This is a genomic window from Lelliottia jeotgali, assembly GCF_977070485.1.
The window spans coordinates 1-55,718 of sequence record NZ_CDRVFO010000026.1 but is presented as its reverse complement, the minus strand read 5'-3'; the positions used below and the strand labels follow the sequence as shown (position 1 = coordinate 55,718).

At 63.2% G+C, this 55,718-nt stretch carries 54 protein-coding genes (1 of these 54 running past the window's edge); 16 read left to right on the top strand and 38 right to left on the bottom strand.

Going from position 1 to position 55,718, the window contains the following annotated elements; translation table 11 throughout:
- On the top strand, positions 1 to 573 hold the 3' portion of the coding sequence (locus ACW4TB_RS26065) for an AsmA family protein (protein WP_279933294.1). Its footprint begins 1,494 nt before the window's first position; only the last 573 of its 2,067 coding nucleotides appear in the window; its start codon lies off the left edge, out of view; the stop codon is at positions 571 to 573.
- A gap of 32 nt (positions 574 to 605) precedes the next feature.
- Here the strand turns inward: ACW4TB_RS26065 and ACW4TB_RS26060 are convergent, their stop codons facing one another.
- Entirely contained in the window at positions 606 to 1,136 is a 531-nt protein-coding gene (locus tag ACW4TB_RS26060) for a ferritin-like domain-containing protein (protein ID WP_012316447.1), read from the bottom strand.
- Between the two features lie 48 nt (positions 1,137 to 1,184).
- Complete coding sequence (gene osmE / locus ACW4TB_RS26055) at positions 1,185 to 1,526, bottom strand: osmotically-inducible lipoprotein OsmE (protein ID WP_039603804.1); 342 nt, start codon at positions 1,524 to 1,526, stop codon at positions 1,185 to 1,187.
- Positions 1,527 to 1,651: 125 nt separating this feature from the next.
- On the opposite strand from osmE, the gene ACW4TB_RS26050 reads away from it, so the two are divergent.
- A complete protein-coding gene (locus tag ACW4TB_RS26050) occupies positions 1,652 to 2,542 on the top strand; it encodes an esterase/lipase family protein (protein ID WP_254466641.1) in 891 nt (296 codons plus the stop codon).
- Here the strand turns inward: ACW4TB_RS26050 and ACW4TB_RS26045 are convergent.
- Positions 2,523 to 3,416 (bottom strand): DMT family transporter, encoded by an 894-nt coding sequence (locus tag ACW4TB_RS26045; RefSeq protein ID WP_254466639.1) that lies wholly within the window; start codon positions 3,414 to 3,416, stop codon positions 2,523 to 2,525. The two genes, ACW4TB_RS26050 and ACW4TB_RS26045, sit on opposite strands and share 20 nt — an antisense overlap.
- Before the next feature lie 143 nt (positions 3,417 to 3,559).
- On the opposite strand from ACW4TB_RS26045, the gene ACW4TB_RS26040 reads away from it, so the two are divergent.
- From ACW4TB_RS26040 to ACW4TB_RS26030, 3 genes are all read left to right on the top strand, one after another.
- On the top strand, positions 3,560 to 4,348 hold the full coding sequence (locus ACW4TB_RS26040) for an AraC family transcriptional regulator (RefSeq protein ID WP_012316443.1): 789 nt from the start codon (positions 3,560 to 3,562) through the stop codon (positions 4,346 to 4,348).
- 64 nt (positions 4,349 to 4,412) lie between these two features.
- The gene (locus ACW4TB_RS26035) at positions 4,413 to 4,697 is read left to right on the top strand and encodes a PsiF family protein (protein ID WP_012316442.1); all 285 of its coding nucleotides are present in this window, start codon (positions 4,413 to 4,415) and stop codon (positions 4,695 to 4,697) included.
- A 71-nt stretch (positions 4,698 to 4,768) separates the two neighbouring features.
- On the top strand, positions 4,769 to 5,776 hold the full coding sequence (locus tag ACW4TB_RS26030) for an AI-2E family transporter (RefSeq protein WP_012316441.1): 1,008 nt from the start codon (positions 4,769 to 4,771) through the stop codon (positions 5,774 to 5,776).
- Between the two features lie 119 nt (positions 5,777 to 5,895).
- On the opposite strand, the gene ACW4TB_RS26025 is transcribed toward ACW4TB_RS26030, so the two are convergent.
- On the bottom strand, positions 5,896 to 7,161 hold the full coding sequence (locus ACW4TB_RS26025; protein WP_012316440.1) for an Hsp70 family protein: 1,266 nt from the start codon (positions 7,159 to 7,161) through the stop codon (positions 5,896 to 5,898).
- A gap of 164 nt (positions 7,162 to 7,325) precedes the next feature.
- Here ACW4TB_RS26025 and cbpA point away from each other — a divergent pair, with 164 nt between their 5' ends.
- On the top strand, positions 7,326 to 8,279 hold the full coding sequence (gene cbpA, locus ACW4TB_RS26020; RefSeq protein WP_012316439.1) for a curved DNA-binding protein: 954 nt from the start codon (positions 7,326 to 7,328) through the stop codon (positions 8,277 to 8,279).
- 2 nt (positions 8,280 to 8,281) lie between these two features.
- Positions 8,282 to 8,587: a chaperone modulator CbpM gene (locus ACW4TB_RS26015; protein WP_279933285.1), complete on the top strand. Its 306-nt coding sequence runs from the start codon at positions 8,282 to 8,284 to the stop codon at positions 8,585 to 8,587.
- 64 nt (positions 8,588 to 8,651) lie between these two features.
- Here the strand turns inward: ACW4TB_RS26015 and ACW4TB_RS26010 are convergent, their stop codons facing one another.
- From ACW4TB_RS26010 to cbiE, 19 genes are all read right to left on the bottom strand, one after another.
- Positions 8,652 to 9,167, bottom strand: coding sequence for a GNAT family N-acetyltransferase (locus ACW4TB_RS26010; RefSeq protein ID WP_279933284.1), 516 nt, complete (start codon positions 9,165 to 9,167; stop codon positions 8,652 to 8,654).
- A gap of 31 nt (positions 9,168 to 9,198) precedes the next feature.
- Positions 9,199 to 9,897: an urea ABC transporter ATP-binding subunit UrtE gene (urtE, locus tag ACW4TB_RS26005; RefSeq protein ID WP_012316436.1), complete on the bottom strand. Its 699-nt coding sequence runs from the start codon at positions 9,895 to 9,897 to the stop codon at positions 9,199 to 9,201.
- Between the two features lie 102 nt (positions 9,898 to 9,999).
- Positions 10,000 to 10,857 carry an urea ABC transporter ATP-binding protein UrtD gene (gene urtD / locus ACW4TB_RS26000; protein WP_012316435.1) on the bottom strand — a complete coding sequence of 286 codons (858 nt, stop codon included), beginning with the start codon at positions 10,855 to 10,857 and terminating at the stop codon, positions 10,000 to 10,002.
- On the bottom strand, positions 10,854 to 11,933 hold the full coding sequence (urtC, locus tag ACW4TB_RS25995) for an urea ABC transporter permease subunit UrtC (protein WP_012316434.1): 1,080 nt from the start codon (positions 11,931 to 11,933) through the stop codon (positions 10,854 to 10,856). The genes urtD and urtC overlap by 4 nt, the downstream gene beginning before the upstream one ends.
- A complete protein-coding gene (urtB, locus tag ACW4TB_RS25990) occupies positions 11,933 to 13,453 on the bottom strand; it encodes an urea ABC transporter permease subunit UrtB (RefSeq protein ID WP_455828667.1) in 1,521 nt (506 codons plus the stop codon). Before urtB ends, urtC begins: the two co-directional genes overlap by 1 nt.
- A 94-nt stretch (positions 13,454 to 13,547) precedes the next feature.
- Positions 13,548 to 14,813, bottom strand: coding sequence for an urea ABC transporter substrate-binding protein (gene urtA, locus ACW4TB_RS25985; RefSeq protein WP_279933281.1), 1,266 nt, complete (start codon positions 14,811 to 14,813; stop codon positions 13,548 to 13,550).
- A gap of 189 nt (positions 14,814 to 15,002) precedes the next feature.
- Positions 15,003 to 16,409, bottom strand: a complete 1,407-nt coding sequence (gene cycA / locus ACW4TB_RS25980) for a D-serine/D-alanine/glycine transporter (RefSeq protein WP_012316431.1) — start codon at positions 16,407 to 16,409, stop codon at positions 15,003 to 15,005.
- A 202-nt stretch (positions 16,410 to 16,611) separates the two neighbouring features.
- On the bottom strand, positions 16,612 to 17,976 hold the full coding sequence (locus ACW4TB_RS25975; protein ID WP_279933279.1) for a PepSY-associated TM helix domain-containing protein: 1,365 nt from the start codon (positions 17,974 to 17,976) through the stop codon (positions 16,612 to 16,614).
- A gap of 59 nt (positions 17,977 to 18,035) precedes the next feature.
- Positions 18,036 to 20,102, bottom strand: a complete 2,067-nt coding sequence (locus ACW4TB_RS25970) for a TonB-dependent copper receptor (protein ID WP_279933277.1) — start codon at positions 20,100 to 20,102, stop codon at positions 18,036 to 18,038.
- A 65-nt stretch (positions 20,103 to 20,167) separates the two neighbouring features.
- Positions 20,168 to 20,599: a DUF2946 domain-containing protein gene (locus tag ACW4TB_RS25965; protein WP_279933275.1), complete on the bottom strand. Its 432-nt coding sequence runs from the start codon at positions 20,597 to 20,599 to the stop codon at positions 20,168 to 20,170.
- Positions 20,600 to 20,625: 26 nt separating this feature from the next.
- Positions 20,626 to 21,105 carry a copper chaperone PCu(A)C gene (locus tag ACW4TB_RS25960; RefSeq protein ID WP_279933273.1) on the bottom strand — a complete coding sequence of 160 codons (480 nt, stop codon included), beginning with the start codon at positions 21,103 to 21,105 and terminating at the stop codon, positions 20,626 to 20,628.
- 48 nt (positions 21,106 to 21,153) lie between these two features.
- Entirely contained in the window at positions 21,154 to 21,543 is a 390-nt protein-coding gene (locus tag ACW4TB_RS25955) for a DUF2946 domain-containing protein (protein WP_012316426.1), read from the bottom strand.
- Positions 21,544 to 21,736: 193 nt separating this feature from the next.
- Entirely contained in the window at positions 21,737 to 22,591 is an 855-nt protein-coding gene (locus ACW4TB_RS25950; protein WP_012316425.1) for an SPFH domain-containing protein, read from the bottom strand.
- A gap of 24 nt (positions 22,592 to 22,615) precedes the next feature.
- The gene (locus tag ACW4TB_RS25945; RefSeq protein ID WP_012316424.1) at positions 22,616 to 23,053 is read right to left on the bottom strand and encodes an NfeD family protein; all 438 of its coding nucleotides are present in this window, start codon (positions 23,051 to 23,053) and stop codon (positions 22,616 to 22,618) included.
- 134 nt (positions 23,054 to 23,187) lie between these two features.
- Positions 23,188 to 23,598, bottom strand: coding sequence for a type II toxin-antitoxin system tRNA(fMet)-specific endonuclease VapC (gene vapC / locus ACW4TB_RS25940; RefSeq protein ID WP_012316423.1), 411 nt, complete (start codon positions 23,596 to 23,598; stop codon positions 23,188 to 23,190).
- A complete protein-coding gene (vapB, locus tag ACW4TB_RS25935; protein WP_012316422.1) occupies positions 23,598 to 23,828 on the bottom strand; it encodes a type II toxin-antitoxin system VapB family antitoxin in 231 nt (76 codons plus the stop codon). The genes vapC and vapB overlap by 1 nt, the downstream gene beginning before the upstream one ends.
- Before the next feature lie 91 nt (positions 23,829 to 23,919).
- Positions 23,920 to 24,639: a cobalt-precorrin-6A reductase gene (locus ACW4TB_RS25930; protein ID WP_279933268.1), complete on the bottom strand. Its 720-nt coding sequence runs from the start codon at positions 24,637 to 24,639 to the stop codon at positions 23,920 to 23,922.
- A complete protein-coding gene (locus ACW4TB_RS25925; RefSeq protein ID WP_012316420.1) occupies positions 24,636 to 25,730 on the bottom strand; it encodes a cobalt-precorrin-5B (C(1))-methyltransferase in 1,095 nt (364 codons plus the stop codon). The genes ACW4TB_RS25930 and ACW4TB_RS25925 overlap by 4 nt, the downstream gene beginning before the upstream one ends.
- Complete coding sequence (gene cbiE / locus ACW4TB_RS25920; protein ID WP_279933265.1) at positions 25,723 to 26,934, bottom strand: precorrin-6y C5,15-methyltransferase (decarboxylating) subunit CbiE; 1,212 nt, start codon at positions 26,932 to 26,934, stop codon at positions 25,723 to 25,725. The genes ACW4TB_RS25925 and cbiE overlap by 8 nt, the downstream gene beginning before the upstream one ends.
- 190 nt (positions 26,935 to 27,124) lie before the next feature.
- On the opposite strand from cbiE, the gene cobG reads away from it, so the two are divergent.
- From cobG to cobJ, 4 genes are read left to right on the top strand one after another with little or no spacing between them, the layout of a single operon-like run.
- Positions 27,125 to 28,441: a precorrin-3B synthase gene (gene cobG / locus ACW4TB_RS25915; RefSeq protein ID WP_455843113.1), complete on the top strand. Its 1,317-nt coding sequence runs from the start codon at positions 27,125 to 27,127 to the stop codon at positions 28,439 to 28,441.
- Positions 28,434 to 29,060 carry a precorrin-8X methylmutase gene (locus tag ACW4TB_RS25910; protein WP_279933261.1) on the top strand — a complete coding sequence of 209 codons (627 nt, stop codon included), beginning with the start codon at positions 28,434 to 28,436 and terminating at the stop codon, positions 29,058 to 29,060. Before cobG ends, ACW4TB_RS25910 begins: the two co-directional genes overlap by 8 nt.
- Positions 29,057 to 29,791, top strand: coding sequence for a precorrin-2 C(20)-methyltransferase (locus ACW4TB_RS25905; RefSeq protein WP_455843112.1), 735 nt, complete (start codon positions 29,057 to 29,059; stop codon positions 29,789 to 29,791). Before ACW4TB_RS25910 ends, ACW4TB_RS25905 begins: the two co-directional genes overlap by 4 nt.
- 2 nt (positions 29,792 to 29,793) lie before the next feature.
- Entirely contained in the window at positions 29,794 to 31,485 is a 1,692-nt protein-coding gene (cobJ, locus tag ACW4TB_RS25900) for a precorrin-3B C(17)-methyltransferase (protein WP_279933259.1), read from the top strand.
- 9 nt (positions 31,486 to 31,494) lie between these two features.
- Here cobJ and ACW4TB_RS25895 read toward each other — a convergent pair whose 3' ends face one another.
- The 14 genes from ACW4TB_RS25895 to ACW4TB_RS25830 all read right to left on the bottom strand — a co-directional run bounded on the left by ACW4TB_RS25895 (position 31,495) and on the right by ACW4TB_RS25830 (position 50,260).
- Complete coding sequence (locus tag ACW4TB_RS25895) at positions 31,495 to 32,091, bottom strand: MarC family protein (protein WP_012316414.1); 597 nt, start codon at positions 32,089 to 32,091, stop codon at positions 31,495 to 31,497.
- A gap of 140 nt (positions 32,092 to 32,231) precedes the next feature.
- Positions 32,232 to 35,003, bottom strand: a complete 2,772-nt coding sequence (locus ACW4TB_RS25890) for a hybrid sensor histidine kinase/response regulator (RefSeq protein ID WP_012316413.1) — start codon at positions 35,001 to 35,003, stop codon at positions 32,232 to 32,234.
- Between the two features lie 134 nt (positions 35,004 to 35,137).
- On the bottom strand, positions 35,138 to 36,433 hold the full coding sequence (purD, locus tag ACW4TB_RS25885) for a phosphoribosylamine--glycine ligase (protein ID WP_279933256.1): 1,296 nt from the start codon (positions 36,431 to 36,433) through the stop codon (positions 35,138 to 35,140).
- Between the two features lie 168 nt (positions 36,434 to 36,601).
- Positions 36,602 to 38,209, bottom strand: coding sequence for a bifunctional phosphoribosylaminoimidazolecarboxamide formyltransferase/IMP cyclohydrolase (gene purH, locus ACW4TB_RS25880; protein ID WP_012316411.1), 1,608 nt, complete (start codon positions 38,207 to 38,209; stop codon positions 36,602 to 36,604).
- 81 nt (positions 38,210 to 38,290) lie between these two features.
- Positions 38,291 to 38,569: a DNA-binding transcriptional regulator Fis gene (gene fis, locus ACW4TB_RS25875; RefSeq protein WP_013974370.1), complete on the bottom strand. Its 279-nt coding sequence runs from the start codon at positions 38,567 to 38,569 to the stop codon at positions 38,291 to 38,293.
- Positions 38,570 to 38,607: 38 nt separating this feature from the next.
- Positions 38,608 to 39,621, bottom strand: coding sequence for a tRNA dihydrouridine synthase DusB (dusB, locus tag ACW4TB_RS25870; RefSeq protein WP_012316410.1), 1,014 nt, complete (start codon positions 39,619 to 39,621; stop codon positions 38,608 to 38,610).
- 213 nt (positions 39,622 to 39,834) lie between these two features.
- Positions 39,835 to 41,163 (bottom strand): DUF3426 domain-containing protein, encoded by a 1,329-nt coding sequence (locus ACW4TB_RS25865; RefSeq protein ID WP_279933253.1) that lies wholly within the window; start codon positions 41,161 to 41,163, stop codon positions 39,835 to 39,837.
- Positions 41,164 to 41,205: 42 nt separating this feature from the next.
- Positions 41,206 to 42,084: a 50S ribosomal protein L11 methyltransferase gene (gene prmA, locus ACW4TB_RS25860; RefSeq protein ID WP_012316408.1), complete on the bottom strand. Its 879-nt coding sequence runs from the start codon at positions 42,082 to 42,084 to the stop codon at positions 41,206 to 41,208.
- Between the two features lie 295 nt (positions 42,085 to 42,379).
- A complete protein-coding gene (gene accC / locus ACW4TB_RS25855; protein ID WP_012316407.1) occupies positions 42,380 to 43,735 on the bottom strand; it encodes an acetyl-CoA carboxylase biotin carboxylase subunit in 1,356 nt (451 codons plus the stop codon).
- A gap of 17 nt (positions 43,736 to 43,752) precedes the next feature.
- Complete coding sequence (gene accB, locus ACW4TB_RS25850) at positions 43,753 to 44,214, bottom strand: acetyl-CoA carboxylase biotin carboxyl carrier protein (protein WP_012316406.1); 462 nt, start codon at positions 44,212 to 44,214, stop codon at positions 43,753 to 43,755.
- A gap of 101 nt (positions 44,215 to 44,315) precedes the next feature.
- Positions 44,316 to 44,768, bottom strand: a complete 453-nt coding sequence (aroQ, locus tag ACW4TB_RS25845; protein WP_012316405.1) for a type II 3-dehydroquinate dehydratase — start codon at positions 44,766 to 44,768, stop codon at positions 44,316 to 44,318.
- Between the two features lie 179 nt (positions 44,769 to 44,947).
- The gene (locus ACW4TB_RS25840; protein ID WP_279933249.1) at positions 44,948 to 46,729 is read right to left on the bottom strand and encodes a protein-disulfide reductase DsbD; all 1,782 of its coding nucleotides are present in this window, start codon (positions 46,727 to 46,729) and stop codon (positions 44,948 to 44,950) included.
- Between the two features lie 76 nt (positions 46,730 to 46,805).
- Positions 46,806 to 48,767: a methyl-accepting chemotaxis protein gene (locus ACW4TB_RS25835; RefSeq protein ID WP_279933247.1), complete on the bottom strand. Its 1,962-nt coding sequence runs from the start codon at positions 48,765 to 48,767 to the stop codon at positions 46,806 to 46,808.
- A 113-nt stretch (positions 48,768 to 48,880) separates the two neighbouring features.
- Positions 48,881 to 50,260: a diguanylate cyclase gene (locus tag ACW4TB_RS25830; RefSeq protein ID WP_279933245.1), complete on the bottom strand. Its 1,380-nt coding sequence runs from the start codon at positions 50,258 to 50,260 to the stop codon at positions 48,881 to 48,883.
- Positions 50,261 to 50,506: 246 nt separating this feature from the next.
- Here ACW4TB_RS25830 and ACW4TB_RS25825 point away from each other — a divergent pair, with 246 nt between their 5' ends.
- The 5 genes from ACW4TB_RS25825 (at position 50,507) to ACW4TB_RS25805 (ending at position 55,481) form a co-directional block, all read left to right on the top strand.
- Positions 50,507 to 51,574: a DUF2333 family protein gene (locus ACW4TB_RS25825; RefSeq protein ID WP_012316401.1), complete on the top strand. Its 1,068-nt coding sequence runs from the start codon at positions 50,507 to 50,509 to the stop codon at positions 51,572 to 51,574.
- Between the two features lie 2 nt (positions 51,575 to 51,576).
- Positions 51,577 to 52,113 carry an NUDIX hydrolase gene (locus ACW4TB_RS25820; protein WP_279933242.1) on the top strand — a complete coding sequence of 179 codons (537 nt, stop codon included), beginning with the start codon at positions 51,577 to 51,579 and terminating at the stop codon, positions 52,111 to 52,113.
- Between the two features lie 217 nt (positions 52,114 to 52,330).
- The gene (locus ACW4TB_RS25815) at positions 52,331 to 52,702 is read left to right on the top strand and encodes a translation initiation factor Sui1 (RefSeq protein WP_012316399.1); all 372 of its coding nucleotides are present in this window, start codon (positions 52,331 to 52,333) and stop codon (positions 52,700 to 52,702) included.
- Positions 52,703 to 52,851: 149 nt separating this feature from the next.
- Complete coding sequence (gene speA / locus ACW4TB_RS25810; protein WP_012316398.1) at positions 52,852 to 54,765, top strand: arginine decarboxylase; 1,914 nt, start codon at positions 52,852 to 52,854, stop codon at positions 54,763 to 54,765.
- Between the two features lie 152 nt (positions 54,766 to 54,917).
- Positions 54,918 to 55,481, top strand: a complete 564-nt coding sequence (locus ACW4TB_RS25805) for an REP-associated tyrosine transposase (RefSeq protein ID WP_455843111.1) — start codon at positions 54,918 to 54,920, stop codon at positions 55,479 to 55,481.
- Between the two features lie 43 nt (positions 55,482 to 55,524).
- Here the strand turns inward: ACW4TB_RS25805 and ACW4TB_RS25800 are convergent.
- Positions 55,525 to 55,718: hypothetical protein (locus ACW4TB_RS25800; protein ID WP_455843110.1), on the bottom strand; the 194-nt coding region annotated here is incomplete at its 5' end.

Here is a 55,718-nt window from a genome sequence, read left to right as displayed (position 1 = left end):
ATCAGTGGCCGAGGCAACTCGGTGGCAGCCCTGCTGGGCACGGCCAATGGCGACCTGCGCATGCTGATCAACGATGGCGCGATCAGCCGCAGCCTGATGGAGATTGCCGGGTTGAACGTGGGCAACTACGTGATCGGCAAGCTGTTCGGCGATGAGGATGTGCAGATCAACTGCGCAGCGGCTGATGTTGGCATCAAGGACGGGCTGGCGAGCACGCGCCTGTTCATATTCGATACCGAGAACGCGATCATCTACGTCAACGGCACCGCCAACTTCGCCAGCGAGCAGCTGGACTTGAAGATTACCCCGGAGTCGAAAGGCTTACGGCTGTTCTCACTGCGTTCGCCACTGTATGTACGCGGGCCGTTTGCCAAGCCCGGTGCGGGCGTGCAGGCGGTGCCGCTAGCCTTGCGCGGCGCGGGCATGGTGGCCTTGGGTGTGGTTGCAGGGCCGGCGGCGGGGCTGCTGGCGTTGGTGGCGCCGAGCAGTGGCGATGAGCCTAACCAGTGCACCCCGTTGTTGCAGCAGATGAAAGCCGGCAAGGCGCCGGCTGAGGTGAAAGGCAAGGGTTAAGTGAACCGGGGCCGCAGGGCGGCCCCTGGCGATTACAAGCCTTGTAGCAGATCGGACATATCGTCTGCGTGTTCTTCTTCCTGAGCCAGGATGTCCTCGAAGATGCGACGCGTGGTCGGATCCTTGTCACCAATGTACTGAATGATCTCGCGGTAGCTGTCGATCGCGATGCGTTCGGCCACCAAGTCCTCCAGCACCATCTCCTTCAACGAATTGCCTGCTACGTACTGGGCATGGGAATTCTTGGTCAGGTTGTCCGGATTGAAGTCCGGCTCGCCGCCCAGCTGCACGATGCGCTCGGCCAGTTTGTCGGCGTGTTCGGCTTCCTGGTTGGCATGCTCGAGAAACTCCTCGGCAGCCACGCTCGCCTTGATCCCGCTGGCCATGAAGTAATGACGCTTGTAGCGCAGTACGCAGACAAGCTCGGTGGCCAGCGACTCATTGAGCAGGCGCAGGATTTCCTGGCGGTCGGCGTGGTAACCCTCGGTCACCGCACCTTGCTCGACGTGCTCACGGGCACGCTTGCGCAGGGTTTGCACATCGGTCAGTTCAACGTTGCTCATGGTTATCTCCAGACAAATCAGGACGGGTGGTCAGGATGTTGCGCAGGCTCAGGCGCCGTGTACGGCTTCGCTGTCCTCTTCTCGTTGTTTGCAAGTCTTGAAACCCTTGGCATCGACATGGCCGGTGGCATCGAAGCGCACGTAGTAAGGCTGTTGATGGCCATCGCGGTTGAGGATGTAGTCGTTGCAAGTGCCTCCGTGCGGCAGGTCGGTCGCATTCGATGGGCTGCCGCCGATGGCGATGACTTTCTGCATGGTCATGCCGTTTTCGACTTGCTTGACCAGCGGCTCGTCGCGGTAGGTGACGTAGTCCACCGGGTTTTCCGGGCGGCTGCCACAGGCGGCCAGGGTCGCGCTTGCCAGAAGGATTGCCAGGGTCTGTTTGTACATGGTCCCGCTCCTTGCTCAAGGGTCTGTTCTGGTTTGGAACCGCGCGGCGCGTCAGGAGTTCGATTGCGATGGTCATTCAGGCCGCTGTAGTGTTGGCCAGTCGACCACGCAAAGGGTTGGTTCCCATGCAGCAGGAATTGGCTACGCGATATCCATTGGTGCTGGTGCCGGGCATGCTCGGCTTTGTCAGGGCGCTGCTCTATCCCTATTGGTTCGGCATCGTGCCGGCCTTGCGCAAGGGCGGGGCGCAGGTGTTCCCCGTGCAGGTATCGCCCTTGCACTCCAGCGAAGTGCGCGGTGAGCAGTTGCTGGCAATCATCGAAGACATCTGCCAGCGTACCGGCGCTGACAAGGTCAACCTGATCGGCCATAGCCAAGGCGCCCTGAGCGCGCGTTATGCCGCAGCCAAGCGGCCTGACCGGGTGGCATCAGTGACTTCGGTGGCCGGGCCTAACCACGGCTCGGAACTGGCCGACCACTTGGCTCGCACAGCGCCGGGCGATTCTCCTCAAGGGCGCATTCTCAGGGCTGTTTTGCATGGCCTGGCGGTGCTGCTGGGGTGGTTGGAAACCGGCTGGCGCCGCGACTCATTGCCTATCGACGTGCACGCCTCGCACCAATCGCTGACTAGCGCCGGCGTAGCGCTGTTCAACCAGGCTTATCCACAGGGCCTGCCCGACACCTGGGGCGGTGAGGGGGCGGGAGAGGTCAACGGCGTGCGTTACTATTCGTGGTCAGGCACCTTGCAGCCAGGCGTCACTGACCAGGGGCGTAACCGCTTTGACGGCAGCAACCGCTTCTGCCGCCTGTTCGCCCGCAGCTTCGTCAAGGAAAAGGGGCAATGTGACGGCATGGTCGGGCGCTTCAGTTCGCACCTGGGGCAGGTGATCGGTGATGACTACCCGCTCGATCACCTGGACATCGTCAACCAGTCGCTCGGCGCCGTGGGCAAGGGCGCCGAGCCGGTGCGGCTGTTCACCGAGCACGCCGCCCGTCTCAAGGCTGCGGGGCTGTAGCGCTGCGGCGCACGGGGGTGGTCCAGCGTTCGGCGAGGACCACCCCGGCCAGGGTCAGCAGTCCGCCGACCAGGTGGTAGCTGGCCAGTTGCTCGTCGAGTGCCGCGGCGGCGATCAGCGCGGTCACCAGTGGCAGCAAGTTGAAAAACAGCGTGGTGCGGCTTGGCCCCAGGCGGTGAACGGCCTGCATCCATGCCAGCGGGGCGACCATCGAGGCCAGTACACAGGCGTACAGCACCAGGCCCGCGTTATGCACGTTCAGGCCGGTTTTGTCTGAAAACAGGAACAGTGGCAGCAAGACGATGATTGCCACCAGCACCTGCAGGTACAGCAGCTGCAAGGGCGGCAGGCGCAGCTGCCATTTCTTCAGCAGGAAGCTGTACAGCGCGTAGGCCAGGGTGGCCACCAGCATCAGCAGGTCACCGCGGTTCAGGCCTTGCTCCAGCAAGATGCCGGGATGGCCGGCGGAGACGACTTCCAGCACACCGATGAAGGACACCGCCGCGCCCGTCAGCGCACCGTAGCTCAGCCGCTGGCCGAGCCATGCGATGGACAGGGCCAGCGACATCAAGGGCATCAGCGAGAGAATGATGCCCATGTTGGTAGCGCTGGTGATGCTGGCCGCGAAGTAGGCGAGGCTTTGGTACAGGGCCATGCCGAGCACGCCAAGGACGAAGATTCTGGGCAGGTGCGGACGGATGGCCGGGCGGTTGCGCCACACGGCCGGCAGCAGGAACGGGGTGAACAGCAGCCCTGCGAGCAGCCAGCGGTAGAAGCCGATCTCGGCAGGGTGAATGGCACCTGCGGACAGCTTGGTGACTACAGTGTTGCCGGCCCAAATGAGGATGGCGGTGAGGGGGTACAGATAATTCATGACGCAAAGGCTCTTGGATGCTCATAAGCCTCCGTGGGAGCGTGCCCGCTTTCACAGAGGTTGTATGATGGCCCCGTATTATCGTTTGTCTGTCAGCAAGCCTATACTCCTATCCAGACAACCTGCCCCTTGAAGCAGACAGCATGCGCCGCAAATACCTCGATATCCCCCAGTTCGACCAGCTTCCCGCGCCCGTCTACCTGCGCCACGACGAATTTGGCGCCGACACTCACAGCCCGCCCCATCGCCACACCTGGGGCCAGCTCAACTACACCGCCCACGGCGTCATGCACCTGGATGTCAATGGCCAGCGTTTTCTGTCACCCCCGCATTACGCGGTCTGGGTGCCGCCGGATACCGAACATGGTTGCTACAACCCTCAGGCCATCGTTTACCGCTCGGTCTATCTCGACCGCAGGCTGTGCGCCGGCCTACCGCAGCAGCCGTGCAGCCTGGTGATCAGCGATATCCTCAAGGCCATCCTCGGCGACTTCGCCCGCCGTGACGTCAAGGTGGCTCAGGACGAACGCGACCAGCGTCTGGTGCAGGTGCTGCTTGATCAGTTGCTGCTGGCACCCACCCAGACCTGCTACCTGCCCTTCGCTCAGAGCGAGGGCCTGCGCCAGGTGCTCGATGCCCTCGGTGCTGAACCTGGTGACAACCGCCCGCTGGCGGACTGGGCGGCGCAGGTGCATGTCAGCGAGCGCACCCTGGCGCGGCAATTTCTGCGCGAGCTGGGCATCAGCTTTGGTGAGTGGCGCCTGCGCCTGAGGTTTTTGCGGGCCATCGAGGCGCTGGAGGCCGGCTTGCCGATACAGGCCATCGCCTTCGACCTGGGCTACAGCAGCGCCTCGGCATTCATCGCCATGTTCCAGCGTCAGGCCCATTGCACGCCGGAGCAGTACCGGCGGCAAGCGCGGACGGGTGTGTAAAATTTGTTGTCTACACTCACCTGCGACACCGTGCATCGGGCGCGGGAGACAAGGAGACCACTCCATGAAGATGCTGCACATGCCATTGCTGGCGTTGGCCGTTATGTTCAGTGCGCAGGGATTCGCTGCCACCGCGCAACAGGAAAAGATGACCTCGTGCAATGCCGACGCTTCTGCCAAGGCGCTCAAGGGCGATGAGCGCAAAGCCTTCATGAGCAACTGCCTGAAGAAAAGCGTACCGCCTACCCAGCAGGAAAAGATGAAGATCTGCAACGCTGACGCCAGCGCCCAGGCCCTCAAGGGCGACGAGCGCAAGGCCTACATGAGTGACTGCCTGAAGAAGAAATGACCTGCGCCTATGCCTGTAGGACGAAGGCTGGCAGACTGCGGTTCTTTTCCGTTGTCTGCCGTTGAGGCTGTATGACTTTCACCCCCCGCCAGGTCACCCTGGCCAGCTGGATCATCGTATTTGCCGGCCTGCTGCTGGCGCTCCCCCTGAAATTGTTACCCAGCCTGCTGGCCGGGCTGCTGGTGTTCGAGCTGGTCAACATGCTCACGCCACGGCTGCAGCCGATCATTGCCGGGCAACGTGCACGTTGGCTGGCGGTGGCGCTGCTGGGTACCCTGGTGGTCAGTACCCTGACCTTGTTGATCGCCGGCGCGTTCAGCTTCCTGCTGCACGAGGCAGAGAACCCCGGCGCATCGCTGGACAAGTTCATGGCCCTGTTCGAGCGTGCCCGTGGCCAGTTGCCGCCGTTCATCGAGGGCTACCTGCCGGCCAGTGCCGCGGAGTTCAAAGTGGCCATCGGTGAGTGGATCAAGAGCCACCTCAGCGACCTGCAGCTTGTAGGCAAGGGCATGGCGCACATGTTCGTGACGCTGCTGATCGGCATGATTCTCGGCGCTATCATTGCCCTGCAGCGCATCCCCGACATCTCGCGGCGCAAACCGCTGGCTGCCGCCTTGTTCGAGCGCCTGAGCCTGCTGGTGCAGGCGTTTCGCAACATCGTCTTCGCGCAGATCAAGATCTCGCTGCTCAACACCGTGTTCACCGGCATTTTCCTTGCTGTGGTGTTGCCACTGTTCGGTGTGCACCTGCCGCTGACCAAGACGCTGATCGTGTTGACCTTCCTGCTTGGGCTGTTGCCGGTGATCGGCAACCTGATGTCCAACACGCTGATCACCATCGTTGGCATGTCGCTGTCGATCTGGGTGGCTGCGGCCGCGCTGGGGTATCTGATCGTTATCCACAAGGTCGAGTACTTCCTCAACGCGCGGATAGTAGGGGGGCAGATCAGCGCCAAGGCCTGGGAGCTGTTGCTGGCGATGCTGGTGTTCGAGGCGGCGTTCGGGTTGCCGGGGGTTGTAGCGGGGCCGGTGTACTATGCGTACATGAAGAGTGAGCTGAAGCGGGCTGAGCTGGTTTGAGAGCTTCAAGCTTCAAGCTTCAAGCTTCAAGCTGCAAGATAAAGCTGAACGCGGTGGGCCTTCCATCGCCAATCGGCTTGTAGCTTGTAGCTTGTAGCTTGTAGCTTGTAGCTTGCAGCTCACCCGTAACGCTTGCGCGCCTCGATCGCCAGCCCGCTGCCGATGCTGCCGAAGATATTGCCCTCCACATGCCGCGCATTCGGCAGCATTGCCGCCACACTGTTGCGCAGCGCCGGAATGCCGCTGGAACCACCGGTGAAGAACACCGTGTCCACCTGACCTTCGCTTACACCGGCCTTGGCCAGCAGTTCGGTGACGCTGCCACGCACTCGCTCCAGCAGCCCTTCGATCGCACCTTCGAACACTGTGCGGGTCAGGTCCACGCCTAATTCGCGCTCGACGCGGCCGAGGTCGATACGGCGGCTTTCGTGGTCGGTCAGCTCAATCTTGCTGGCCTCGATTTCCATCGCCAGCCAGTGCCCGGCCCGCTGCTCGATCAGCTTGAACAGACGGTCAATGCCAAGGGTGTCCTCGATGTCATAGCGCATGCTGCCCAGCGCCAGTTGCGACTTCTGCGAGTACAGGGCGTTGATGGTGTGCCAGGTGGCCAGGTTGAGGTGGTAGCTGGTAGGCATCAGCGCACCGCTCTTCATCCGGCTGCCGTAACCGAACAGCGGCATCACGCCCTGCAGGCTCAACTGCTTGTCGAAATCGGTACCGCCGATGTGCACGCCGCCGGTGGCGAGGATGTCGCTCTGGCGCTCGGCCACCTTGTGACGCTCGGGTGACAGACGGATCAGGGTAAAGTCCGAGGTACCCCCGCCGATATCCACGATCAGTACCAGCTCTTCACGGCTGATGCCCGACTCGTAGTCGAACGCGGCGGCAATCGGTTCGTACTGGAACGACACGTCCTTGAAGCCGATCTTGCGTGCCACGTCGGCCAGGGTGTCCTCGGCCTCCTGGTCGGCAGCCGGATCTTCGTCGACGAAGAACACCGGGCGGCCCAGTACCACCTGATCGAAGCTGCGGTCGGCGGCGGTTTCGGCGCGCTTTTTCAGTTCGCCGATGAACATGCCCAGCAGGTCCTTGAATGGCAAGGCGCTGCCTAGCACGCTGGTATCGTGCTTGATCAACTTGGAGCCCAGCAGGCTCTTGAGCGAGCGCATCAGGCGGCCTTCGTAGCCTTCCAGGTATTCGTGCAGTGCCAGCCGGCCATACACCGGGCGGCGCTCTTCGATATTGAAGAAAACCACCGATGGCAGCGTGATCTTGCCGTCTTCCAGGGCTATCAGCGACTCGACCCCGGGGCGGTGCCAGCCGACCGTGGAGTTGGAGGTGCCGAAGTCGATGCCAAGGGCACGGGCCGGGGATACGTCAGACATGGGAAAAGGGCTTCCGGAGGCAAAACGGCCGCGCAGTTTATGCCACTTGGCCAGAGAATCAAGACCGGTCGTCTGCCTTGAAGCAAAGCCAAGCGAACCTTGAAAGGCTATGCTTGACCCTTATCTTCAGATGCAACATGAAAATTCACATTGGTGATCCATAGATGGACTTCAAAGACTACTACAAGATACTCGGCGTAGAGCCCACGGCGGACGAAAAGGCGATCAAGGCCGCGTACCGCAAGCTGGCGCGCAAGTATCACCCTGACGTCAGCAAGGAGCGCGACGCCGAGGAGAAATTCAAGGAGGCCAATGAGGCCTACGAGGTGCTTGGCGACGCCCAGAAACGCGCCGAGTTCGACGAGATCCGCAAGTACGGCGGCCAGCACGGTCGGCCATTCCAGGCCCCTCCGGGCTGGGAGAACCGTGGCGGTGCGGGCGGTGGTTTCGAGGGCGGTGATTTCTCCGACTTTTTCAGCTCGATCTTCGGCGCACGGGGCGGCAACCCCTTTGGCGGCGCTCGGCAACAACGCAGTGCCGGCAGGCGAGGGCAGGATGTGGAACTGGAACTGGCGATCTTCCTTGAGGAAACCCTGAGCAAGGAGTCCAAGCAGATCAGCTTCCAGGTACCGCAGACCAACGCCGCCGGCCAGCGTACCGGGTTCACGACCAAGACCCTGAATGTGAAGATCCCGGCCGGCGTGAGCGACGGTGAGCGCATCCGCCTCAAGGGCCAAGGAGCGCCGGGCAGCGCTGGCGGCGCCAACGGCGACCTGTTCCTGACCATCCGCATGGCACCGCACCCGCTGTTCGATGTCGAGGGCCAGGACCTGATCATCACTGTGCCACTGGCACCGTGGGAGGCGGCATTGGGCACCAAGGTGGCGGTGCCGACCCTGGACGGCAAGATCAACCTAACCATCCGCCCCGACAGCCAGAGTGGCCAGCGCCTGCGTGTGCCTGGCAAAGGCCTGGCGAACAAGCAGGGCGAGCGCGGCAACCTCTACGCCCAGCTCAAGGTAGTCATGCCGCCGGCATCCGACGCCTCTACCCGTCAATTGTGGACCCAGCTTTCCGAGAAGGCGGCGTTCAATCCGAGGACACAATGGAGTAAGTGATCATGAGCAGCACCCTGATCGTTCAACTGGACATGCGCACGCTTTGCCAGGAGGCCGATATCACGGCCGACTACGTGGTCGAGATCGTCGAGCACGGCATCGTTGAACCTTCGGGGCGAACGCCGGAGGAATGGTTGTTCGATGATCAGGCGCCGCTGCTGGCCAGGCGTGCGGCAAAGCTGCACCAGGAGCTGGAACTGGAGTGGGAGGGGGTGGCGCTGGCGCTGGAGCTGTTGGAGGAAGTGCAGCAGTTGCGCAGTGAGAACAGCATGCTGAAACAGCGGCTGGGCAGGTTCACCCAGATGTGATGTCGATTGCAGTGGCCCCATCACCGGCTTGCTGGCGATGGGGCCACTGCAATCAGCAGAAAACTCAGGCTGGCTCCGCTCTCGGGTCGAGCACCAGCTGCATGAAAGTCAAATCCAGCCACCGCCCGAACTTCACCCCCACCTGCGGCATCTGCCCGGTCACTACGAAGCCCAGACGCTCATGCAGGCGCACCGACGCGGCATTGCCACTCTCGATGGCCGCGACCATCACATGCTTGCCACACCCCCGTGCGCGCTCGATCAGTGCTGCCATCAACTGCGGCCCCAAGCCCTTGCCGCGCTGATCGCCACGGATATACACCGAGTGCTCCACGGTATTGCGAAAACCCTCGAACGGCCGCCAATCGCCAAAAGACGCATAGCCCAGCACACCGCTGTGATCCACGGCCACCAGAATGGGATAGCCCTGCTGTGCCCGGGCCTCGAACCAGGCGTGGCGGTTGCCCAGGTCCACCGGCGTATCGTTCCAGATCGCCGTGGTATTGCGCACCGCGTCGTTATAGATGTCGAGGATGCACGGCACGTCGGCGGGCAGGGCATCGCGAATTTCGTGGCTCATTGCTGCGTCTCACAAGGTCGAGGGCTGCAGATTAAATGGTTACCAGCCCCCGCACACCTTCGGCCTGCATGTTTTCACCGCGCCCGCGCTGGATGATTTCGCCACGGGCCATGACCAGATACTGGTCGGCCAGCTCCTCGGCAAAGTCATAGAACTGCTCCACCAGCAGGATGGCCATGTCGCCACGCTCTGCCAGGCGGCGGATGACCGCGCCGATCTCCTTGATGACCGATGGCTGAATGCCTTCGGTGGGTTCGTCGAGGATCAGCAGGCGTGGCCGGCTGGCCAGGGCGCGACCGATGGCCAGCTGTTGCTGCTGGCCGCCGGACAGGTCACCGCCGCGGCGTTGCTTCATCTGTTCCAGCACCGGGAACAGTTCGTAGATGAACGCAGGCACCTCACGGGCCTCGCGCGCCGGGAAGCGCGACAGGCCCATCAGCAGGTTTTCCTCGACGCTGAGCCGCGCGAATATCTCACGCCCCTGGGGCACATAGGCGATGCCTGCGTGCACCCGTTGCTGTGGCTTGAGCGTGGTGATCGGCTGGCCTTCCCACTCGACGCGGCCTTCGCGTGGGGGCACCAGGCCCATCAGGCAACGCAGCAGGGTGGTTTTGCCCACGCCGTTGCGCCCGAGCAGGCAAGTGACTTCACCGACCTTGGCTTCGAAGGACAGGCCGCGCAGGATGTGGCTGCCGCCGTAGTACTGGTGCAATTCACTGACTTCAAGCACTTTCAATTCCTCGTTCTTGTCAGCTACAAGCCTCAAGCCGCAAGGGGCAAGATAAAGCGCACAGCTAGTGCTTGCGGCTTGAGGCTTGCTACTTGAGACGCGTCAGCGCCCTAGATAAACCTCGACCACTCGCTCATCCGCCTGCACCTGCTCCAGTGACCCCTCTGCCAGCACGCTGCCCTGATGCAACACGGTCACATGGTCGGCGATGCTGCCGACAAATCCCATGTCGTGCTCCACCACCATCAGCGAATGCTTGCCGGCCAGGCCTCTGAATAGCTCAGCGGTGAACTCGGTCTCGGCATCGGTCATGCCGGCCACCGGCTCGTCGAGCAGCAGCAGTTGCGGCTCCTGCACCAGCAACATGCCGATCTCGAGGAACTGTTTCTGCCCATGTGACAGCAGGCCCGCCTGGCGCTGGGCCAGGGGCAGCAGGCGCAAAGTGGTCAGCACTTCCTCGATGCGTTGCTGTTGCTCACCGCTCAAGCGTGCTGCCAGGCAGGCCCAGACCGATTTTTCGGTTTTCAGTGCCAGCTCAAGGTTCTCGAACACAGTCAGTGCTTCGAACACCGTGGGCTTCTGGAACTTGCGGCCAATGCCGGCTTGGGCGATCTGGTATTCGCTCATGCGTGTCAGGTCCAGGGTGTCGCCGAAGAAGGCTGTGCCGGTGTCGGGGCGCGTCTTGCCGGTAATCACGTCCATCATGGTGGTTTTGCCGGCACCGTTGGGGCCGATGATGCAGCGCAATTCCCCAACACCTATGTACAGGTTCAGGGCATTGAGTGCCTTGAAACCATCGAAGCTGACGCTGATGCCTTCCAGGCTCAGCACCGTGCCGTGACGGGTATCCAGCCCCGCTTCACGGCGGCTGCCCAGGCCGATGGCGTCACGGCCGCTGCCAAGGTTGTCGAATACCGGTTCGAGCATGAATTCCGGATGCACTGGGGGCACGCCTTTCATGGCTGGCTCCTTTTCTTCAGCAGGCCGACCACGCCCTTGGGCAGGTACAGGGTGACGAGGATGAACAATGCGCCGAGGAAGAACAGCCAGAACTCGGGGAAGGCCACGGTGAACCAGCTTTTCATGCCGTTGACCAGGCCAGCGCCCAGCAGCGGGCCGATCAGTGTGCCGCGCCCGCCCAAAGCTACCCAGACAGCAGCCTCGATGGAGTTGGTCGGCGACATCTCGCTGGGGTTGATGATGCCCACCTGTGGCACATACAGCGCACCTGCCAGGCCGCACAGCACGGCGCTCAATACCCACACCAGCAGCTTGAAACCCCGTGGGTCATAGCCGCAGAACATCATGCGGTTTTCTGCATCGCGTACGGCGGTGAGCAGGCGGCCGAACTTGCTCTGGGTCAGGCGCCAGCACAGGTACAGGCTTGCCAGCAGCAAACCTACGGTCAGCAGGAACAGCACGGCGCGGGTGCCCTGTGCGGCAATGTCGAAGCCCAGAATCGTGCGAAAGCTGGTGAAACCGTTGTTGCCGCCAAACCCTGTTTCGTTGCGGAAGAACAGCAGCATGCCGGCGAAGGTCAGGGCCTGGGTCATGATCGAGAAATACACGCCCTTGATCCGCGAGCGGAAGGCGAAGAAACCAAACACCAGTGCCAGCAGGCCCGGCGCCAGCACCACCAGGCACAGGGCCCAGGCAAAGTGCTGGGTACCGGCCCAGTACCACGGCAGCTCGCTCCACGACAGGAACGTCATGAACCCCGGCAGGCCGTCACCGGCGGCCTGGCGCATCAGGTACATGCCCATGGCGTAGCCACCGAGGGCGAAGAACAGCCCGTGGCCGAGCGACAGCAGCCCTGCGTAGCCCCAGACCAGGTCCAGGGCCAGGGCGACGATGGCGTAACAGAGGATCTTGCCGACCAGCGTGAGGGTGTAGGCCGATACCTGCAAGGCATGGTCGGGCGGCAGCAACGACAGCAGCGCCATGGCCAGCAACAGCAGGACGACGACGGTGCCGATGGCTAGCGACAGGCGCGGCCCGGCTTTTTGCGAAGCGGTGACAAGCAGTGGCTGGTTCATCAGTCGATAACCCGTCCCTTGAGGGCGAACAGGCCTTGCGGGCGTTTCTGGATGAACAGAATGATCAACGCAAGGATGAGGATCTTGCCAAGCACCGCGCCGATTTGCGGTTCTAGCAGCTTGTTGGCTATCCCTAGGCCGAAGGCGGCCCAGAGGCTACCGGCCAGTTGCCCGACACCGCCGAGCACCACCACCAGGAAAGAGTCGATGATGTAGCTCTGGCCAAGGTCCGGGCCGACGTTGCCGACCTGGCTCAGCGCTACACCACCAAGCCCGGCAATGCCCGAGCCCAGGCCGAAGGCGAGCATGTCCACGCGCCCGGTGGACACGCCACAGCAGGCAGCCATGTTGCGATTCTGGGTGACCGCACGTACGTTCAGGCCCAGCCGCGTGCGGTTGAGCAGCAGCCAGGTCAGCAGTACCACCGCCAAGGCGAAGGCAATGATCACCAGGCGGTTGTAGGGCAGCACCAGGTTGGGTAGCAGCTGGATGCCACCAGACAGCCAGGCCGGGTTGCTGACCTCGACGTTCTGCGCGCCGAACAGCAGGCGGATGGCCTGGATCAGCATCAGGCTGATGCCCCAGGTCGCCAGCAGGGTTTCCAGCGGGCGGCCGTAGAGGTGGCGGATCACCGTGCGCTCCAGGGCCATGCCCACGCCGGCGCTGACGGCGAAGGCCACTGGCAGGGCAATCAGCGGGTAGAACTCGATTGCGCCTGGCGCGTAGCGCTGCAGCAGCACCTGGACCATGTAGGTGCTGTAAGCACCGAGCATGAGCATCTCGCCGTGGGCCATGTTGATCACGCCCAGCAGCCCGAAGGTGATCGCCAGGCCAAGGGCCGCCAGCAGCAGGATCGAACCCAGCGACAGGCCGCTGAAAGCCTGGCCGAGCAGCTCACCGAACAGCAGCTTGCGTTTGACCTGGGCCAGGCTTGTTTCAGCTGCAGTGCGCACGCCTGCGTCGGTTTCCACGTCGGGTTGCAGCAAGGTCTCCAGGCGGGTGCGGGCCAGCGGGTCGCCGGTTTCGCCGAGCAGGCGTACCGCCGCCAGGCGTACGGCTGGCTCGCTGGCGCCCAGTTGCAGGTTGGCCAGTGCCAGGCCAAGCGCGGCGTGCACGGTAGTGTCGGGTTCGCTGGCAAAGCGCCGGTCGAGGAATGCCATTTGCGCCGGTTGCGCACTTTTTTGCAGGTGCCGGGCGGCGGCCAAGCGAGTGTCGCTGTTGTCGCTGAGCAACTGGTGGCTGGCCAGGGCGTTATCGATCAGGCCGCGCAGGCGGTTGTTAAGGCGCACCTTGCGGGTGTCATCGGCTGCGATGCGGCCCTGGCGCAGGTTTTCCAGCAGCGGCAGGCGCGCGGCTTCGGGTTGCGCCGCCCAGCCTTCGAGCAGGCGAGCCTGCTCGGCGGGCTTGGCGGTGAGGAAGAATTCGCCCTCGCTGGCCTGGGTTGCCAGGGGCAGCAGGAGCAGCAGGGTAAGGAGGATTCTGAGCATGCGGGCAATCCTGGAAATCGGCGGTGGATTCATCGCCAGCAGCCGGCTCCTACAGGGTGGTGCTGTTCTCAGGACCCTGTGGAAGCTGGCTTGCCAGCGAATGGGCTGCAGCGCAGCCCCAGTGCACTCAGTTGCCTTTCACTGCATAGTCAGGGCGCTTGTCGTTGCCCGGAATGAACGGGCTCCACGGCTGCGCGCGCAGCGGTTGTTCGGTTTCCCAGACCACGCTGAACTGCCCGTCATCCTGGATTTCGCCGATCATTACCGGCTTGTGCAGGTGGTGGTTAGTTTTGTCCATGGTAAGGGTGAAGCCGGACGGTGCCTTGAAGGTTTGCCCACCCAGGGCTTCGCGTACCTTGTCGACATCGGTGGACTTGGCTTTTTCCGCCGCTTGCGCCCACATGTGGATGCCCACGTAAGTGGCTTCCATCGGGTCGTTCGTCACGGCCTTGTCGGCACCTGGCAGGTTCTTGGCTTTGGCGTAGGCCTTCCAGTCGGCGACGAACTTCTGGTTGACCGGGTTATCCACCGATTCGAAGTAGTTCCAGGCGGCGAGGTGGCCTACCAGCGGCTTGGTGTCGATGCCGCGCAGTTCCTCTTCACCCACCGAGAACGCCACCACCGGTACGTCGGTGGCTTTCAGGCCCTGGTTGGCCAGCTCCTTGTAGAACGGTACGTTGGAGTCGCCGTTGACGGTGGAGATAACGGCGGTTGTGCCGCCTGCCGAGAACTTCTTGATGTTGGCGACAATGGTCTGGTAATCGGCGTGGCCGAACGGCGTGTAGACCTCTTCGATATCCTTGTCGGCCACGCCTTTGCTGTGCAGGAAGGCGCGCAGAATTTTGTTGGTGGTGCGCGGGTAGACGTAGTCGGTGCCGAGCAGGAAGAAACGCTTGGCGCTGCCGCCGTCTTCGCTCATCAGGTATTCCACGGCCGGAATCGCTTGCTGGTTGGGCGCGGCGCCGGTGTAGAAGACGTTCGGCGACATCTCTTCACCTTCGTACTGCACCGGGTAGAACAGCAAGCCGTTGAGCTCTTCGAACACTGGCAGCACCGACTTGCGTGACACCGAGGTCCAGCAGCCGAACACAACCGCGACCTTGTCCTGGGTCAGCAACTGGCGGCTCTTTTCGGCGAACAGTGGCCAGTTGGATGCAGGGTCGACCACCACCGGTTCGAGCATCTTGCCGTTGACCCCGCCCTTGGCGTTGATCTCGTCGATGGTCATCAGCGCCATGTCCTTGAGCGATGTTTCCGAAATCGCCATGGTCCCGGACAGCGAATGCAGGATGCCGACCTTGATGGTCTCGGCGGCCTGGATGCTCCAGCTAAGGCCCATCGCCGCAATCGATGCGCTGAGGGTAAAGGCCTTGATCAGACTGCGACGCTTCATGTGCTCTCTCCGCTGAGTTTTTTTTTGGTGTTGGCCAAGCGGGGAGGGGCGTTGCAAGGGGTGTGCCGAACGGCAAAAGGTGCGTAATAGAAGGGTCGTGCGAGGTGATGGGGCGTTTGCAAGGTCCAGGTTGGTGCCTGGGATATTTGTGTGCACAGGATTGGGGCTGCAGAGCAGCCCCGTAGTGCCTCAGCTGTTGCGCACAGCTGTCCGCGGATGGCGCTTGCTACGCACACCCTGGTAAGTGACGGCCAGCAACACGAACCAGATCGGCGTGACGATCAGCGCAGAGCGGGTGTCCGCTTCCAGGCTAAGCAGCACCAGGATGAAGGCGAAGAACGCCAGGCACACGTAGCACATGAAGCGCCCGCCCGGCATCTTGTAGGTCGATGCCTGGTGCAGCGCCGCACGGGTTTTGCGGTACTTCAGATACGACAGCAGGATCAGCGTCCAGACAAACATGAACAGCACTGCGGAAACCGTGGTGACCAGGGTGAATGCCTCGATCACGTTCGGCACCATGTAGATCAGCACCGCGCCAAGCAGCAGGCAGGTGCACGAGAAGTACAGGCCGTTGGCCGGTACGGCGCGGCTCGACAGTTTTTCGAATGCGCGCGGTGCGTCGCCTTCCTGGGCCAGGCCGAAGAGCATTCGGCTGGTGGAAAAGACGCCGCTGTTGGCCGATGAGGCCGCCGAGGTCAGCACCACGAAGTTGATGATGCTCGCCGCCGCCGGCAGGCCGGCCAGCACGAACAGTTCGACGAACGGGCTCTTGCCCGGCACCACGTCGCGCCATGGAGTGACAGCCATGATCGCGATCAGTGCCAGCACGTAGAACACGATGATACGGATCGGTATCGAGTTGATCGCCCTTGGCAGGGTGCGTTCAGGGTTCTTGGCTTCGGCGGCGGTGGTGCCGACCAGCTCGATGCCGACGAAGGCGAACACGGCAATCTGGAAGCCGGCGAAGAAGCCCATCAGGCCATTGGGGAACATGCCGCCGTCATTCCACAGGTTGGCCAGCTGCGCGGTGCGCCCGCTCGGCGATTCGAAGCCGGTGATGACCATGTACAGGCCGGTGGCGACCAGGCCGAGGATGGCGACGATCTTGATCAGGGCGAACCAGAACTCCATCTCGCCGAACATCTTCACGGTAACCAGGTTAAGCGACAGCAGTACTGCAACGCAGGTCAGCGCGGGTATCCACTGTGGCAGGTCCGGAAACCAGAATTGCGTGTAGGCGGCGATGGCGACCACGTCGGCAATACCGGTGACAACCCAGCAGAACCAGTAGGTCCAGCCGGTGAAGTAGCCGGCCCAGGGGCCGAGCAGGTCGGCCGAGAAATCGATGAACGACTTGTAGTTGAGGTTCGACAGCAGCAGTTCGCCCATGGCGCGCATGACGAAGAACAGCATGAAGCCGATGATCATGTAGACGAAGATGATCGACGGCCCCGCCAGGCTGATGGTCTTGCCCGAGCCCATGAACAGGCCGGTGCCGATGGCGCCACCGATGGCGATCAGCTGGATGTGGCGGTTGGTCAGGTTACGCTGCAGGTGCTGCGCTTGAGCAGGAGGGGAAGAGGTCCGGGTCATTGGCTGCATTCCATTGAGGGTCAGTCTTTTTGTGAAAGCCGCGTAGGCTAACACGCGCGTCCCAAATCGGGGCGCGACAGATCGACTCGACTTTTCAGTAGCAGATGGCCGCTGTGCGGCCCTTTCGCGACACAAGGCCAACGCGGTCGTCTGTAGGAGCGGCCTTGTGTCGCGAAAGGGCTGCACAGCAGCCCCAATGGCCTCAAGTGCTGGCCAGCACCCTGCGCCTTACCACCAGGCTGTCCACCACCCACATCACGACCATCGACACCCCCACCAGCGGGAACATCACCCCTAGCACCAGCATCACCCCCACCGCTGCCTTCCAGCGCGGTAGGTCATGGCGCAGCGCCGGCACCCCCAGGCCTCCGGCCGGCCGGCGTTTCCACCACATCACCAGCCCGCTCACCGAGCCCAGCAAAATCATCAGGCACACCAGCAGAATGATGATCTGGTTCAGCACGCCGAACATCTTGCCCTCGTGCAGCATGACGCCCAGCTCGGTCGCCCGGGCCACCGGGCTGTAGTCCTGCCAGCGCACATCGGCCAGCACCTTGCCGGTGTACTGATCGACATGCAGGGTGGCGTCGTTGCGCGGGTCGTCGGCGAACACGGCGATGGTGAATACGCCATCGGCAGTGGTCGGCACGGTGATGCTGTAGCCGGGTTCCACCTCGCGCGCGTTGGCGAGGTCCTGAACCTGCTGCAGGCTCACCTGAGGTGCCGCTGGCCTGTTCGACATCATGTGGTGCCCGGCATGTTCGGCATGCGCACCGGACTGCGGCATCGGCGTGTTTTCCATGGCCCAGGGCACCGTCTGGCGGTGAGCGCTGTTCAGTTCACCGGCCTGTTGATCGGACTTGGGCACGTCATTCCACATGGCCGCCGGAAAGCGGTTCCACAGGTCGGCGTACTGTTTGCCCCACAGGCCGGTCCAGGTCATGCCGCTGAGCAGCATCAGCAGCAGCAGGGCCGAGCCCCAGAAACCGCTGACCGCGTGCAGGTCGCGCCAGAGCAGACGGCCACGCGCCGACAGCCGTGGCCACAGCACGCCACTGCCGCTGCGCCCGCGCGGCCACCACAGGTACAGGCCGGACACCACCAGCACGATGCCCCAGCCGGCTGCCAGTTCCACCAGTCGGTCACCGAGCGTACCGACCATCAGCTCGCCATGCAGGGCTCGGGCGACCGCCTGCAGGTTCTGCTTGGCATCCTGCTCGCCCAGGATCTTGCCGCTATACGGGTTGACGAACACATTCAGTTCGCGCCCACCGTCATGCACCACAAATTGCGCGCTGCGCTCGGCATCGATGGGTGGCAGATATTGGCCCACATGGCCTTTGGGGTAAGCCTGGCGCACTTCGGCCAGCATCACGTCGGCGCCCTGGCGGTGATGGCCGGCCTCGATAACCATCAGGTCACGGTACAGCAGTGGGTCCAGCTGCGGTTTGAACAGGTAGATGATCCCGGTAATCGCCAGCAGGATCATGAACGGGGCGACGAACAGCCCCGCATAGAAATGCCAGCGCCAGGCCAGGTTGTAGAAGGAAACGCGTGTTCCGCTCATGGGAACCTCCTGTTTGACCAGCTGAGGGGCGCAACCAGCGGCTGCGCCCGTTGTTGTTGTCAGAAGCTGAAATCGACCTTGGTCCAGAACGTCCTGCCCGGCTCGTTGACCGGCTGTGGATCGGAAGTCGGGTAGCCGAACCCGGCGTTCCCTGCCAGGTTCAGGTGCTCGGCGTAAACCTTGTCGAACAGGTTGTCGACGCCTGCGCTGAGCTTGAGGTTGTTGTTTACCTTGTAGGCGCCATTGAGCGAAAACACGCCGAACCCGGCGCTTGTTTCGTAGTCCTTGCCGACCACATTGCCCTGGTTTTCGGCGATGCGGTTCTGTGCAGCTACCAGCCGCCACAAGGCCCCGGCGCTCCAGGTGTCGCGGCTGTAGGTCAGGCCCATGCGGCTTTCCAGTGGTGGCATCTGCGGCAGCGCCTTGCCGTCACTGCTGTTCTTGCCCCAGGCGTAGGCCAGGGTTGCATCGGCCTTCCAGTTTTCTGTCAGCTTGTAGGCGGCGCCCAGTTCACCACCCATGATGCGGGCGTCGATGTTCTGCGCCTGGGAGGTGCTCATGCCCATCATGCCGGTACGGTAGTCGAACAGGATGTAGTCGCGGATCTGCCCGACGTAACCCGAAGCCCAGGCTTCAAGACGCTCGTCGCGGTATTGGATGCCGAAGTCGAGCTGGGTGGTCTTTTCTGGCTTGATGCCGTCGAAGGCGTTGGCGGCGCCAGAGGGCGCCAGCTTGGGCGAGAACAGCTCCCAGTAGTCGGGGAAGCGCTGGGCATGGCCAAGGCCGATGTAAGTGGTGGCCGGCACCGCCGCGAGGTCGTGCTCATAGCGCACGAAACCGCTGGGTAGGGTATCGGCGCGGGTATCACCTTCGGTAGCGCTGCCAGCCCGGAAGTCGCGGGCGGAGGCGCGATCGATACGGGCGCCGGTTATCAGCCGGTCAACCCCTGTGGCGTACCAGGTCAGTTCACCAAAGGCCCCGTAGTTGTGGAAGTCGGCATCCTTGGTCCAGGGCTGGCCCTTGTGCGCATCAACGCCCATGCCGCCACGCTGGCGATGTTCGTTGGTCTGTGCGTCGATGCCACTGATCAGTTGCACGTCGGCCCAGCGCCAGGTGGCCTTGATGCGTGCGCCCATTGTGCGGCGGTCGACATTGCTGACCATGGGCATGCCCATCATGCCGCTGCCCGATGGGGTGCGCAGGCTGTAGTTGTCCATCACGTGGTCGGCGTAGTTGTAGTAGACCTGCGCCTCGACCTTGTCGAGCACCTCGCCGAGGTTGGACTTTTCAAAGCGCAGGCCCAGGCTTTCGCGCTTGAACTGCGAGCCGTCCATGCCACGGCCGGCATAGCGGGCCTCGCCGTCACCCTTACCGGCAGTGAGTTCGAGCAGGGTGTCCTGGTCGGGCGTCCAGCCCAGGGTCACATCGCCGTTCCATTTGTCCCAGCGCGAAGGCACGGTGTCGCCGTTGCCGTCGTGGTAGTCGTCCGAGCGCGACTGGTTGCCGACGAAGCGCGCATAAGCCTGGCTATTGCCTGCGGCGGCGTCGAGCACCTGGTCGTAGCGGCCGTTGGAGCCGGCCAGCAGGCTGGCGTTGATCCGGCTGCCGAGGGTGCCGAATTTTTCCGGTTCACGTTCGAAAAGGATGGTCCCGGCCGAGCCGCCGGGGCCCCAGATCACGCTTTGCGGGCCTTTGATAACGGTGAGGCGGTCATAGGTTTCCGGCGCGATGTAAGAGGTCGGTGCGTCCATGCGGTTCGGGCAGGCACCGAGCATCACACCGCCGTTGGTGAGGATGTTCAGGCGCGAACCGAACATGCCGCGCAGCACCGGGTCACCGTTGGTGCCACCGGCGCGGATGGCTGAAAAGCCAGGGATGGTCTTGAGGTAATCGGCGCCATCGCTGGCCGGCACGGGCTGGCGCGGGTCTTTGGGGTTGGTGACAACCGTCAGGGGCGAACTGGGCGCGATGGCGGTGATCACCGTCGGGCTCAGTTCGGGCGGCGCTTGCTCGTGCGTTTCATGGCCAGTTTCGGCGGCCAGGGCGATGGGGGCGAGCAGCGACCCGCACAACACGGCGAATGTCCCTCGCAGAGAGGGGGCGAATACAGGGGTGCAGCCGGACATAGTGATTCCAGTCGATCAGTCATGGGTGGGCGCGGAGCCTCCAGGCTCCGTGCGGCAGCAAGGGTTCAGACGCTGATCGAAGGCGGTGGCGCGCGGCTGCGTGCACCGGGGAATATGGCCTGTCGGGCATGGCCCTGCAGGGTTGCAGCAGGGATGGGGGTGACGGGCAAGGCGTGCCCGGCAACGAGTGGGCTGAAGGTCTGCGGTAATGCAGGGCAGTTGAACAGCAGGCTGCAGTAGCCGCATTTTTCCCACATCACATGCAGTTGGCCATCGTCGCCGTGGCCGTGATGCGAGTCGCTGGCGTGACTGTGTTCCGAGGACAGAGCCATGCCCATCGGCATGCTCATGCCCGCGTGATGATCCATCGGCATCGACTGGGAAATCAGCGGGCCGATAAAGATCATCCACATGGCGAACAGGCTCAGCCAGCCGCCACCGACGCGCCTGCGTTCAGGGCGGGTGGTATGGCTGCGTCTGTTGCGTGGCAGGCTCATGAAGGCGAGCGCCAGTCAGCGAAGGGTCAGTGTGCGTGTTCGTGCGGCTGGTCCGCCGGTGCCTGCTTCTGCACGGCCACGTCGACCGTGATGTCACCTGCCTTCTCGAAATGCAGGGTCAGCGGGAAGCGCTTGCCGTCGCTGAGCAGGCTGCGGTCCTTGGGCTGCATCAGCATCACATGATAGGCGCTGGGGGCGAAGACCACGTCCTTGCCGGCTGGCACTACCACATTGGGCACCTGCTGCATCTTCATGGCGCCGTTGGCACTCATCACGTGTTCGTGCAGTTGTGCGTCAGCAGTGATCGGGCTTTCTACGCTGAGCAGGCGGTCGTCGAGCTTGCCGTTGTTGTGCACGATGAAATAGGCGGCCACATTGGGCGCGTTCGGTGGCAGTTGCAGCGACCAGGGGTGGGCGATATGCAGGTCGCCCGCAGTGTATTCATGGGCGTTGGCGAAGGCGCCGGGCAGCAGCAGTGCGGCCACTACGAGAGCTTGCTTGAGCATGGTGTAAGTCTCCGTTCTGTTCAGGTTCAGGCAGACAGCGTGATGAACTCAGACCAGGGGAGAGGCGCGGGGATTGAGCGCGGGCCAGAGCTGGCGCGGCGTCATTTGGTAATCGGCTGGCGGTGGAACATGCGCGGCCAGCAACGTGGGCGGGTTGTGCAGCTGTGGCGGATAACCTGGCAGGGCCAGCAGCGGCGTGGCACCCGAACAGCACCAGCAGTGCTGCATGTTTGAGTGATCGTCGTTCTGCGTGCCGAGGTCGATCTTGGCCAGTGCCTGGACGTCGACCTTGGCCTTGCCTGCCATGCTGGAACAGAAAGCCCCCCACAGCAGCTGCTCTGCCGGGCCCTTGGGCGCGGCAGAGGACAGCGGCATGGCCAGCAGGTTGAACAGCACTGCGAGGCAGGCTATCCAGGCGATGTGCCGACGTGGGGGCATGGAGAGATCCGGTCAGGAATCGTGGCGGGTATTGTACGGCGCAGTATAGGTAAAAATGATGGGGTGCGGTGAAGTGACGCAGGCGGGTTGATGGGGCTGCTGTGCAGCCCATCGCCGGCAAGCCGGCTCCCACGCGCAGTTAGACGGTGGGGTGCCTGGAACCGGCTTGCCGGCCATGAAGCTACTACAGCCATCAAGCCTTGTTGCGGCCCATCAAGCCACGTACGGTTTCCTGCAAATCAGCCGGCAGCACCACCACTTTGGCGTTGTTGCTGCTGGCCAGGTTCTCCATGGCGCCGACATAGCGCTCTCCCAGCAGGTACATGGCTGGCACCGTCTCGTTGCCTACCGCGTCCTTGACCAGCGAAATTGCCTTTGCCGAAGCCTCGGCAAGGTTGATTTGCGCCTCGGCATCGAGCTTGGCCGACTGCAGGCGGGCTTCGGCCTCGAGAATGGCGGCCTGCTTGGCACCTTCTGCACGGGTCACGTCGGCTTTACGTTCACGTTCGGCTGCCGCCTGGCGCTCCATTGCCAGCTGCATGTTTTCCGATGGCTTGATGTCCTGGATTTCTACCGAGCGTACGGTCACACCCCAGTCTTCGGTCTGTTCGGACATAGCCTCTCGCAGGCGTGCCTTGATCTGCTCGCGGCTGGACAGCGCTTCGTCCAGGTCCATGGCGCCGACGATTGCGCGCAACGATGTCATGGTCAGGCTGGTGACGGCAAACGAGAAATTCTGCACGCCATAGGAGGCCTTCTGTGGGTCGACCACCTTGGCGAAGCACAGGGCGTTGGCGACGATCACCGCATTGTCGCGAGTGATGATTTCCTGCTCCTGCACGTCGAGGATAATGTCCTTGGTCGGCAGGCGGTAGGCGACCACGTCCATGTAAGGGATGACGATGTTCAGGCCGGGCTTGAGCGTGCTGTGGTAGCGGCCCAGGCGCTCGACGATCCACTCCTCCCCTTGGGGTACGATGCGTACACCCTTGAAGACAGTGATCAGGACGAAAACGGCGAGTGTGCCGACGACGATGAGGCTGGTCATGATGCGAACTTCCTTTTAATGCGGTCAGGCCCGGATGACCCGGGCAGTATTGCCTTCGATGGCGACGAGACGAACACGCTCGCCTGACGGGATGTCGCTGTCAGCGACGCAGATCCATTCCTCATTGCCCAAGATCGGTTTCTGAAAGCGCACACGGCCTTTCTGAAATTGCGAAACGCTGCTGATCAGCAGCCCGACTTCGCCGATCACACTGTCTGCGGTCCAGCGCACATCCGGCTGCTTGCGCCGGAACAGCTTGAACCAGAGTGCCGTGGTGATCGAGGAGAACAGCACCCACGACAGTACCTGCATGTCCAGTTGCAGGCTGGGGGCGGCGAGGGAGATGAGCGACACCAGCACGGCACCGATGCCGAACCAGATGATGAAGAAAGTGGGCAGGACCAGTTCGAGCAGGATCAGCGCGATGCCGAAGACCAGCCAGATCCACCATTGCATTTCCATATGGTTGACGCTTTCCGGAGGGGAGGGGGGTTGAGTTTAAGACTGACGACAGGCCAACGGCCATATGAATGTATCTGGTCACAGCGCAGCGATGGTCGATAGCCACTGTCGGAATATGGAAAGGGTTACGTCTTTTACCCTGGCATGGCCAGCCAATCCTCAACCCGCAACCCCGGAACGCGCATGAACTCTCGCAGGTTGTTTGTTACCAAGGTAAGCCCCCGCGCGCGGGCATGCCCGGCAATCAACTGATCGAAAGGACCGATGGGCGTACCGGCCTTTGCCAGTTCTGAGCGAAGCTGCCCGCTGTGTTCTGCTGCATGGCTGTCATAGTCGAGTACTTCAAGACGCGCTACGAAACCCTCCACAATCGAGAGATTTCGTGCAGGAGCGGCCGATTTCTCTGCACCGTAAACAAGCTCCATCAGTGTGACGGTGCTGATTGCCAGCTGACCATGGTGGCGGTTGAACGCTTCACGAACTACCTGGGGTTTGTTCTTGATCGTGAAGATGCAGATATTCGTATCGAGCATGTACTTGAGCATTAAAACCCTTCACGTTCCTGGTCGGCAGGTTGGTCGCGGCTGGCCATGAAGTCCGGGCTCGCATCTTCGCCGTCAAACCAGCTATCCCATGATTCACCAGCGGGAGTGATGATGCGGGTTCGACCCACTGCAACAATGTCCACGCGGGTCACCTCTTCGGGAAATGCGACAGATTTCGGCAAGCGGATGGCCTGGCTACGATTGCTTTTGAAGACAGCACCTTGCTCCATGATGGGTCTCCCTGGAAGCGGCAAACTGTGACTGAAGTTTAAATTCCGCAAGGTATATGTCAATGGGATATACGTTGCCAAAGGCAGCCAGTCATAGATGCAGGGCGCTGAGCAACAGGCAGTACCGGGTGAACTCAGCATCGACCTGTGGGAGTGTGGGGCGCTTCAGAATGAGTACTGGAACCCCCAGCTCCCGCGCCACCTCAAGCTTGGGCTCGGTCGCCACGCTGCCGCTGTTCTTGCTGACCAGCACATCGATAGCGCGCCGTGCGAACAGCACCCGCTCATCGTCAAGGTGAAACGGCCCCCGCGCACCGATCACTTCGCAGCGATCATTACCAGGGCAGGCCTGCAACGCCCTGAGGGTCCAGAACTGCTCTGGCGGAATCTCGTCCAGATGCTGCAGCGGCTCGCGCCCCAACGTGAACAGCGGCCTGCGGAACGGCTTGAGCGCTTCGATCAGCCCGGCCCAGTCTTGCACTTCTCGCCAATCGTCACCCTCCTGGGCCTGCCATGCCGGGCGCCGCAAGGCCCAGCACGGGATGCCCACGGCCCGTGCGGCGGCGGCAGCATTGTGGCTGATCTGCGCGGCATAGGGGTGGGTGGCGTCTATCAGCAGGGTGATACCCGCCTCGCGCAGGTAGGCGGCCAGGCCTTCGGCCCCGCCATAGCCGCCGACCCGCACCTGGCAGGCCAGGCCCTGCGGCACCCGGCCGATGCCAGCCAGGCTGTAGACATGCTCCGGGCCAAGCTGACGGGCGATGGCCAGTGCCTCGGTGACACCGCCCAGCAGCAGGATGCGCCGGTTCATTGCATACCTGCCTTGCCGACGATGCCGCCCTGGCGGTCGATGGCGAACACTTCCACCTGCACCTGTGCGGGCACCACGCTGCGGGCGAACGCCAGGGCATGGGCGCAGACCGCGTCGCCCAGGGCGATGCCGGCCGCGTGTGCCAGGGCCAGGGCTTGCTGGCTGGTGTTGGCGGCCATGATCGCTGCCTGCAGGTCGGCATCGGCGCCGATGTCCGCTGCCCAGCCGGCCAGTTGCGGCAGGTCGATGCTCGAGTGGCGGCTGTGAAGGTCCATGTGCCCGGCGGCCAGCTTGCTGATCTTGCCAAAGCCACCGCACAGTGACAGGCGTGGCACCGGCACCTTGCGCAGGTGCTTGAGCACCGCGCCGACAAAGTCGCCCATTTCGATCAGGGCAATTTCCGGGAGGCCGTAGACGCGGCGCATGGTGTCTTCGCTGGCATTGCCGGTGCAGGCGGCAATATGGGTATAGCCATTGGTGTGGGCGACATCGATGCCCTGGTGGATGGAGGCGATGTAGGCCGCGCAGGAGAAAGGCCGCACGATGCCGCTGGTACCAAGAATCGACAGCCCGCCGAGGATGCCCAGGCGCGGGTTCATGGTCTTGAGTGCCAGTTGCTCGCCGCCCTTTACGTTGACCGTGACCTCGAAGCCGCCGCGGTAGGCGCAGTCGTCGGCCAGTTGTTGCAGGTGTTCACTGATCATGCGTCGCGGTACCGGGTTGATCGCCGGCTCGCCCACGGCGAGTACCAGCCCGGGGCGGGTGACCGTGCCGACACCCACGCCCGCGACAAAGCGTATGCCCGGCTCGTCCTGCAAACGCACCTGGCTGTAGAGCAGCGCGCCATGGGTGACATCGGGGTCGTCGCCAGCATCCTTGAGTGTGCCGGCTTCGGCGCGCTCGTCCTCGCGGCGGCAGAATTCCAGGCGCATCTGCACCACCTTGCCCTTGGGCAAGGTGATGCTCACGGCGTCAGTGCTCACACCGGTGAGCAGCAGGCGCGCTGCCGCCAGGCTGGTGGCAGTGGCGCAGCTGCCAGTGGTCAGGCCGCTGCGCAGTGGCGCCGGCTGTTCGCGGGTTTCTTCACGCATCGTGAGGCTTCACCACGTCGAGCAAGGTGATCGGCAATGCCTGGCGCCAAGTGTCGAAGGCGCCCAATGGCTGGGCCTGGGCGACATGGATACGCGTCAGTTCACCGCCATGCTGTTGGCGAAAGTGCGCCAGTGCCAGTTCGCTTTGCAGGGTCACGGCATTGGCCACCAATCGCCCTCCGGGGCGGAGCCGCTCCCAACACAACGGCAACACGCCTTCACGGGTGACGCCACCGCCGATGAAGATCGCATCCGGGCGCTCCAGCTCGGCCAAGGCCTGCGGTGCTTTGCCGCGCACCAGTTGCAGGCCGGGAACGCCAAGGGCATCACGGTTGTACTCGATGAAGCCCTGGCGGCCCTCGTCGGCTTCGATTGCCAGTGTTCGGCAGGCGGGGTGGGCGCGCATCCACTCGATGCCGATCGAGCCACAGCCTGCGCCCACGTCCCACAGCAACTCGCCTGGTTGGGGGGCCAGACGGGCCAGGGTGATGGCCCGTACGTCACGTTTGGTCAGCTGGCCGTCATGACGGAAAGCATCGTCCGGCAGGCCGGCTGCGCGTGACAGTCGCGGAGCGTCGGCAGTGGCCTGGCACTCGATGGCAACCAGGTTCAGCGCGGCGACCTGAGGCTGGGCCCAGTCATCGGCGATGCCCGCCAAGTGGCGTTCGGCAGGGCCGCCGAGGTGCTCGAACACCTGCAGGCGGCTTTGCCCGAAACCGCGCTCGCGCAGCAGGGCGGCAATGGCTGCCGGGCTATCACCGTCGTTGCTCAGCACCAGCAGGCGCATGCCGCTGTAAAGGTGGGCGTTGAGAGAGGCCAGGGGGCGTGCGACCAAAGACACCACCTGCACGTCCTGCAGCGGCCAGCCAAGGCGGGCGGCGGCCAAGGCGCAGGAGGAGGGCATCGACAGTACCTGCAGCTCTTGGGCCGGCACCTGCCGCGCCAGGCTGGCGCCGACGCCGTAGAACATGGGGTCGCCGCTGGCCAGCACGCACACCTGCTCACCGCGCCGAGCCAGTACCGGGGCGAGCGAGAACGGGCTCGGCCAATGTTCGCGGGCGGCGCTTACGCAACGCGGCAGCAGGGCCAGCTGACGTGGGCTGCCGATGATCCGCGAAGCGCCGAGCAGGGCGCGTCGGGCCTGCTTGCCCAGGCCGCTGAAGCCGTCTTCGCCGATGCCTACTACTGTCAGCCAGGGTGTCATGTGTTTCTGATCCGCCATTTTTGGGGGCGCGTCGCCCCGCCTCAGCCGGCAAAGGGGGCGACGCGGTGGTGAATTTCTGTTCAATCGCCAGCGAAGCTCGACCACCGGCTTTTCATGCCGCCGGACAAAGCAGGCATAATACCGCGCCTTCTACACTCAAGCGCATTTTCAGCGATTGCCGGACGTCCCTTTGAAGCAGGTCCATACCCCACCCGTATCGCCCCGTCCCTCGGCTTGCCCGGGGTTGTGGCGCATCGTCAGCGCCCTTGATGGCGGTATCTGCCGAATCAAGCTGCCCGGTGGGCTGTTGCTGGCCGATCAGGCCGATGCCGTGGCGGCGGCTGCGGAGCGTTTCGCCGGTGGCGTGATCGAGGCGACCAACCGCGGCAACCTGCAGATCCGTGGCATTGGCGACGATCACGCCGGCCTGATCGAAAGCCTGCTGGCAGCAGGCCTGGGTCCACGCGATGCTGCCAGTGACGATGTGCGCAACCTGATGCTCAGCCCCTTGGCCGGCCATGACCCATTGATGGTGCTGGATGTTCGTCCCCTGGGCGAACACATCCTCTACATGCTGCAAGGCACACCGCGCTTTCACCAGTTATCGGCCAAGTTCGCGGTGCAACTGGACGGCGGCGAAGGCCTGGCGATGCTCGAGCACCCACACGATCTGTGGCTTTCAGCATTACGACTCGAGCAACGCACCTGGCTGGCGTTCGGCCTGGCCGGTTGCCCGGCTGACGGCCAGGTGCTGGGCGCGGTGCCGGTGGAGCAGGGGCTGGCGCTGGTGCGCGCAGTGCTTGAGCGCTTCCTCGACCTGGCCAGCCCGGACCAGGCGCGCATGCGCCAGTTGCTTGAAAACTGCTCAGTGGAGCGATTCATCGAGGGGCTAGGGCTGGCGATCCGCCGGGATGATGCCGTGCTCGATTGGCGCCGCAAAGCGGGCAACAGCCCATGGCTGGGTGCCGTTGAGCAGCTGCAGGGCATGGCCCTGGGCGTTGCCCCGCCGCTTGGCAGGCTCAGCGCCGACATGCTGCGCGGTGCGGCGCGAATCGCACGTGAACACGGCGATGGCAGCCTGCGCCTGAGCCCCTGGCAGAGCCTGATGCTGACCTCTGTGGCTGGCGTGAGCATCGCCCCGGCGCAACGTGAGTTGTCGGCCCTGGGCCTGCTCTGCCACAGCCACGAGCCCTTGGCCCGCATGGTTGCCTGCACCGGCGCCAGCGGCTGCGCCAAGGCGCACGGCGAAACCAAGGCCGATGCCGTGGCTCTGGCAGCCCTGTTGCCCGCTGGCGCCCCTGCCAGTGTGCACCTGTCTGGTTGCCCCCGATCCTGCGCCGTGGCCCATGTCGCCCCGGCCACACTGCTGGCCCGCTCGCCGGGCCGCTATGACCTCTATTTGCGTGACGCGCGCCTGCCGGGCTTTGGTGCCCTGCGCGCCGCCAACCTCACCTTGAACGAAGCAGGCGCCATGCTCGACCTGCCGACGGAGCACCTTGATGATTGATTACATCCGCGATGGTCAGGAGATCTATCGCAATTCCTTCCGGATCATCCGTGAGGAGGCCCGGCTCGAGCGGATCCCCGCAGACCTCGAGAAGCTCGCCGTACGTGTGATCCATGCCTGTGGCATGGTCGAGGCCATCGACGGCCTGCAGTTCTCCGAAGGTGCCGGCCGCTCGGGGCGCGAGGCCCTGGCCAACGGCGCGCCGATCCTCTGCGATGCGCACATGGTCGCCGAAGGCATCACCCGTGCACGCCTGCCCGCCGATAACAAGGTGATCTGCACCCTGCGCGACCCGAGTGTTCCGGCCCTGGCCAAAGATGCCGGCAATACCCGCTCGGCTGTGGCTCTGGAACTGTGGCGGCCCTATCTGGAGGGTAGCGTGGTGGTGATCGGCAACGCGCCGACCGCTCTGTTCTACTTGCTGGAAATGATCGATGCCGGTGCACCAAAGCCTGCGCTGATCCTCGGTTTCCCGGTTGGCTTCGTCGGTGCGGCGGAGTCCAAGGCCATGCTTGCCGCAGACAGCCGGGGCATCCCGTTCGTGATCATGCAGGGCCGCCTGGGCGGTAGTGCGATGGCTGCTGCCGCGGTCAATGCCCTCGCCACGGAGGTGGAATGATGGCGCCGCGTGGACGTCTGCTGGGCCTGGGCGTAGGTCCTGGCGACCCTGAGCTGATTACGCTCAAGGCCCTGCGCTTGCTGCGCGAGGCCCCGGTGGTCGCCTACTTCGTGGCCAAGGGCAAGCGTGGCAATGCCTTCGGCATCATCGAGTCGCATCTGCAGCCAGCGCAAACGCTGCTGCCGCTGGTCTATCCGGTGACCACCGAGGCGTTGCCGGCGCCGTTGTCGTACGAGCAGGTCATCAGCGATTTTTATGACGAGGCCAGCGTGCAGGTGGCCGAGCACCTCGATGCCGGCCGCGATGTCGCGGTGATCTGCGAGGGCGACCCGTTCTTTTACGGCTCCTACATGTACCTGCATGACCGTCTGGCGCAGCGCTATGACGCGCAAGTGATCCCTGGTGTCTGCTCGATGCTGGGAGGCGCGTCGGTACTGGGTGCCCCCCTGGTTTACCGCAACCAGAGCCTGTCGGTGCTGTCGGGCGTGCTGCCGGCCGAAGAACTCAAGCGGCGCCTGGCCGATGCCGATGCGGCAGTGATCATGAAGCTGGGCCGCAACTTCCCCAAAGTGCGCCAGGTGCTGGGCGAACTGGGCCTGGACAGGCGTGCGCTATACGTTGAGCGGGCGACCATGGCAAATCAGAAAATCGTCGCGCTGGACCAGGTGGACCCACAGTCATCACCGTACTTCTCGCTGATCATCGTGCCGGGTGAAAAATGGCAGGGATGAGCATGCACAAGGCACCGGCAATCATCGTGCTCGGCGCTGGTAGCGTGGCCACCGCGCGGCGCATTCAGCAACATTATCCACAGGCGACGATCCATGGCCTGAGCGGCCGGGTCGACCTGGCCGACCAGTACTACGAAGCATTTGGCGACACGCTGCGCGCCCTTTATCTGCAAGACACGCCGATCATAGCCCTGTGTGCGGCGGGTATCGTCATCCGTAGCCTGGCCAGCTTGCTTTGCGAGAAAGGCGCAGAGCCGCCGGTGCTGGCGGTGGCCGAGGACGGCAGTGCGGTAGTGCCGCTGCTTGGCGGGCTGAGCGGCGTCAATGTCATGGCCCGCGAGATCGGTGAGGCGCTGGGCGTGGCGGCGGCGATCACCACCAGCGGTGAGCTGCGTTTCGGCACCTGCCTGTTGAACCCACCCGAGGGCTATGCCCTGGCGGATATCGAACAGGGCAAGCGTTTCGTTTCCGATCTGCTGGCGGGGGAGGCCGTACGTATCGAGGGCGATGCGCCTTGGCTGGCTCAGGCCCAATTGCCGGCCAGTGAAGCCGCCCAGCGCACCATTCATGTGGGATGCACTGCGCGCCCGGCCAGCCGTGACGAGTTGCTGATCCACCCCCGTTCGGTGGTGGTTGTGGTGGATGCGGGCGGTCCTGATCTGGTTGAACGCGTCAGCGATGCCCTGCGTGAAGCGGGCATCGCCGAGCAGTCACTGGCGTGCCTGCTGGTTGCCGAACAGGCCATGGCCGAACCGTCCTTGCAGGCAGCGGCCAAGGTGCTGGGTGTCGCACTGCGTTTTGCTGCCAAAGAAAGCACTCTTGTCAGCATGGCCGCCGAAGCACTGCCGGATGCGCGTCTGATCGAGCAGACGGGCCTGGTCATTGCGCTGTCACCAGTGCCTGTCAAGGTCAACCACCTGGGCCGCAGGCGTGGTCGCTTGGCCGTCATCGGCCTTGGCCCTGGCGCCGCCGAGTTGATGGTGCCGGCGGTCAAAGCCGAGCTGGCGCGCGCCGAGGATATTCTCGGTTACGAAACCTACGTGCGCATGGCCGGGCCGTTCCGCGACGACCAGGTGCAACATTGCACCGACAATCGTGAAGAAATGCAGCGCGCGCGTCATGCTTTCGAGCTCGCCGCACAAGGACGCTCGGTGGTGGTGGTTTCTTCGGGTGACCCGGGGGTATTCGCCATGGCTGCAGCCGTGCTGGAAGCGCTGCACGGGTCCACTGACCCCGCTTGGCATCGTGTCGAGCTGGAAATCCTGCCGGGGGTTTCGGCCTCGCTGGCCACTGCCGCTCAAGCGGGCGCGCCGCTGGGGCATGACTTCTGCGTGATGTCGCTATCGGACAACCTCAAACCGTGGTCGACCATTGAGCATCGGCTGGACCTGGCGGCCCAGGCCGACCTGGTGCTGGCCTTCTACAACCCGATCTCGCGTTCGCGCCCCTGGCAGCTTGGGCGCGCGCTGGAGATCGTGCGCCAGCACCGGGATGGTAATACACCCGTGGTGCTTGGGCGTGACATCGGCAGGCCGGGGCAGACGCTCAGGGTGGTCACCCTCGCCGAGCTGACGCCAGAGATGGTCGACATGCGTACCATGGTCCTGGTCGGTTCTTCCACGACCTGCACCTTTGCCCGTGCCGAGGGTGGGCAGTGGGTCTATACCCCGCGCTGGTATCCTGTTGCGCCCTGAGTCGCAGGGCTAGCCGACCAGGTAGCCCCTGATGCCGGTGAAGATGATCTGCGCCGCCAAGGCGCAGACAAACAGCCCCATCAGGCGGCTGACGATCTGCAGGCCTTGATCGCCGAGAATGCGCTCGATCCCGTGCGACAGATACAGCACCAGGCCCACGGTGAAGCTGGCCAGCGCGATACTGACGATGGCCAGCAACTTGTCGTCCCAGTGCGGCTGGCTGACGCCCATCACCAGCAGGGCGCCGATGGTGCCCGGGCCTACGGTGAGCGGGATGGTCAGCGGTACGATGGTCACGTCCTGCTGCACGTTGTCGGCCTGCACGGCCGGTTTGCCCTGGGCCATGCCTAAGGCAGAGATGAACAGCACGCTGCCGGCGCCGATGCGGAAGGCATCGGCCGTGATGCCGAAGATGCCGAAGATCGCCCGCCCGAAAAGGTACAGCAACACGCTGGCGACCAATGCGGCGAAGGCAACCTTCCAGGCCAGCTGTTTGCGCTCCTTGCTGGAGTGGCCACGGGTCAGGCTGATGAAGCACGACAGCACGAAGAACGGGCTGTAGAGCACCAGCATCTTCAGGTAGACACTGAACAACTCATGAAGCATGAGGGTGAGTCCTTTGTAGGAGCGGCCTTGTGTCGCGAAAGGGCTGCGCAGCAGCCCCCGTTCCGTGTGGTGCTGCTGAAATTCTGGGGCTGCTGCGCAGCCCTTCGCGACACAAGGCCGCTCCTACAGCGCTTAATCGGCTACGAAGTATGCAGCGGATCGGTCTTGGCTTCCCGCTGGTTTGCCCAATACTGGATCAACTCGCGCAATTGCGACAGCTCCACCGGCTTGGCCATGTGCCCATCCATGCCGGCCAGCCGCGCGCGCTCTTTGTGTTCGGCCAGGATGTGCGCGGTCAGTGCCACCACCGGGGTGCGCTGGCGCTGGTTGGCGACTTCCCAGGCGCGCAGTTGCTGGGTGGCAGAGAAGCCGTCCAGCACCGGCATTTCACAATCCATCAGCACCAGGTCATAACGCTGGGCCTTCATGGCTTGCAGGGCTTCCTCGCCATTGCTGGCGGTGTCCGGTTCGAGGTTGAGTTTGCCCAGCATGCCGCGGATCACCTTGGTCGAGATGCTGTTGTCCTCGGCGACCAGCACGCGAAAGTCGCCCGGCAGCTCGTGGGTGGGCGGTGTGCCTGGCAAGGGCATCGGCACGGTTTGTTCGCGGCCGCGCTGGGCCAGCTCTTCGGCCAGGGTGGTCTTGAGCGTGTAGCCGGCCACCGGTTTGGCCAGGATGCGCTTGACCCCGGCATTGCGGGCAATGACCTTGCTCGGTGCGTTGCTGATACCGGTGAGCATCACCACGAGGATGTCGTGGTTCAGGCTTGGGTCTTCCTTGATCTTGGCCGCCAGTTGCATGCCGGTCATGCCCGGCATGTTCTGGTCCAGCAAGACCGCATCGAAATAGTCACGCAGGTGCGCCTTGGTCCGTAGCAGGGCCAGGGCCTCCTTGCCCGAGGGTACGGCACTCACGTTCATGCCCCAGGCGCTGCACTGCTGCACCAGCACCTTGCGACAGGTGTCGTTGTCGTCCACCACCAGCACTCGGGCGTCGCGCAATGGGCTGTCGAGGTCGGCCAGGGGTTGCTCCAGGCGGGAGGGGTCGAGCGGCAGGGTCAGCCACAGGGTGTTGCCCATGCTGGTGCTGCTCTTGATGCCGAATTCGCCTTGCATAAGGCCGATCAGTTGCTTGGCGATGATCAGCCCAAGGTGGCCGCCAAGCTTGTTGCTGGAAAGGAAGTGATGGCTGTGCAGCTCTGCCTGCAGCAGGGCTTCGCGCTCGGCCGCAGGCAGCGGCTCGCCGCTGTCCTGCACGGCGATACGCAGGCGCGGCACCTCGCCGCGCTGGTCCAGTGCAACGACCAGGAGGATTTCGCCCTGGTCGGTGTTTTTCAGGGCGTTTTCCAGCAGGCTGGAGAGAGCCTGGCGCAGGCGCGTAGGGTCACCGCTAATGACCCGTGGCACTTGCGGCTGGGTGAAGCTGATCAGCTCGATGTTCTGTTGTTCGGCCTTGGCGCGGAAGATATTCAGGCAATCTTCGATCAGGGCATTGAGGTCGAATTGCACATCGTCCAGTTCGATCTGCCGCGACTCGAGCTTGGAAATGTCGAGAATCTCGTTGATCAGTGTGAGCAGTTCGTTGCCGGCGCTGTGGATGGTCTGCACGTAGTCACGCTGCTTGACCGACAGCGGCGTGCCCAGCAGCAGTTCGGTCATGCCCAGCACGCCGTTCATGGGGGTGCGGATTTCATGGCTGATCTTGGCCAGGAACTCGGCCTTGGCATTGATTTCGGCATCACTGGCCGCCAGTGCGCGGCTGGCGCTGAAGCGCTCTTCGCTCATCCGCCGCAGGCGCTCGCTGACCGCAAGGTTGAGCAGCAGGCCGCTGGCCACCGTCAAACCGAGCAGAATGCACAGCAGCCAAGGCGTAGAGGTGCGGGTCAGACCGAGCAGGGCCGGCAGCAGCACCAGCCCGCCCAGGTTGAACACCACCATGGCCAGGCTGAACAGGCGTGCCGGCGCATAACCTTTGTACCAGTGGTAGCTGCTGACCAGCAGCATGCTCACACTGCCCAGGGCCAGCAGGGCGTAGGTCATCAGGTTGAGTGGAAGGGTATCCACGAACAGCAGGATCAGGCCGCTGACTCCGGCCACCAGCATTTCGCCTTGCAACAAGCGATTGAGCTGCGGGGAACTGCAGCGCGAGAAGAAGTGCTGGGTGAAATAGAGCCCCGCGAGGCCCGCCAGCACCAGGGTCAGATAGGCGGCCGGGGTTTGCGCACTGTGCCACAGGTGCCACCAGGGGCCGCTGAGGTTGAGCAGGATCAGGCCGCTGAGCAGCATCAGCCCGTGGTACAGCGCAAGGATCAGGGTGGTGCTGGAGCGGGTGTACAGAAAGCGGATCAGGTTGTGCAGGATGAGCATGACCAGGCCGCCGAAGAGCATGCCGAACAGCAACGGCTGGCCATGGTTTGAAGCGGCGACTGCCGCAGGCTCCAGGCTGATGGCCGGGCGCAGTTGATGCTCGGAAACCAGGCGCAGGTAGATGTCCACCGCTTTCGGGCTGTTTGGCAAGGGCAAAACGTGATCGCTGCCGCGCAGGGTCGGGCTGGCGTTGCCGGCCTGGCGCCCGTGGTGCAGCTGGCGTAGCAGCCTGTCGCCGTCGAGGGCGTAGAGGTCCAGACGCGAAAGGTCCGGGGCAAAGACCCGCAGCAGTTGCTCCTGGTCACCTGGTTCGAGGCGATAGTGTAGCCACAGGGCCTGTTGCGACGGCGCGGCATCTAGGTCGCTCAGGGTAGTAGGGCTGAACTGGTTGCGATAGCGATCCGAGCGGACGTCGCTCAATTGCAGGTTGGCTTGTACGTCGAGCAAAACGGACCAGCCTCCGCCTTGGTCGGCCGAAGCCGGGAGCAGGCAGAGCAGGGTCAGCAAGCTGACGATCAGAGCTGTGGCAATCCGAAGCCGACGCACTACGAGATCCCTTCCTAGCTGATGTGCCGTGTAGTAACTATGCGCGGCGCGCCAAGTCGAAGGCAAGGCCCCGATGGGGCCCTGTCGACGAGCCGAAGGCCGCATGCGCAGGACGCTGCGGCTATCCGGTAAGGTTATTGCTGATGTTCACCGCGCTCGCGGGCGATAGCCCGGTAGCCGATGTCGGTACGGTAGAAGCTACCGTTCCAGGTGACTTCCTTGGCCAGGCGGTAAGCCTGCTGCTGGGCATCGGCAACTGTGCTGCCCATGGCCGTGGCGCAGAGCACGCGGCCACCGTTGGTCACTACCTGGCCGTCCTTGAGCGAAGTACCGGCATGGAACACCTTGCCTTCGATCTTGGCTGCGGCCTCCAGGCCGCTGATCACGTCGCCCTTGGCGTAGTCGCCGGGGTAACCGCCGGCGGCCAGCACCACACCCAGGCTTGGGCGTGGGTCCCACTGCGCTTCGACCTTGTCCAGCGCCTTGGCGAAAGCGGCTTCGATCAACAGCACCAGGCTCGATTCCAGGCGCAGCATGACCGGCTGGGTTTCCGGGTCGCCAAAGCGGCAGTTGAACTCGATGACCTTGGGGTTGCCTGCCTTGTCGATCATCAGGCCGGCATACAGGAAGCCGGTGTACACGTTGCCTTCCTCGGCCATGCCGCGCACGGTCGGCCAGATCACCTGGTCCATCACGCGCTGGTGTACATCGGCGGTAACGACCGGGGCTGGGGAGTAGGCACCCATGCCGCCAGTGTTCGGGCCGGTGTCCTGGTCACCCACGCGCTTGTGGTCCTGGCTGGTGGCCATTGGCAGCACGTTGTGGCCGTCGACCATTACGATGAAGCTGGCTTCCTCGCCGTCGAGGAACTCTTCGATCACCACGCGCGAACCGGCTTCGCCAAAGGCGTTGCCCGCGAGCATGTCACGCACGGCGGCTTCGGCTTCTTCCAGGGTCATGGCGACGATCACGCCTTTGCCCGCAGCCAGGCCGTCGGCCTTGATCACGATCGGCGCGCCTTTTTCCTGCAGGTAGGCCAGGACCGGCTCGATCTCGGTGAAGTTCTGGTAGTCGGCGGTCGGGATCTTGTGGCGAGCCAGGAAGTCCTTGGTGAATGCCTTGGAACCTTCCAGCTGGGCCGCGCCCTTGGTCGGGCCGAAGCAGTCCAGGCCGCGGCTGCGGAACAGGTCGACCACACCGATGACCAGCGGCGCCTCGGGGCCCACGATGGTCAGGTCGACGTTCTTCTCGGCGAAGTCTGCCAGTTGCTCAAGGGCAGTGACGTCGATGGCAACGTTCTCGCACTTGGCTTCAATGGCGGTACCGGCGTTGCCGGGGGCGACGAATACTTTCTCGACGCGTGGGTCCTGGGCGACTTTCCAGGCCAGGGCGTGCTCACGGCCGCCGCTGCCGATGATCAAAACTTTCATTACAGGCTCCTTCGGAGAAGCTGCAAGCTGCAAGCGTCAAGAAAAAGCGGTTCGCGCTGATCCTTGTAAATGCTCACAACTCAGGGATTCAAGGGGCTGTGGCTGCAAGCGGGAGCAACTTGGCCTGCTCTTGCTTGCAGCTTCCAGCTTAAAAGCTTGCCGCTGCTATCAGTGGCGGAAGTGGCGCATACCGGTGAACACCATCGCGATGCCGGCTTCGTCGGCAGCGGCGATGACTTCAGCATCGCGCATCGAACCACCTGGCTGGATCACGGCGCTGATACCCACTTTAGCCGCATTGTCGATGCCATCACGGAAAGGGAAGAACGCGTCCGACGCCATGACCGCACCTTGCACCTGCAGGCCGGCATGCTCTGCCTTGATGGCCGCGATGCGCGCGGAGTTGACGCGGCTCATCTGGCCAGCGCCGACGCCGATGGTCTGGCGCTGCTTGGCATAGACGATGGCGTTGGATTTGACGAACTTGGCCACTTTCCAGGCGAACACCAGATCGTGGATTTCCTGCTCGGTCGGTGCGCGCTTGGTGACGATCTTCAGGTCTTCGGCGGTGATCATGCCGTTGTCGCGGCTCTGCACCAGCAGGCCACCGTTGACGCGCTTGAAGTCCCAACCGGCCGCACGCTCTGCCGGCCATTCGCCGCATTCCAGCAGACGTACGTTTTGCTTGGCAGCCACTACGTCGCGCGCAGCTTGGGAGATTTTCGGGGCGATGATCACTTCGACGAACTGGCGCTCGACGATCGCCTTGGCGGTTTCGCCGTCCAGTTCACGGTTGAACGCGATGATCCCGCCGAAGGCCGATTCGGTGTCGGTAGCGTAGGCCAGGTCGTAGGCCTTGCGGATGCCGCCCTCGTCTTCAGGCACCACGGCGACGCCGCATGGGTTGGCGTGCTTGACGATGACGCAGGCCGGCTTGACGAAGCTCTTCACGCACTCCAGCGCGGCGTCGGTATCGGCCACGTTGTTGAACGACAGCTCCTTGCCCTGCAGCTGGATGGCGGTGGAAACGCTGGCTTCGCCTTTCTTGGCTTCAACGTAGAACGCCGCGCTCTGGTGCGGGTTCTCGCCGTAGCGCATTTCCTGAGCCTTGACGAACTGGCTGTTGAAGGTGCGCGGGAACTCGCTGCGCGCTTCGGTGGACAGCGTGTCCTTGGCCTGGTCGATGGTGCCCATGTAGTTGGCGATCATGCCGTCGTAAGCGGCAGTGTGCTCGAACGCCTTGAGCATCAGGTCGAAACGCTGGGCGTAGGTCAGGCCGCCGGCCTTGAGGCCTTCGAGGACGCTGGCGTAGTCGCTGGCGTTGACCACGATAGCGACGTCCTTGTGGTTCTTGGCAGCCGAACGGACCATGGTCGGGCCGCCGATGTCGATGTTCTCGATGGCGGTCGGCAGGTCACAGCCAGGCTTGGCGATGGTGGCTTCGAATGGGTACAGGTTGACGGCGACCAGATCGATCGGCTTGATGCCGTGCTCGTTCATGATGGCGTCGTCGACACCGCGACGGCCGAGGATGCCGCCGTGGATCTTCGGGTGCAGTGTCTTGACCCGGCCGTCCATCATTTCGGCGAAGCCCGTGTAGTCGGCCACTTCCACCGCGTTCACGCCGTTGTCCTTTAGCAGCTTGTAGGTGCCGCCGGTGGACAGGATCTCGACACCGAGCTGCTGCAGCTCACGAGCGAATTCGAGGATACCGGTCTTGTCGGAGACGCTGATCAGGGCGCGGCGGACTGGCAGGCGGGTAGTCTGGTCGGTCATTTCGGATTCCAATAACGCGGTGGAGTCAGCAAAAAAGGCGCCTCTGTTCAGGGAGCCGCCTTTTCTGATTGGGATTCTGGCTTACAACAAGTCGTACTGCTTGAGTTTCTTGCGCAGGGTGCCTCGGTTGAGCCCGAGCATCTCGCTGGCCTTGGTCTGGTTGCCCTTGACGTAATTCATCACGCTTTCGAGCAGGGGCGCCTCGACTTCGGAGAGCACCAGGTTGTACACGTCAGTGACGGTAGCGCCTTCCAGGTGTGCGAAGTAGTTGTGCAGCGCCTTCTCGACGCTGTCACGAAGGGTCTGGCCCTCTTCGCTCGGCGTGTTGAGGTGCTGTTTGAGGTTGGCGTTGTCGCTCACGGGCGTTGTTCCACTCACTAATGTCTCGGTCATCATCGTCATGCGGCCACCCCTTGTCCGTCCTCTGTCTCAAGGCTCTGTCGACGTTCGCTGAAATACGCTCGAACGTTGGCGCACTGCGCTTGTGTGTCTTCCAAAGCGTTGAACCGGGAGCGAAACTCCTTGCCGCCGGGTCGTGTTGCCAGGTACCAGCCAACGTGCTTGCGGGCGATACGTACACCCATCACATCGCCATAGAAGGCGTGCAGCGCGGCAAGGTGCTCCAGCAGGATACGTTCCACTTCGTCCAGCTGCGGGGCCGGCAAGTGCTGGCCAGTCCCCAGGTAATGCTCGATCTCGCGAAAGATCCAGGGCCGCCCCTGGGCGGCCCTGCCAATCAGCAGACCGTCGACGCCGGTGGCGTCCAGCACCGCCCGGGCCTTTTCTGGCGAAGTGATATCGCCGTTGGCAAAAACCGGGATGGACACCGCCTGCTTGATGGCAGCGATGGTGTCGTATTCGGCTTCGCCGGTGTACAGGTCGGCGCGTGTGCGGCCATGCACCGCCAGCGCCTGGATGCCAGCCTGCTCGGCGATCCTCGCCACGTTCAGGCCGTTCTTGTTCGCCCGGTCCCAACCGGTGCGGATCTTCAGCGTCACCGGGACGTCCACCGCGCCGACGACGGCGTGGAGAATCTCGCTGACCAAAGCTTCATCTCTCAATAAAGCAGAGCCTGCAGCTTTGTTGCAGACTTTTTTCGCCGGGCAACCCATGTTGATGTCGATGATCTGGGCGCCAGCTTCGACGTTGGCCCTGGCCGCCGCCGCCATCATCTGCGCATCGCCACCGGCGATCTGTACCGAGCGCGGCTCGGGATCGCCTTCGTGAATGCGGCGCAGGCTCGACTTGCGGCTGTTCCACAGGCTCATGTCGCTGCTGACCATCTCCGACACCACCATGCCCGCGCCCAGGCGCTTGCAAAGTGTACGGAAAGGCTGGTCCGTGACCCCGGCCATGGGCGCGAGGATCAGGTTGTTGCGTAGTGTGTATGGGCCGATGCGTACCGCCGACATAGGTGTTCCCTGTTGTGGGGCCGAATCATTGGAGTCGAAAAAGGGTTGGCATAATACCCGCTCTCGGTGACCGGATAAAGATGGATTTGGATAAATTCTGAACAGTTGTAGGCTTATGCCTTCGGGCTACAAGCTCCAAGCTTCAAGCTGCAAGAAGAAGCAGACCGGTTGTCGGCTCGCTTCTCTTGTAGCTTGCAACTTGCCGCTCGACGTTTATTCGGGGGAGCGGAAGCTGAGGCTGTAGTTCACTGCTTTCGGGCCAGGGTCGAGGATATCCAGGGCAATGTGGATCGGCGTCTGGCTGGGCATTTCGCCACGGCCGGCCAGTTCACCCGAGAGATACTCGCTCGGCTTGAAGCGCCGGCTGGCGATCAATTGGCCATTGAGGTCGGCAAAACGCAGTTCCAGCAGGGGGAACGGCTGGGCGAAGGGGGCGCGGTTGTAGATGATCGCGTCGACGATGAGCGCGCCCTTGAAGTCGGGGTGGCTGCGCACCACCAGGTTGCTGCTCTTGATCCTGCCGATGTCGACGCGTGTGGGCACCTCGCAGCCAAGCATCGGGCACATCTGCTGGAAGAGCGGGCGGTACTGGTCCTGGCGCGCCATTTCGTCGAAATGGAACCACACGTACTGGAATGCCAGCAGGCCGGCGGCCAGCAGGGTGAGCAAGCCCCAGAGCACGCGTTTGCCCCAGTGGGGGCGCGGCTTCTCCCAGCCCAGTTGCAAAGGATCGTCGACCACGTCGATGAGCGGCTCCTTGCGTGACGGGCGCTGGGGCCTTGCAGCGAAGCCAGGTTCAAGGCGCTCGCCGGTCAGCGTTGGGGCAGGGGTGTCATCGTGCGCCGACAGATGCAGATCCGTATCGTCATCATCACGGGCGCTCAGGCCTTTTTCGTGAACGGGTTCGTCATCTGGCGACAGCCGCTCGGGAAAGTCGTCCGCGTTGTCGCGCTCGGCAGTCCGATGCGTGGCAGGTTCATCATCGAAGTCCAGATCCAGGTTGCCGTCCAGTGTGGGCTCGGTGCGATCGCCGGGGGCGGGCTCCGGGTCCAGTGGCTCCTGCTTCAGCAGTACCGGGGTGGAATCGATGGTTTCCAGCGGTTCATGGTGATCGTCGGTTGCATTACCGAACAGCTCGTCGCCATGGGGCTCGGCGGCGGGCTCGTCACGCCGCGCCTGCAGTGCATCGGCAGGGACGGCTGGGCGCGGCTCGTCTGGCTTGCCACGGCGTTCTAGGCGGGCCAGTTCCTGGTCCAGGTCGAGTTCGTCGAGGGCTTGCGCTGTGGCTGCCCAGTCTTGCGGCTCGGCGGCCAGGCGTTCGCTGACCGGTGGCTCGGGCGCGGTGACGGGCGCGACCGCCGGTATCGGCGGCACTGCCGGGGCGGCGCTGGCGCGGTTCTGCTCCAGCAGTTGCTTCGCCGCGTTGAACACCTGCAGGCAATGGCCGCAGCGCACTACGCCGCGCGCCACGCTCAATTGGTGATGAGTGACGCGAAAGCTGGTCTGGCAATGCGGGCACTGGGTGACGAAACTGTCGGTCATGCGGCGATCCGGGAGCTGTGCAGAGAAGTATTTTAGGCCCGCTTAGCGGCGGCGACCACTGATGCGCACCCAGCCGTCGCGCACGACGATCGGGTCCAGCTCGAAGTCGGCGGCATAGGCCGCGGCCACTTCCTCACCCTGTTCGGCAAGGATGCCTGACAGGGCGAGCAGGCCGCCTGGGCGTACCAGGCCGGACAGCTGCGGCGCCAGCGAGACCAAAGGGCCAGCCAGGATATTGGCGACCAGCACGTCGGCCTGCATGGCCGGCATATGCTCGGGCAAGTACAGCGCCAGCTTCTCGTCGGCGACGCCGTTGCGCTGGGCGTTGTCACGCGAGGCTTCGATGGCCTGCACGTCGATGTCGGTACCGACCGCTTCGCGTGCGCCCAACAACAATGCGGCGATGGCAAGGATGCCTGAGCCGCAGCCGAAGTCCAGCACCTGGGTGCCTTCGAGCTGTTGGCCGTCGAGCCATTCCAGGCACAGGGCGGTGGTCGGATGGGTGCCGGTGCCGAAGGCCAGGCCAGGGTCAAGCAGCAGGTTGACTGCGTCCTTTTCCGGCGCTTCGTGCCAGCTTGGCACGATCCACAGGCGGCGGCCAAAGCGCATTGGCTGGAAATTGTCCATCCAGCTGCGTTCCCAATCCTGATCTTCGATCACTTCGGCCTGGTGTTCCGGCAGCTCGGCGCCGGTCAGCAGGCGCAGGTGAGCGAATACCTGTTCAGGGTCGGCGTCCGCCTCGAACAGTGCCAGCAGGTGCGTATGCGACCACAGCGGCGTGGTGTTGAGGTCGGGTTCGAAGATGGGCTGGTCTTCGGCGTCCATGAACGTGACCGATACGGCGCCGACTTCGAGTAGGGCGTCTTCGTAGGTTTCGGCTTGTTCCGGGCTGATGGCCAGGCGTACTTGCAGCCAAGGCATGGCGGGCACCTTTGGTAAATCGAGAGGGGCAGCCTGAGGCTGCACGAAGGCTGGCAGTTTACGCGAGTGCGGGGTGTTTGTGGATGACTTGAGGGGCTGCCTTGCAGCCCAATCGCCGGCAAGCCGGCTCCCGCAGGCCCTTCATTGTTGTTCAGTGCAGTGATCTGACTGTAGGCGCAGCTTTGCCGGCGATCGGGCCAGTAGACGTGGTACCGCATAACCGATGGCTTGAGTACAACCCCACAAAAAACCCCGGCACAGGGCCGGGGTTCTTTGCAGCATCACGCTAACGCGATCACTCCTGGTTGGCCAGTTTGTGCTCGAGGTAGTGGATGTTCACGCCGCCTTTGCAGAAACCTTCATCACGCACCAGGTCGCGGTGCAGCGGGATGTTGGTCTTGATGCCGTCGACGACGATTTCGTCCAGGGCATTGCGCATGCGCGCCATGGCTTCGTCGCGGTCCTTGCCATAGGTAATCAGCTTGCCGATCAGCGAGTCGTAGTTCGGCGGAACCGAATAACCGCTGTACAGGTGCGAATCGACGCGAACGCCGTTGCCACCCGGGGCGTGGAAGTGCTTGACCTTGCCTGGGCTCGGGATGAACTTCTTCGGGTCTTCGGCGTTGATCCGGCACTCCAGCGAGTGGCCGCGGATCACCACGTCTTCCTGACGGATCGACAGCTTGTTGCCAGCGGCGATGCTGAGCATCTCCTTGACGATGTCGATACCGGTGACCATTTCCGAGACCGGGTGCTCAACCTGCACACGGGTGTTCATTTCGATGAAGTAGAAACGGCCGTTTTCGTACAGGAACTCGAAGGTACCGGCACCACGGTAGCCGATCTCGACGCACGCATCGACGCAACGCTTGAAGACTTCCTGGCGGGCCTTCTCGTCGATGCCCGGGGCAGGCGCTTCTTCCAGTACCTTCTGGTGACGACGCTGCAGCGAGCAGTCGCGGTCGCCCAGGTGGATGGCGTTGCCCTGGCCGTCGGACAGCACCTGAACCTCCACGTGGCGTGGGTTGGTCAGGAACTTCTCGAGGTAGACCATCGGGTTGCCGAAGGCTGCACCGGCTTCGGTACGGGTGAGCTTGGCCGAGGCGATCAGGTCCTCTTCCTTGTGCACCACGCGCATACCGCGACCACCGCCGCCACCGGCGGCCTTGATGATAACCGGGTAGCCGACGTCACGAGCGATCGCCAGGGCGACCTCTTCGTCTTCCGGCAGCGGGCCATCGGAGCCTGGTACGGTCGGTACGCCGGTCTTGATCATCGCGTCCTTGGCCGAAACCTTGTCGCCCATCAGGCGAATGGTGTCGGCGCGTGGGCCGATGAAGGCGAAACCGGACTTCTCCACCTGTTCGGCGAAGTCGGCGTTTTCCGCGAGGAAGCCGTAACCCGGGTGGATGGCTGTAGCGCCTGTCACTTCAGCTGCGGCGATGATCGCCGGGATGTGCAGGTACGAATCTTTGGATGAAGCAGGACCAATGCAGACCGACTCGTCTGCCAGGCCCAGGTGCATCAGTTCGCGGTCGGCCGTGGAGTGCACGGCGACGGTCTTGATGCCCAGTTCTTTGCAGGCACGCAGGATCCGCAGGGCAATTTCCCCGCGGTTGGCGATCAGGACTTTTTCCAGCTTCCCAGACATCGTTGGCTCTCCGCGAATCAAACGATGGTGAACAGCGGCTGGTCGAACTCAACCGGCTGACCGTCTTCCACCAGGATGGCGTCGATAACGCCGCCGACATCGGCTTCGATGTGGTTCATCATCTTCATCGCTTCGACGATGCACAGGGTGTCGCCTTTCTTCACGCTCTGGCCAACTTCAGCGAAGTTCGGCGAGGTCGGCGAAGGTTTGCGGTAGAAGGTACCGACCATTGGCGAACGGATCACGGTGCCTTTCAGGGCCGGGGCAGCGGCGGCAGCTTCGGCAACCGGGGCAGCAGCAGCGGCCGGAGCAGCTACAGGCGCGGCGGCCATTGGCGCAGGTGCGTAGAACTGTTGAGCGGCTGGGGTCTTGCTGTGACGGCTGATACGGACCGACTCTTCGCCTTCCTTGATCTCCAGTTCGTCGATGCCAGACTCTTCCAGCAGCTCGATCAGTTTCTTGACTTTACGGATATCCATTAATCATCAACTCCCAAAGGTTCGGTCAGGGGGCATAAGTTAAAAACGTATCTGAAACGTTTTTCTCGAACCCCGGCCCACTCAGGCCAGGGCTTCTATCATCAGGGCTGTGCGTTGGCAGCCAGTTGTTCCAGTGCGGCCTCCAGGGCCAGGCGATACCCGCTGGCGCCCAGACCGCAGATCACCCCTACGGCTACATCGGAGAAGTAGGAGTGGTGACGGAACGGTTCGCGTTTGTGCACGTTGGACAGGTGCACTTCGATGAATGGGATGCTCACCGAAAGCAATGCGTCACGTAATGCGACGCTTGTGTGGGTGAAAGCAGCCGGATTGATCAGGATGAAGTCCACACCCTCGTTGCGCGCGGCGTGAATACGGTCGATCAGCTCGTACTCGGCATTGCTCTGCAGGTACTGCAGATGATGGCCTGCGGCGCGGGCGCGCTGCTCCAGGTCCTGGTTGATCTGGGCCAGGGTCACGGCGCCGTAGTGGCCCGGTTCGCGGAGCCCGAGCATATTCAGGTTGGGGCCGTGAAGCACCAGTAGCGTTGCCATCTGCAGATTCCTTGGATTTGTAGGGCAATTCGACACAGCGCGGCGAGTGTGCCGTAAAGCGACGGCAAGTGTCCAGTTCCCGGCAATAGCCAGCACGATGTCCGAGGTTCGCGCGAAGTATGTGACCAAATATTAAATTCTGGTCACTCGTACGCAGAAATATGCCGGCACGCGGGAAGTTATAGACCGAGTTTGCCGCGCACGCGCGCCAGAACACCCGCAAATTCGGCGGCGTTTATCTCGCCAATGACCCGATCGGTGGTCATTTCGCTGCCGTTCGCGGCAAAAAACAACAGCGCAGGCGGGCCGAACAGCTGGTAGCGGTCGAGCAGGGTACGTTGCTCGGCGTTGCTTTCGGTGATGTCGAAACGCAGCAACTTGAATGCGCCCAGTTGCGGTTGGACCTGCGCTGCGTTGAGTACTTCATGCTCGATGACTTTGCAGCTGATGCACCAGTCGGCGTACCAGTCGAGCAAGACCGGCTGCCCCGCAGCTTTCGCCTCGGCCAGGGCCGCGTCAAGTGCAGCCGGCGCAGTGACGGTTTGCCAGGCATCCACCGAGGCTGTTGGGCCGCTGCCGCTGGTTGTCGGCGCTGGCGCAGGCAATGGTCGCAGCGGGTCACCCTGGCCATTGAGGGCGCCGTACCAGCAGGCCAGGCCGTAGACCAGCAGGGCCAGGCCCAGCAGTTGCGCCAGACGTTGGCGTGGCGCCTTGACCACGAACTCCAGCGCCCCGAGGAACACGGCTACGCCTACGCTCAGGAAACCGACCAGCAACAAAGTCGCCGGCCCAGGTAGCACGCGGCTGAGCAGACCGATGGCGAGGCCCAGCAGCAATACACCAATGGCGTTTTTCACGGTGTTCAGCCAAGGCCCGCTCTTCGGCAGCCAGGCCGCGCCCCCCGTGGCAACCAGCAACAACGGCGCGCCCATGCCCAGGCCAAGGACAAACAACTTGAGTGCACCGCCCAAGGCGTCACCGCTGGCACTGATATACAGCAAGGCGCCCGCCAGTGGTGCCGAGACGCACGGCGAAACCAGCAGGCTGGACAGCACGCCCAGCACTGCTGCGCCCAGCAGCGAGCCGCCCTTGGTGCGGTGCGCGAGCGTGTCCAGGCGAGTGCTCAAGGCCTGTGGCAGTTTAAGTTCGAACAGGCCGAACATGGCCAGTGCGAACAGCACGAAGAACAGCGCGAAAGGCACCAGCACCCAAGCCGATTGCAGCCGCGCCTGCAGGTTCAGGCCTGCACCGAACAGGCCCATCAGCGCGCCCAACAGGGCGAAACTGGCGGCCATGGCCAGCACATAGGCCAGCGACAGGGCCAGGCCGCGCAGGCCGCCTACCTGGCCACGCAGGACCACGCCAGAGAGGATCGGCAGCATCGGCAACACGCAGGGAGTGAAGGTCAGGCCGACCCCGGCGAGGAAGAACAGTAGCAATGATTTCCAAGTCCAGCCTTGTTCGCTGACCGTCGCGGGGGCGTCGGCTGTGCTACCCCCTGCGCCGTCGATGCTCAGGCGTGCGGTCTCTGGTGGGTAGCACAGGCCCTTGTCGGCACAGCCCTGGTAGCCGACTAGCAAGGTGAATGCGCGTGTGTCGGTGCGCGGCAGTTCGATGTCGAGCACGCCATGGTAGACCTCGACGTCGCCGAAGAACTCATCGTGCTTGGCCTCGCCCTTGGGTATGTTCGGCGAACCCAGGGCGATGTCTGCCGGTTCGCTGCGGAACTGGAAGCGATGGCGGTAGAGGTAATAGCCGTCGGTGGCGACGAAGCGCAGCTTGATGGTGTGCGCATCGGCTTGGACCAAACTGAGCTTGAAGGCTTCGTGTACGGGCAAAAAGTCTGCGCTGTTGCTCAGCGAGGCGGCGCCGAGTGTGGCGCTGGGGCGGTTGTCGAGCAGGCCCGTGGCGAAGGCAGGGCTGGCCAGCAGCAGGAACAGCAGGAAAAACAGGCGGCGCATGGCGGACTCGCGAGGTGGAACGTGCCCGGCATGATAGCGGAGTTGGCCTTGGTTGGGGGGCAGTGCAGGCAAACGATCACAGCCTGAAGGCCCGCACCGCACGGTTCAGCTCGCCGCCAAGGGTCAGCAATTGCTCGCCCTGCTCGCGCCCTTCACCTATGCGCTGCAGGTTGTCTTCACCCAGCTCATGAATCCGCTCACTGTGCCCTCGAATTTCACTCACCGCATCACTCTGCTGCGCCGTGACGTCGGCAATGCGCACTGCGGTATCGGCAATGGTGCGGATCGCGTTGACGATCTCATCGAGCGCGCCATCTGCAGCCTGAGCCTGGTCAGCTGTGGTTTGCGCATGCTCCAGTTGCGCCCGCATACCTGTCACCGACTCCCGTGCCGCCTGCTGCAGCCGGTCGATCAAGGCCTGGATCTCGCCAGTGGCGCCTGTGGTGCGTTGTGCCAGCGAGCGTACTTCGTCTGCAACCACGGCAAAGCCGCGGCCCATTTCCCCCGCGCGGGCGGCCTCGATGGCGGCGTTCAATGCCAGAAGGTTGGTCTGCTCGGCGATCGATCTGATCACGGTGAGCACACCGCCGATGGTGGCCGACTCCTCGGCCAGCTGTTCGATCATGCGTGCATTGCCCTGCACCTCATCGACCAGCGTACGCAGCCCGCCGAGGCTCTGGCCGATCACCGTCTGGCCTTGCTCAACGGCGCGGCCAGCATCGCGGCTGGCATCGGCCGCGGAGCTGGCATCACCGGCCACCTGCAAAATGGTGGCTTCCAGTTCGCCCAGCGCATCGCGTATCTGTCCGGTGTCACCGGCCTGGCGCTCTGCGCCGTCATGCAGGGCGGCGCTCATGCCGGCCAGTGCGTGGCTGCTGCCGGCCACCAGTTCGGCGTTGTGGCGGATGGTGCCGACCAGCTCCACCAAGTACTGGCGCAGGCGGTTGAGCGATTCCTGGATGTCGTGCAGCTCGCGGTTGGTCTTGCCCAGGGCGATGGGGGCGGCGAAATCACCTTCGGCCCATTGCGACAGGGCCGGGGCCAGACCGGTCAGGGTACGCGTCAGCCGCCGCTGCAATGTGTCGATGAGTAGGGCGATCAGCAGGATCAGGCCGATCATCAGGCCCTGGATAAGGCGCACTTCGCTGGCGATACGGGCGTGCTGGCCCCGCACTTCAGGCTCAAGGCTGGCGATGGCTTTTTGCACGGCGTCGAGCCGTTCGTTGGTGCTGGCGGCCAGCGTTGTGCGCCGCTCGATCTGTTCGCGGGTGCGTTGCAGTTCGCCAGGGTAGCGGCTGAGCAGGCTCTGCAGTTCGCGCTTGAGGCCAACGGCTACGTCTTCCTGTTGTCCGGCTGCCTGCGTTTCCAGGCCCATCATGGCAGCGAAATCATCGGCGTTGGATTCGGCGGCGCGGGTCACGCCCAGCAACGGCAGGTTGTCGATGACCTGAGCCTGTGCGCGGATCAGTTGCAGCTCGCGCTCCACCTCGTCGGCCAGCTCGGCGCGGCCGCTGCTGACCAGTTTGTCACGGGCCAGCGACAGGCGGCCCAGGTGTACGCTGGCGTCGAGCAATGGCGGCAGATAACGGCTCGCGTCGCTGCTGGCGCTGTCACGGGCATAGCCGGACAGTTGTTCGAAATTGGCGCCTAGCTCACGTTCGGCCTGCAACAGCAGGGCTTGAGGGTCGCCGGCCAGCTTGCCGGCCGCGAGCAGCTCGTTGGCTGTGAAGGCTTGCAGGGTATCGAGGCTTGGGCGCAATTGGCCGGCCAGCTCTTCAGGCCAGTCGGCCAGTGCCTGCTCAAGTTGTTGGTTGGCCTCCAGCGCCGCCGCATGGCGCAGGGCGTCACCGCTGCCAAGATAAGCCTGGATGTTGCGCGCGGCCTGGTTCTGGAACTGCTGCGACAGGCCCAGGTAGCGTTCCATCAATTGATAGGGGCGCTCCAGGGCACGCTGGGACCACCAAAGGGTCGCACCCAGAGCGATACACACGGTCACCAGTAACAGGGTGTTGAAATTGGTCAGCCACTTCAGGCGCATAGCCGCGAACTTCCTGCGGGGATGGAGAGGTAGGTGCCTGAAGTTATTGCTATTTTGTGACGGGGTGATGACGATGATGGCTTAAGGCTATCTTGCAGGTGCGGTCCGGCCAGCTAAGGCTCGACCCGCACCACACAGTTGCGTCCCGCATGCTTGGCCCGATACAGCGCCTCATCTGCGGTGCTGGCCATGCTCAACGCATCGAGCTCATCGTCCAGCTGCACTACCCCGGCACTGAAAGTGCACTGCAGGTCGCAGGGTTGTGCCGGGTATAGGATTTCGGCGAAGCGCCGGCGAATCTCGTCGAGCACCTTGTGCGCGGCATCCAGTGCGGTGTTGGGCATGACGATGGCGAATTCCTCGCCGCCATAGCGGCCGATGAAGTCGGTCTTGCGCAGCCGTTGCTTGAGAAACAGTGCCAGGCTCTTGATGACCCGGTCGCCCATGGGGTGGCCATGGCGGTCGTTGATCTTCTTGAAGTGGTCGATGTCGAGCATGGCGAAGCTGAGCGGCTGGCCCTCGCGACGGGCGCGAAAGCTACAGTCTTCCAGCAGTTGCAGGATGTGCGTGTGGTTGTACAGGCCGGTAAGGCTGTCGCGGACCATGCGCGACCTGAGGTGGCGCGCACGGGCAGCGCGGTTGCGCACAGTGGTGATCAGGTGTCGCGAGCGGATAGGTTTGGTCAGAAAGTCGTCGCCGCCCTCGCTCATGGCATCGAGCTGTTTGTCCAGGTCGTCCTCCGCGGACAGGTAGATGATGGGTACGCTGACGTAGCGGTCGTTGTGGCGGATCACCTTGGCCAGTTCCGGGCCCGAGCAGGCTGGCATGTACAGGTCGAGAATGATCAGGTCGGGCTGGAAGTCGGCCAACTCGGCCATGGCGCGGATCGGGTCGGTCAGGCTGCGGGTGATCATGCCGGCGCTGCCCAGCACGCGTTCGGTGTGCAGTGCCTGGGTGCGCGAGTCGTCGATAATCAGCACGCGCAGCGGTTCAAGAGGCACGGTGCTGGTCATGATCTCGAGCTTCTCAAGCAGGCTGGAGGCTTCCAGTGTGCCGGTGAGAAATGCTTGACCACCTGCGCGTACTGCGGCCAGGCGCGTTGGCGTGTCGGCTTCGTGCAAGCTGAAGAACAACAGCGGGATCGGCTGCTCCAGACCCGACTGCGCCTGTGCCGCCAGTTGCATGCCGCATCCCGGCCCGCTGAAGTCGACATCCATGACTATGGCGGATGGTGCCTGCTCGGCCACTGACGCCAGCAACGCGTCGACGCTGAACAGCGGTTGCACGCTCAGGCCGAAGAATTCCAGCTGCTGGGCCAGACGCTCGGCACGCTCATGGTCGCGCAGCAGCAGATACACCGGCCTGCGGGCAGTTGGCAACGTCAGCTGATCAAGTTGGTCGCCCTTGCGCAAACGAGTGCGCGACAGGCGTTGCAGCAGGTGATCGAGCTCCTGCTTGAGGCGCTCTTGGCTCGGCTCCGCGGCTTGGGTCATGTCCTGACTACTTATTAGTGGGATGTGCAGGTGCGATGATGGCTCTATGCTAGCAGCTCTTTCCAGGCATGCGAGTGCGCGGGATCAACAAAGCGTTGATGACGAATATTCAGTTGCTGACTGATTGGTCGCTTATGCGTACGGTGGTGTCTGCTTTATAGTGCAGCAACATGGGCTTGCCGTGGCACCCTGGCATTGGCCTGTGGTCAAAAGCCCTGAACCGTCGTGACTGATAAGGACAAAGCCATGCTGGACTGGAAAAACCGCGAGGCCAAGGCCGAGCCCCGTGAGCGTGTCGATGGCCGCGGTGCTGCCGCCCGTAGCTATGTGGGTGGCCTCTGGAGCCGAGCCCTGGGAACCCTGATCGGGTTGTACCTGCTGGTCTGCATCGGCCTGGGCTGGTACTGGAGCCAGGAACCGGAGCTGTTCCCGGTGCAGCAGAACGCCCAGGCAGCAGCCGAGCGCAATGGCCAGCAGATGGTGATTGGTTACACCACCATCGAAACGCTCAAGACGGTAGCCGGTACTCTGCTGAACAAGCCGGGCGGCTACATCTCCAACGACCGCTTCCCGCCGGGGCTGTGGATGGACAACATGCCGAGCTGGGAATACGGCGTGCTGGTCCAGGTGCGTGACCTGTCCCGCGCTTTGCGCAAAGACTTCGCCCGCTCGCAGTCGCAGTCCACCGAGGACGCCGACCTGGCCAAGGCCGAGCCGCGTTTCAACTTCGACAACAAGAGCTGGATTCTCCCATCCAGTGAGTCGGAGTTCGAAGAGGGCATCAAATCGCTCGCCCGCTACCAGACCCGCCTGGCTGCAGGCGACAAGGGTGCGATCTTCTACACTCGTGCCGACAACCTGAACAACTGGCTGGGCGATGTCGCCACCCGTCTGGGCTCGCTGTCGCAGCGCCTGTCGGCAAGCGTCGGCCGGGTCAAGCTCAATACCACCCTGAAGACCGAGTCGGTGGTTGCTGGCCAGGCGCCGCAGGTGGACGAGGAGGTGGTGGAAACGCCTTGGCTGCAGATCGACAACGTATTCTACGAAGCCCGTGGCCAAGCCTGGGCGCTGTCGCACCTGCTGCGTGCCATCGAAGTGGACTTTGCTGACGTGCTGGCGAAAAAGAATGCCACCGTCAGCGTGCGCCAGATCATTCGTGAGCTCGAGGCCTCGCAGGAGGCATTGTGGAGCCCCATGGTGCTCAACGGCAGCGGCTTCGGCATGTGGGCCAACCACTCGCTGGTCATGGCCAACTATATTTCGCGGGCCAATGCGGCGGTCATCGACCTGCGTCAACTGCTGTCGCAGGGTTGAACATGGCAATAAGCCCTAACGAGGCCGCCCACCGGGCGGCTTCCGACCGCGAACTGGTCGCCTGGGTGGACGAAGCCGACCAGGTGCTTGGAGCGCTGCCCAGGGCTGAGCTTCGCGGGCGTGGTCTGATTGGCCGTTGTACCTTCATTCTGCTGTTCAATGGCGCCGGTGAGCTGTGCGTACACCGGCGTACTTTGAGCAAGGCGCTGTATCCGGGCTATTGGGATGTGGCCGCAGGCGGCATGGTGGCGGCGGGGGAGGCGTATGTCGACTCGGCGGCCCGTGAGCTGGCCGAGGAGTTGGGCATCGAGGGCGCCGAGTTGCGTTTCCACGAACGGTTCTACTTCGACCAGCCCGACAACCGGTTGTGGTGCGCGGTGTATTCGGCTGTGTCGGACGCGCCTCTGCGGTTGCAGCCTGAAGAGGTGAGCGAGGCGAGGTTCATCAGCCTCGCCCAAGCTGAGGCAGAAAGCCTCAGCAAGCCCTACTGTCCGGACTCGCTGGCGGCGCTGCAGCGGTACAAGGTCAGTCTTGGCTAAGGCTGGGGCCGCTTTGCGGTCCCAGGGTCCCATGGGTCGCAAATCTTTCGCAAAATGGCGCATTCCGGTACTTAGCAATCACCTGATTTATCGTTACACTGCGCGCCCTTTTCGGGCTGTTGCAGGATCTTGCGGCAGTAGCGCCGCCCCTGCCAGAGTGGGGCTTCGCGGTCGGCTCATGCCGACCAGTTTTTGTCCTCAGCACAGAGGAACAAAAGTGGCCAAGAAAGCTTCTTCCTTTTCCGCCCTTGGCGGTCTCGTGTTCTCCACCGACGCCGGTCGGCACTGCCCCGACTGTAGCCAGCCGGTGGATGCCTGCATCTGCAAGCAGCAAACCATCCCCGAAGGCGACGGCATCGCCCGTGTTCGCCGTGAGAGCAAAGGCCGTGGCGGCAAGACCGTGACCACTGTCACCGGCGTGCCGCTGCCGCCAGACCAGCTCAAGGAGCTGGCCACCACCCTCAAGCGCCGCTGCGGTACCGGTGGTGCCCTGAAGGACGGGGTTATCGAGATCCAGGGCGACCATGTCGAGCTGTTGATCGGCGAGCTGACCAAACAGGGTTTCAAGGCGAAAAAGTCCGGGGGCTGAGGCCATCACGCGATTTTTTGCCCAGCGCTTTCTAAACTCGTTCCCGTGACCAGGGTCTATTCCTGGGCACGGATGAATCGTCATTTCCAGCTTTTACACTGCGCCCGCCACCATGTGGGGCAGTGTTTTCGACTTTATAGGGGACTTGAATGTCCGTACGACGCACACGCAAAGACGATGGTAGCCAATGGACCGTGGCCGACAGCCGCAGTGTTTATGGTATCCGCCATTGGGGCGCTGGTTATTTCGCCATCAATGAGGCCGGGCGCGTCGAAGTGCGCCCCAACGGCCCTCAGAGCGCGCCGATCGACTTGTTCGAGCAGGTCGATGAGCTGCGCCAGAGCGGCCTGTCGCTGCCGCTGCTGGTCCGCTTCCCCGACATTCTGCAGGACCGCGTGCGCCAGTTGACCGGTGCCTTCGACGCCAATATCGCGCGCCTTGAGTACCAGAGCCAGTACACCGCGCTGTACCCGATCAAGGTCAACCAGCAGGAAGCGGTGGTAGAGAACATCATCGCCACGCAGAACGTTTCCATCGGCCTGGAAGCAGGCTCCAAGCCTGAGCTGCTGGCGGTGCTGGCGCTGGCCCCTAAGGGCGGCACCATCGTCTGCAACGGCTACAAGGACCGCGAGTTCATTCGCCTGGCGCTGATGGGCCAGAAGCTCGGCCACAATGTGTTCATCGTCATCGAGAAAGAGTCCGAAGTGGCGCTGGTTATCGAAGAGGCCGCCGAACTCAAGGTCAAGCCGCAGGTGGGGCTGCGCGTTCGCCTGTCATCGCTGGCTTCGAGCAAATGGGCAGACACCGGTGGTGAGAAGTCCAAGTTCGGCCTTTCTGCTGCCCAGCTGATTTCGGTTGTGCAGCGCTTCCGCGATGCCGGGCTGGACCAGGGCATCCGCCTGCTGCACTTCCACATGGGTTCGCAGATCGCCAACCTGGCCGACTACCAGCACGGTTTCAAGGAAGCCATCCGCTACTACGGCGAGCTGCGTGCCCTGGGCCTGCCGGTCGACCATATCGACGTGGGCGGTGGCCTGGGTGTGGACTACGACGGTACCCACTCGCGCAACGCCAGTTCGATCAACTACGACATGGACGACTATGCCGGCGTGGTGGTGGGCATGCTCAAGGAGTTCTGCGACGCGCAGGGCTTGCCGCATCCGCACATTTTCTCCGAGAGTGGCCGTTCGCTGACTGCGCACCACGCCATGCTGGTGATACAGGTGACCGACGTCGAGAAACACAACGACGACGTGCCGACCATCGAAAACAAGGAAAGCCTGCCCGAGACCGTGCAGTGGCTGGCCGACCTGCTCGGCCCGACCGATATCGAGATGGTCACCGAGACCTACTGGCGCGCCACGCACTACATGGGTGACGTGGCAGCGCAATATGCCGATGGCAAGATCAGCCTGGCCGAAAAGGCCCTGGCCGAGCAGTGCTACTTCGCCGTGTGCCGTCGTCTGCACAACTCGCTCAAGGCCCGCCAGCGCTCGCACCGCCAGGTGCTGGACGAACTGAACGACAAGCTGGCCGACAAGTACATCTGCAACTTCTCGGTGTTCCAGAGCCTGCCGGACACCTGGGCCATCGGCCAGGTGCTGCCGATCATCCCGTTGCACCGCCTGGACGAAGAGCCGCTGCGCCGTGCAGTGCTGCAGGACCTGACCTGCGACTCCGACGGCAAGATCAACCAGTACGTCGACGAGCAGAGCATCGAGACCAGCATGCCGGTGCACTCGCTCAAGGACGGTGAGGACTACCTGCTAGGCGTGTTCCTGGTCGGTGCCTACCAGGAAATCCTCGGTGACATGCACAACCTGTTCGGTGATACCGACTCGGTGAACATTTACCAGAACGCCGATGGCAGCGTGTTCCACGCCGGTATCGAGACCCACGACACCATCGAAGACATGTTGCGCTATGTGCACCTGTCGCCGGAGGAGTTGATGACCCACTACCGCGACAAGGTGGCCAGCGCCAAGATCAGCGCCCGCGAGCGTACCCAGTTCCTCGATGCATTGCGCCTGGGGCTGACCCGGTCTTCCTACCTGTCGTCGTGATTGTCACGGCCGCTCCTGCTACCCCTGTAGGAGCGGCCTTGCGTCGCGAATGAGGGCGCAGCCCTCACCGGTGTCACATCAAGAAAAGGAACAAACGTACCCGGCTGCATGGGGCTGACTACCGTTGAACGCAATGTTCAAGGGATACCGACATGGACCTTCAAGGCAATCACCGTTTGCGCAAAGGCCGCCACTCGGAGCAGGGGAGGCTGTATCTATTAACAACGGTTACCCGCAATCGCGCTCCAATCTTCAAGAATCTTCCTTTCGCCCGAGCCGCCATTCAACAGTTGCGGCTAAGCGATCAGGAAGCGTGCTGTCGAACGCTAGCGTGGGTCTTGATGCCAGATCATCTGCACTGGCTGATCGAGCTAGGCCACGGAACGCTTGGCGAATTGATGTGCGCATTCAAATCTCGGAGCAGTTGCGCGCTTTATCGAGCCGGAGCTGATAGGCGTCGTATCTGGCAACCTGGCTTCCATGACCGAGCGTTACGGCGTGAGCAGGACATCAGGGCCGTTGCTCGATACATCATAGCCAACCCAACCCAACCCAACCCAACCCAACCCAACCCAACCCAATCCGTGCCGGACTGGTACAGCGTGCTGGCGAGTATTCTCACTGGGATTGTGTGTGGCTGTGAGTATGCAGATGAGGGCTGCGCCCTCATTTCGCGACACAAGGCCGCTCCTACAGCGGTACCGCGTCGCCTGTAGGAGCGGCCTTGCGTCGCGAAAGGGCTGCAAGGCAGCCCCAGCATCAGTGAATCCACAGTCTTTTTCGTTGCAGGCGCCAACCCACCCATCCCAACGTCAGCGCCCGCAACGCCATGAACCCGAGAAACGCAAACCACAAGCCGTGGTTGCCAAACCCACTCCAATCCGTGCCGGACTGGTACAGCGTGCTGGCGAGTATTCTCACTGGGATTGTGTGTGGCTGTGAGTATGCAGATG

What these genes read in the sequence shown, in the direction of transcription:
- ACW4TB_RS25910 (WP_279933261.1), top strand. Translation starts at nt 28,434, where the DNA reads ATGATTGATTACATCCGCGATGGTCAGGAGATCTATCGCAATTCCTTC.
- ACW4TB_RS26050 (WP_254466641.1), top strand. Translation starts at nt 1,652, where the DNA reads ATGCAGCAGGAATTGGCTACGCGATATCCATTGGTGCTGGTGCCGGGC.
- osmE (WP_039603804.1), bottom strand. Translation starts at nt 1,526, where the DNA reads ATGTACAAACAGACCCTGGCAATCCTTCTGGCAAGCGCGACCCTGGCC.
- urtB (WP_455828667.1), bottom strand. Translation starts at nt 13,453, where the DNA reads ATGAATCCACCGCCGATTTCCAGGATTGCCCGCATGCTCAGAATCCTC.
- dusB (WP_012316410.1), bottom strand. Translation starts at nt 39,621, where the DNA reads ATGTCGGCGGTACGCATCGGCCCATACACACTACGCAACAACCTGATC.
- ACW4TB_RS26060 (WP_012316447.1), bottom strand. Translation starts at nt 1,136, where the DNA reads ATGAGCAACGTTGAACTGACCGATGTGCAAACCCTGCGCAAGCGTGCC.
- ACW4TB_RS25825 (WP_012316401.1), top strand. Translation starts at nt 50,507, where the DNA reads ATGCTGGACTGGAAAAACCGCGAGGCCAAGGCCGAGCCCCGTGAGCGT.
- cobJ (WP_279933259.1), top strand. Translation starts at nt 29,794, where the DNA reads ATGCACAAGGCACCGGCAATCATCGTGCTCGGCGCTGGTAGCGTGGCC.
- ACW4TB_RS25945 (WP_012316424.1), bottom strand. Translation starts at nt 23,053, where the DNA reads ATGGAAATGCAATGGTGGATCTGGCTGGTCTTCGGCATCGCGCTGATC.
- ACW4TB_RS25805 (WP_455843111.1), top strand. Translation starts at nt 54,918, where the DNA reads ATGGACCTTCAAGGCAATCACCGTTTGCGCAAAGGCCGCCACTCGGAG.
- ACW4TB_RS26035 (WP_012316442.1), top strand. Translation starts at nt 4,413, where the DNA reads ATGAAGATGCTGCACATGCCATTGCTGGCGTTGGCCGTTATGTTCAGT.
- ACW4TB_RS25950 (WP_012316425.1), bottom strand. Translation starts at nt 22,591, where the DNA reads ATGACCAGCCTCATCGTCGTCGGCACACTCGCCGTTTTCGTCCTGATC.
- prmA (WP_012316408.1), bottom strand. Translation starts at nt 42,084, where the DNA reads ATGCCTTGGCTGCAAGTACGCCTGGCCATCAGCCCGGAACAAGCCGAA.
- ACW4TB_RS25905 (WP_455843112.1), top strand. Translation starts at nt 29,057, where the DNA reads ATGATGGCGCCGCGTGGACGTCTGCTGGGCCTGGGCGTAGGTCCTGGC.
- ACW4TB_RS25925 (WP_012316420.1), bottom strand. Translation starts at nt 25,730, where the DNA reads ATGCGTGAAGAAACCCGCGAACAGCCGGCGCCACTGCGCAGCGGCCTG.
- aroQ (WP_012316405.1), bottom strand. Translation starts at nt 44,768, where the DNA reads ATGGCAACGCTACTGGTGCTTCACGGCCCCAACCTGAATATGCTCGGG.
- cbiE (WP_279933265.1), bottom strand. Translation starts at nt 26,934, where the DNA reads ATGACACCCTGGCTGACAGTAGTAGGCATCGGCGAAGACGGCTTCAGC.
- ACW4TB_RS25865 (WP_279933253.1), bottom strand. Translation starts at nt 41,163, where the DNA reads ATGACCGACAGTTTCGTCACCCAGTGCCCGCATTGCCAGACCAGCTTT.
- ACW4TB_RS26010 (WP_279933284.1), bottom strand. Translation starts at nt 9,167, where the DNA reads ATGAGCCACGAAATTCGCGATGCCCTGCCCGCCGACGTGCCGTGCATC.
- vapB (WP_012316422.1), bottom strand. Translation starts at nt 23,828, where the DNA reads ATGGAGCAAGGTGCTGTCTTCAAAAGCAATCGTAGCCAGGCCATCCGC.
- urtD (WP_012316435.1), bottom strand. Translation starts at nt 10,857, where the DNA reads ATGAAAGGCGTGCCCCCAGTGCATCCGGAATTCATGCTCGAACCGGTA.
- ACW4TB_RS26015 (WP_279933285.1), top strand. Translation starts at nt 8,282, where the DNA reads ATGAGCAGCACCCTGATCGTTCAACTGGACATGCGCACGCTTTGCCAG.
- ACW4TB_RS25835 (WP_279933247.1), bottom strand. Translation starts at nt 48,767, where the DNA reads ATGCGCCTGAAGTGGCTGACCAATTTCAACACCCTGTTACTGGTGACC.
- ACW4TB_RS25820 (WP_279933242.1), top strand. Translation starts at nt 51,577, where the DNA reads ATGGCAATAAGCCCTAACGAGGCCGCCCACCGGGCGGCTTCCGACCGC.
- ACW4TB_RS25970 (WP_279933277.1), bottom strand. Translation starts at nt 20,102, where the DNA reads ATGTCCGGCTGCACCCCTGTATTCGCCCCCTCTCTGCGAGGGACATTC.
- cbpA (WP_012316439.1), top strand. Translation starts at nt 7,326, where the DNA reads ATGGACTTCAAAGACTACTACAAGATACTCGGCGTAGAGCCCACGGCG.
- urtC (WP_012316434.1), bottom strand. Translation starts at nt 11,933, where the DNA reads ATGAACCAGCCACTGCTTGTCACCGCTTCGCAAAAAGCCGGGCCGCGC.
- vapC (WP_012316423.1), bottom strand. Translation starts at nt 23,598, where the DNA reads ATGCTCAAGTACATGCTCGATACGAATATCTGCATCTTCACGATCAAG.
- ACW4TB_RS25975 (WP_279933279.1), bottom strand. Translation starts at nt 17,976, where the DNA reads ATGAGCGGAACACGCGTTTCCTTCTACAACCTGGCCTGGCGCTGGCAT.
- cycA (WP_012316431.1), bottom strand. Translation starts at nt 16,409, where the DNA reads ATGACCCGGACCTCTTCCCCTCCTGCTCAAGCGCAGCACCTGCAGCGT.
- ACW4TB_RS26040 (WP_012316443.1), top strand. Translation starts at nt 3,560, where the DNA reads ATGCGCCGCAAATACCTCGATATCCCCCAGTTCGACCAGCTTCCCGCG.
- accB (WP_012316406.1), bottom strand. Translation starts at nt 44,214, where the DNA reads ATGGATATCCGTAAAGTCAAGAAACTGATCGAGCTGCTGGAAGAGTCT.
- speA (WP_012316398.1), top strand. Translation starts at nt 52,852, where the DNA reads ATGTCCGTACGACGCACACGCAAAGACGATGGTAGCCAATGGACCGTG.
- ACW4TB_RS25895 (WP_012316414.1), bottom strand. Translation starts at nt 32,091, where the DNA reads ATGCTTCATGAGTTGTTCAGTGTCTACCTGAAGATGCTGGTGCTCTAC.
- ACW4TB_RS25840 (WP_279933249.1), bottom strand. Translation starts at nt 46,729, where the DNA reads ATGCGCCGCCTGTTTTTCCTGCTGTTCCTGCTGCTGGCCAGCCCTGCC.
- ACW4TB_RS26045 (WP_254466639.1), bottom strand. Translation starts at nt 3,416, where the DNA reads ATGAATTATCTGTACCCCCTCACCGCCATCCTCATTTGGGCCGGCAAC.
- purH (WP_012316411.1), bottom strand. Translation starts at nt 38,209, where the DNA reads ATGACCGACCAGACTACCCGCCTGCCAGTCCGCCGCGCCCTGATCAGC.
- ACW4TB_RS25830 (WP_279933245.1), bottom strand. Translation starts at nt 50,260, where the DNA reads ATGACCCAAGCCGCGGAGCCGAGCCAAGAGCGCCTCAAGCAGGAGCTC.
- urtA (WP_279933281.1), bottom strand. Translation starts at nt 14,813, where the DNA reads ATGAAGCGTCGCAGTCTGATCAAGGCCTTTACCCTCAGCGCATCGATT.
- ACW4TB_RS25965 (WP_279933275.1), bottom strand. Translation starts at nt 20,599, where the DNA reads ATGAGCCTGCCACGCAACAGACGCAGCCATACCACCCGCCCTGAACGC.
- ACW4TB_RS26030 (WP_012316441.1), top strand. Translation starts at nt 4,769, where the DNA reads ATGACTTTCACCCCCCGCCAGGTCACCCTGGCCAGCTGGATCATCGTA.
- accC (WP_012316407.1), bottom strand. Translation starts at nt 43,735, where the DNA reads ATGTCTGGGAAGCTGGAAAAAGTCCTGATCGCCAACCGCGGGGAAATT.
- purD (WP_279933256.1), bottom strand. Translation starts at nt 36,433, where the DNA reads ATGAAAGTTTTGATCATCGGCAGCGGCGGCCGTGAGCACGCCCTGGCC.
- ACW4TB_RS25930 (WP_279933268.1), bottom strand. Translation starts at nt 24,639, where the DNA reads ATGAACCGGCGCATCCTGCTGCTGGGCGGTGTCACCGAGGCACTGGCC.
- ACW4TB_RS26025 (WP_012316440.1), bottom strand. Translation starts at nt 7,161, where the DNA reads ATGTCTGACGTATCCCCGGCCCGTGCCCTTGGCATCGACTTCGGCACC.
- ACW4TB_RS25960 (WP_279933273.1), bottom strand. Translation starts at nt 21,105, where the DNA reads ATGCTCAAGCAAGCTCTCGTAGTGGCCGCACTGCTGCTGCCCGGCGCC.
- ACW4TB_RS25955 (WP_012316426.1), bottom strand. Translation starts at nt 21,543, where the DNA reads ATGCCCCCACGTCGGCACATCGCCTGGATAGCCTGCCTCGCAGTGCTG.